Source organism: Nocardiopsis alborubida (assembly GCF_012396365.1).
In the GTDB taxonomy this organism is placed as follows: Bacteria; Actinomycetota; Actinomycetes; order Streptosporangiales; family Streptosporangiaceae; genus Nocardiopsis; species Nocardiopsis alborubida.
On sequence record NZ_JAAXPG010000036.1, the window covers coordinates 1 to 57,671 of the forward strand.

At 73.9% G+C, this 57,671-nt stretch carries 45 protein-coding genes (1 of these 45 running past the window's edge); 25 read left to right on the forward strand and 20 right to left on the reverse strand.

What is annotated here, in order from left to right; genetic code table 11:
• From HGB44_RS27440 to HGB44_RS27450, 3 genes are all read right to left on the reverse strand, one after another.
• A partial coding sequence (locus tag HGB44_RS27440) for an HNH endonuclease signature motif containing protein (RefSeq protein ID WP_168444178.1) occupies window positions 1-1,233 on the reverse strand: 1,233 nt, incomplete at its 3' end.
• 759 nt (window positions 1,234-1,992) lie between these two features.
• Complete coding sequence (locus tag HGB44_RS27445) at window positions 1,993-3,402, reverse strand: MFS transporter (protein WP_061083532.1); 1,410 nt, start codon at window positions 3,400-3,402, stop codon at window positions 1,993-1,995.
• A gap of 5 nt (window positions 3,403-3,407) precedes the next feature.
• Window positions 3,408-4,232 (reverse strand): glycerophosphodiester phosphodiesterase, encoded by an 825-nt coding sequence (locus HGB44_RS27450; protein WP_061083531.1) that lies wholly within the window; start codon window positions 4,230-4,232, stop codon window positions 3,408-3,410.
• Window positions 4,233-4,385: 153 nt separating this feature from the next.
• Here HGB44_RS27450 and HGB44_RS27455 point away from each other — a divergent pair, with 153 nt between their 5' ends.
• The 5 genes from HGB44_RS27455 to HGB44_RS27475 all read left to right on the forward strand — a co-directional run bounded on the left by HGB44_RS27455 (window position 4,386) and on the right by HGB44_RS27475 (window position 10,783).
• Window positions 4,386-4,892, forward strand: coding sequence for an Rv3235 family protein (locus HGB44_RS27455; protein WP_061083530.1), 507 nt, complete (start codon window positions 4,386-4,388; stop codon window positions 4,890-4,892).
• A 289-nt stretch (window positions 4,893-5,181) separates the two neighbouring features.
• Entirely contained in the window at window positions 5,182-7,080 is a 1,899-nt protein-coding gene (locus tag HGB44_RS27460; protein ID WP_061083529.1) for a S9 family peptidase, read from the forward strand.
• Between the two features lie 482 nt (window positions 7,081-7,562).
• Window positions 7,563-8,567 carry a C40 family peptidase gene (locus HGB44_RS27465; protein ID WP_061083528.1) on the forward strand — a complete coding sequence of 335 codons (1,005 nt, stop codon included), beginning with the start codon at window positions 7,563-7,565 and terminating at the stop codon, window positions 8,565-8,567.
• Between the two features lie 199 nt (window positions 8,568-8,766).
• Window positions 8,767-8,940: a hypothetical protein gene (locus HGB44_RS27470; protein WP_168444174.1), complete on the forward strand. Its 174-nt coding sequence runs from the start codon at window positions 8,767-8,769 to the stop codon at window positions 8,938-8,940.
• Between the two features lie 199 nt (window positions 8,941-9,139).
• Entirely contained in the window at window positions 9,140-10,783 is a 1,644-nt protein-coding gene (locus tag HGB44_RS27475) for a glycosyltransferase (protein ID WP_061083527.1), read from the forward strand.
• 314 nt (window positions 10,784-11,097) lie between these two features.
• On the opposite strand, the gene pstS is transcribed toward HGB44_RS27475, so the two are convergent.
• On the reverse strand, window positions 11,098-12,243 hold the full coding sequence (gene pstS / locus HGB44_RS27480) for a phosphate ABC transporter substrate-binding protein PstS (protein WP_061083526.1): 1,146 nt from the start codon (window positions 12,241-12,243) through the stop codon (window positions 11,098-11,100).
• 213 nt (window positions 12,244-12,456) lie between these two features.
• Between pstS and treY the strand changes: the two genes are divergently transcribed.
• The 4 genes from treY (at window position 12,457) to HGB44_RS27500 (ending at window position 18,817) form a co-directional block, all read left to right on the forward strand.
• On the forward strand, window positions 12,457-14,841 hold the full coding sequence (gene treY / locus HGB44_RS27485) for a malto-oligosyltrehalose synthase (protein ID WP_061083525.1): 2,385 nt from the start codon (window positions 12,457-12,459) through the stop codon (window positions 14,839-14,841).
• Window positions 14,842-15,085: 244 nt separating this feature from the next.
• Window positions 15,086-15,973, forward strand: a complete 888-nt coding sequence (locus HGB44_RS27490) for a putative RNA methyltransferase (RefSeq protein WP_061083524.1) — start codon at window positions 15,086-15,088, stop codon at window positions 15,971-15,973.
• Window positions 15,974-16,045: 72 nt separating this feature from the next.
• Window positions 16,046-17,875 carry a malto-oligosyltrehalose trehalohydrolase gene (treZ, locus tag HGB44_RS27495; protein ID WP_168444175.1) on the forward strand — a complete coding sequence of 610 codons (1,830 nt, stop codon included), beginning with the start codon at window positions 16,046-16,048 and terminating at the stop codon, window positions 17,873-17,875.
• A gap of 117 nt (window positions 17,876-17,992) precedes the next feature.
• Window positions 17,993-18,817 carry an alpha/beta fold hydrolase gene (locus tag HGB44_RS27500; RefSeq protein ID WP_061080902.1) on the forward strand — a complete coding sequence of 275 codons (825 nt, stop codon included), beginning with the start codon at window positions 17,993-17,995 and terminating at the stop codon, window positions 18,815-18,817.
• Window positions 18,818-18,831: 14 nt separating this feature from the next.
• On the opposite strand, the gene HGB44_RS27505 is transcribed toward HGB44_RS27500, so the two are convergent.
• Together HGB44_RS27505 and erm are read right to left on the reverse strand one after the other, a co-directional pair.
• Entirely contained in the window at window positions 18,832-19,275 is a 444-nt protein-coding gene (locus HGB44_RS27505) for a hypothetical protein (RefSeq protein ID WP_061080901.1), read from the reverse strand.
• A 91-nt stretch (window positions 19,276-19,366) separates the two neighbouring features.
• Window positions 19,367-20,167 carry an ErmE/ErmH/ErmO/ErmR family 23S rRNA (adenine(2058)-N(6))-methyltransferase gene (gene erm / locus HGB44_RS27510; protein ID WP_061080900.1) on the reverse strand — a complete coding sequence of 267 codons (801 nt, stop codon included), beginning with the start codon at window positions 20,165-20,167 and terminating at the stop codon, window positions 19,367-19,369.
• Between the two features lie 488 nt (window positions 20,168-20,655).
• Here erm and HGB44_RS27515 point away from each other — a divergent pair, with 488 nt between their 5' ends.
• Complete coding sequence (locus HGB44_RS27515) at window positions 20,656-21,354, forward strand: class I SAM-dependent DNA methyltransferase (RefSeq protein ID WP_061080899.1); 699 nt, start codon at window positions 20,656-20,658, stop codon at window positions 21,352-21,354.
• Window positions 21,355-21,503: 149 nt separating this feature from the next.
• Here HGB44_RS27515 and HGB44_RS27520 read toward each other — a convergent pair whose 3' ends face one another.
• Together HGB44_RS27520 and HGB44_RS27530 are read right to left on the reverse strand one after the other, a co-directional pair.
• Window positions 21,504-22,265, reverse strand: coding sequence for a phosphotransferase (locus tag HGB44_RS27520; protein ID WP_061080898.1), 762 nt, complete (start codon window positions 22,263-22,265; stop codon window positions 21,504-21,506).
• Between the two features lie 44 nt (window positions 22,266-22,309).
• The gene (locus tag HGB44_RS27530; protein WP_233458928.1) at window positions 22,310-23,728 is read right to left on the reverse strand and encodes an MFS transporter; all 1,419 of its coding nucleotides are present in this window, start codon (window positions 23,726-23,728) and stop codon (window positions 22,310-22,312) included.
• 85 nt (window positions 23,729-23,813) lie between these two features.
• Between HGB44_RS27530 and HGB44_RS27535 the strand changes: the two genes are divergently transcribed.
• The 3 genes from HGB44_RS27535 (at window position 23,814) to HGB44_RS27545 (ending at window position 26,632) form a co-directional block, all read left to right on the forward strand.
• The gene (locus HGB44_RS27535) at window positions 23,814-24,365 is read left to right on the forward strand and encodes an ArsR/SmtB family transcription factor (RefSeq protein ID WP_061080891.1); all 552 of its coding nucleotides are present in this window, start codon (window positions 23,814-23,816) and stop codon (window positions 24,363-24,365) included.
• Window positions 24,366-24,559: 194 nt separating this feature from the next.
• Window positions 24,560-25,546, forward strand: coding sequence for a beta/alpha barrel domain-containing protein (locus HGB44_RS27540; protein WP_061080890.1), 987 nt, complete (start codon window positions 24,560-24,562; stop codon window positions 25,544-25,546).
• Between the two features lie 147 nt (window positions 25,547-25,693).
• Window positions 25,694-26,632, forward strand: a complete 939-nt coding sequence (locus HGB44_RS27545) for a 2-hydroxyacid dehydrogenase (RefSeq protein WP_210752249.1) — start codon at window positions 25,694-25,696, stop codon at window positions 26,630-26,632.
• Between the two features lie 56 nt (window positions 26,633-26,688).
• Here the strand turns inward: HGB44_RS27545 and HGB44_RS27550 are convergent, their stop codons facing one another.
• From HGB44_RS27550 to HGB44_RS27560, 3 genes are all read right to left on the reverse strand, one after another.
• The gene (locus tag HGB44_RS27550; protein WP_210752250.1) at window positions 26,689-28,032 is read right to left on the reverse strand and encodes an MFS transporter; all 1,344 of its coding nucleotides are present in this window, start codon (window positions 28,030-28,032) and stop codon (window positions 26,689-26,691) included.
• A gap of 154 nt (window positions 28,033-28,186) precedes the next feature.
• Window positions 28,187-28,837 (reverse strand): nucleoside/nucleotide kinase family protein, encoded by a 651-nt coding sequence (locus HGB44_RS27555; RefSeq protein ID WP_061080888.1) that lies wholly within the window; start codon window positions 28,835-28,837, stop codon window positions 28,187-28,189.
• 153 nt (window positions 28,838-28,990) lie between these two features.
• Window positions 28,991-29,527: an NUDIX hydrolase family protein gene (locus HGB44_RS27560; protein ID WP_061080887.1), complete on the reverse strand. Its 537-nt coding sequence runs from the start codon at window positions 29,525-29,527 to the stop codon at window positions 28,991-28,993.
• 445 nt (window positions 29,528-29,972) lie between these two features.
• Here HGB44_RS27560 and HGB44_RS27565 point away from each other — a divergent pair, with 445 nt between their 5' ends.
• Window positions 29,973-30,332: an STAS domain-containing protein gene (locus tag HGB44_RS27565; RefSeq protein WP_061080886.1), complete on the forward strand. Its 360-nt coding sequence runs from the start codon at window positions 29,973-29,975 to the stop codon at window positions 30,330-30,332.
• Window positions 30,333-30,400: 68 nt separating this feature from the next.
• Here HGB44_RS27565 and HGB44_RS27570 read toward each other — a convergent pair whose 3' ends face one another.
• Both HGB44_RS27570 and HGB44_RS27575 read right to left on the reverse strand, forming a co-directional pair.
• Window positions 30,401-32,284, reverse strand: coding sequence for a PH domain-containing protein (locus HGB44_RS27570; RefSeq protein ID WP_061080885.1), 1,884 nt, complete (start codon window positions 32,282-32,284; stop codon window positions 30,401-30,403).
• A complete protein-coding gene (locus tag HGB44_RS27575; protein ID WP_061080884.1) occupies window positions 32,281-32,778 on the reverse strand; it encodes a PH domain-containing protein in 498 nt (165 codons plus the stop codon). Before HGB44_RS27575 ends, HGB44_RS27570 begins: the two co-directional genes overlap by 4 nt.
• A gap of 108 nt (window positions 32,779-32,886) precedes the next feature.
• Here HGB44_RS27575 and HGB44_RS27580 point away from each other — a divergent pair, with 108 nt between their 5' ends.
• On the forward strand, window positions 32,887-33,795 hold the full coding sequence (locus HGB44_RS27580; RefSeq protein ID WP_061080883.1) for an SPFH domain-containing protein: 909 nt from the start codon (window positions 32,887-32,889) through the stop codon (window positions 33,793-33,795).
• A gap of 15 nt (window positions 33,796-33,810) precedes the next feature.
• Entirely contained in the window at window positions 33,811-34,047 is a 237-nt protein-coding gene (locus HGB44_RS27585) for a hypothetical protein (protein WP_061080882.1), read from the forward strand.
• 225 nt (window positions 34,048-34,272) lie between these two features.
• Here the strand turns inward: HGB44_RS27585 and HGB44_RS27590 are convergent, their stop codons facing one another.
• Complete coding sequence (locus HGB44_RS27590) at window positions 34,273-35,940, reverse strand: FAD-binding dehydrogenase (RefSeq protein ID WP_061080881.1); 1,668 nt, start codon at window positions 35,938-35,940, stop codon at window positions 34,273-34,275.
• Between the two features lie 226 nt (window positions 35,941-36,166).
• Between HGB44_RS27590 and HGB44_RS27595 the strand changes: the two genes are divergently transcribed.
• The gene (locus HGB44_RS27595) at window positions 36,167-37,009 is read left to right on the forward strand and encodes a hypothetical protein (RefSeq protein ID WP_061080880.1); all 843 of its coding nucleotides are present in this window, start codon (window positions 36,167-36,169) and stop codon (window positions 37,007-37,009) included.
• A gap of 69 nt (window positions 37,010-37,078) precedes the next feature.
• On the opposite strand, the gene HGB44_RS27600 is transcribed toward HGB44_RS27595, so the two are convergent.
• Window positions 37,079-38,173, reverse strand: coding sequence for an alcohol dehydrogenase catalytic domain-containing protein (locus HGB44_RS27600; RefSeq protein WP_061080879.1), 1,095 nt, complete (start codon window positions 38,171-38,173; stop codon window positions 37,079-37,081).
• A gap of 182 nt (window positions 38,174-38,355) precedes the next feature.
• Here HGB44_RS27600 and ku point away from each other — a divergent pair, with 182 nt between their 5' ends.
• The 4 genes from ku (at window position 38,356) to HGB44_RS27620 (ending at window position 42,965) form a co-directional block, all read left to right on the forward strand.
• Window positions 38,356-39,375 (forward strand): non-homologous end joining protein Ku, encoded by a 1,020-nt coding sequence (ku, locus tag HGB44_RS27605; RefSeq protein ID WP_061080878.1) that lies wholly within the window; start codon window positions 38,356-38,358, stop codon window positions 39,373-39,375.
• A 419-nt stretch (window positions 39,376-39,794) separates the two neighbouring features.
• A complete protein-coding gene (locus tag HGB44_RS27610; RefSeq protein ID WP_061080877.1) occupies window positions 39,795-41,105 on the forward strand; it encodes an extracellular catalytic domain type 1 short-chain-length polyhydroxyalkanoate depolymerase in 1,311 nt (436 codons plus the stop codon).
• Between the two features lie 152 nt (window positions 41,106-41,257).
• Entirely contained in the window at window positions 41,258-42,088 is an 831-nt protein-coding gene (ddaH, locus tag HGB44_RS27615) for a dimethylargininase (protein ID WP_061080876.1), read from the forward strand.
• Window positions 42,089-42,311: 223 nt separating this feature from the next.
• The gene (locus tag HGB44_RS27620) at window positions 42,312-42,965 is read left to right on the forward strand and encodes a TetR/AcrR family transcriptional regulator (RefSeq protein WP_231972449.1); all 654 of its coding nucleotides are present in this window, start codon (window positions 42,312-42,314) and stop codon (window positions 42,963-42,965) included.
• Here the strand turns inward: HGB44_RS27620 and speB are convergent.
• Complete coding sequence (speB, locus tag HGB44_RS27625) at window positions 42,934-43,881, reverse strand: agmatinase (RefSeq protein WP_061080874.1); 948 nt, start codon at window positions 43,879-43,881, stop codon at window positions 42,934-42,936. The genes HGB44_RS27620 and speB overlap by 32 nt on opposite strands.
• A gap of 384 nt (window positions 43,882-44,265) precedes the next feature.
• On the opposite strand from speB, the gene HGB44_RS27630 reads away from it, so the two are divergent.
• From HGB44_RS27630 to HGB44_RS27645, 4 genes are all read left to right on the forward strand, one after another.
• A complete protein-coding gene (locus HGB44_RS27630; protein ID WP_168444176.1) occupies window positions 44,266-45,879 on the forward strand; it encodes a PucR family transcriptional regulator in 1,614 nt (537 codons plus the stop codon).
• Window positions 45,880-46,328: 449 nt separating this feature from the next.
• Complete coding sequence (locus HGB44_RS27635; protein WP_061080873.1) at window positions 46,329-47,648, forward strand: GAF domain-containing protein; 1,320 nt, start codon at window positions 46,329-46,331, stop codon at window positions 47,646-47,648.
• A gap of 910 nt (window positions 47,649-48,558) precedes the next feature.
• Entirely contained in the window at window positions 48,559-49,791 is a 1,233-nt protein-coding gene (locus tag HGB44_RS27640) for an aminotransferase-like domain-containing protein (protein WP_061080872.1), read from the forward strand.
• A 52-nt stretch (window positions 49,792-49,843) separates the two neighbouring features.
• Window positions 49,844-50,794, forward strand: a complete 951-nt coding sequence (locus HGB44_RS27645) for a D-alanine--D-alanine ligase family protein (protein WP_061080871.1) — start codon at window positions 49,844-49,846, stop codon at window positions 50,792-50,794.
• 500 nt (window positions 50,795-51,294) lie between these two features.
• Here HGB44_RS27645 and HGB44_RS27650 read toward each other — a convergent pair whose 3' ends face one another.
• From HGB44_RS27650 to pucD, 4 genes are all read right to left on the reverse strand, one after another.
• Window positions 51,295-52,284 (reverse strand): FAD binding domain-containing protein, encoded by a 990-nt coding sequence (locus tag HGB44_RS27650; RefSeq protein ID WP_061080870.1) that lies wholly within the window; start codon window positions 52,282-52,284, stop codon window positions 51,295-51,297.
• Complete coding sequence (locus tag HGB44_RS27655; protein WP_061080869.1) at window positions 52,281-54,929, reverse strand: molybdopterin-dependent oxidoreductase; 2,649 nt, start codon at window positions 54,927-54,929, stop codon at window positions 52,281-52,283. Before HGB44_RS27655 ends, HGB44_RS27650 begins: the two co-directional genes overlap by 4 nt.
• A gap of 212 nt (window positions 54,930-55,141) precedes the next feature.
• On the reverse strand, window positions 55,142-56,584 hold the full coding sequence (locus HGB44_RS27660; protein ID WP_061080868.1) for an NCS2 family permease: 1,443 nt from the start codon (window positions 56,582-56,584) through the stop codon (window positions 55,142-55,144).
• A 206-nt stretch (window positions 56,585-56,790) separates the two neighbouring features.
• Window positions 56,791-57,671: the 3' portion of a xanthine dehydrogenase subunit D gene (pucD, locus tag HGB44_RS27665; RefSeq protein ID WP_061080867.1), read on the reverse strand. It continues 1,552 nt past the right edge of the window; only the last 881 of its 2,433 coding nucleotides appear in the window; the start codon falls outside the window, past its right edge; its stop codon occupies window positions 56,791-56,793.

Sequence of the window (57,671 nt, forward strand, 5' to 3'; positions counted from 1 at the left end):
CTGCTGGTGTGTGCGGAGTTCGCGTTGGTACTTGGCCCGGTTGTGCGGGCCGCATAGTGGTTGCAGGTTCGCGACCTCGGTGCGTCCTCCCCGGGAGAAGGAGGTGATGTGGTCGGCCTGGCACCAGATCACCGGCACCTCGCACCCGCCCGGGTGCGCACACGTGCTGTGCCCGTGGAAGGCGGCCGTGCGCTGTCGGGCGGAGGCCAGGCGGCGACTGGGAGCCACATCCAGCACGTGTCCGGTGGGGGGTGCGGTGAGCATCCGCACCACCTCGGAGTCCCCAGCCAGTTCGTGTACCAGCCCGACGGGGATTACCCGGCCGTTCTCGTCCAGAGCGGGCCTTTCCTGGCCTTCGGTGTCCAGGTAGGTCTCCACGGGCACCAGGATGCGGATCTGCGCCAACGGGGCGGGGGTGTGGGTGCATCCGGTGTGGGTGGTGGCAAAACGCAGCGCCGCGATGAGCGCGTCATGCTCACGCTGAGACCGGGACCGTTCCTCGCCCTCTCCGGGTGGGGTGGTGAAGGTGTCGATGGCGGCGCGCACGATCAGCGCGTCTCCGGCCCCGCCCCAGGCCTGGAGTTGGTAGCTGCCCTGGAACGTGTCATGCACGACCAGGCCACGGGCGGCGTGGGCGGCCTCGTGGTCGCGGTCCAACCGGTGCGGGTCCAAACGGTAGGCGACCTGGCGGGCCACCGACTGGAGTTGGTTGACCGACAACGCGGGCCGCTCCGCCTTGGCCGCCACCAGAGCCGACTCAAACCCGCCCCGGTAGCCCTGCTCGTCGGGGAAATGGTCCTCATCGCGGGTCTGGACGGCTTTGTCGGTGACCTTGGCAATCGCCACCGCCTCACCCAAGGCCAGAGTGCCCTCCCGTACCGCCTGGACGGTGGCGGGCAGGGCCTCCTCGTGCACGTGCTGGGCCAGACGGGCCAAATCCTTGGCCTGACCAGTCGGCACCTTGCACTGGTGGGTGAGCCACTTGTCCAACGTGGCGTAGCCGCTGTAGCGGGCCACCTCACCGCGCGCGTACAGGCCAGCCATCCGGGCCAGCGCCTGGTAGCGAATCCTCTCCACCTGGTCCCACAGGGCGGCGACTTCCTCGGCGGCGGCCTCGTCCGCCCCCGGCGGCACTTCGGCATCCAACACCTGGTCGATGATCTCGCGCGCACCGGCCAGCGCGGCCACCGCCGGGGAACAAACCCCGGGGGCCGCGTCGGGCGCTGCAAGCATCATCTCCATACCTCTTATTATAAGCCAACAGCAGCCATTGCGCCAGAATTCACAGCACCGAATTATCCGCCCTTCCGGATTTCCCCCCACGGGAGGCTTGTCCTTCATTGATAAGCCACAATTGGGACAAACCGAAAGGCGCCAGAAAGGGCGCGGGAGAAATGATCCCTCGCCGTGGGTGCCGCCGTCGCCCACCCCGACCACAGGGACCAAAGACGCCATCCGAGGCTGGAGGACCCGCCTGCCGTTGGCGCCACCGTCGCCCACCCCGAACATCCCCGAACCCCGGGCGTTGGTCGCCCTCAGCCAGTCGCTCCCGCCTTTGGTGCCGCTTTTCGTCGGAGCCCCTCGCCCCCACCGGACGACTACCGTTTCTTGAAACCCTCGCCCTTTCGCGGCAGCGGGTGCGCTTTCGTTGCCGCCAACAACCCCCGTCAAGAGCAGCGTAGGGGAGAGACCTGATGGCGGCCCCTCCCTGCCCCTCAATCCATTACTCCCTTTGGGGGCGGGTGTTTGAGGGCACACCAAAAGGCACAGGGGTGGGACCCCCCCTATTTCCAGGAAACCATCCCCGCCCCACCCCGGTACACCCCCAACCACCACCTGTGGAAAACGTGGTCGCCCGCGGGAAACAACGCCCGCGACCCCCTAACACCGCTACCCCCTAACACCTCAACTCCGTAACACCTCAACCCCGTAACACCTCAACCCCGCACCCCCTACGACCACTGACTCAGAACACATCCGCCCACCAACGGTCTACAGGTTGCGCGGCACCTCGTTGCCCACCGCGAGGATGCCCTCGCGCATGCGCGTGCGCCACAGCAGCAGGCCGCCGATGACGAAGAACACGATCAGCGACAGGATCGCCATCCGGTAGCCGCCGGTGAGCGAGACGGCCACGGTCACGGTCAGCGACCCCAGGAAGCTCGACCCCTTGTCCGAGATCTGGTACAGGCTGAAGTACTCCGCCTCGCGTCCCCGGGGGATGAGCTGGGAGTACAGCGACCTGGCCAGCGACTGGGTGCCGCCCAGCACCAGGCCGATGCCCACACCCATGGCCACGAACAGCGGCACGTTCCCGACCGGGAGGAAGTAGGCCGCCGCCACGAGTGAGCTCCACACCGCGAGCGTGGCCAGCACGGTGTTCTTCGTCCCCAGGACCCGAGCGACCCGACCGGTCAGGAGGGCTCCCCCGAAGGCCACGAACTGGATGATGAGGATGGTGACGATCAGAACGTTCTGGTCCAGCCCCAGGTCCTGGGTGGCGAAAGGCGCCGCGTAGCGGATGGCCGCCTGCACGCCGTCGTTGAACAGGATGAACGCCAAAAGGAAAAGGATCGTGTTCGGGTACCTGCGCATGTCCTTGAGCGTGTGCCCGAACTGGCGCAGCGACCGCCCCACCTTCGGACGGCCCCCGCCGCGCGCGGCCAGGGCGCCGTAGCGGTTGCGCAGCGGCCGGAGCGCCAGGACGGTGAACCCCGCCCACCACAGGCCGCAGGAGGCGAAGGCGATGCGCGCGGCGTCGTCCGTGCCCAGGCCCAGGGACGGCGCGCCGACCACCAGGCCCAGGTGGACGGCCAGCAGCAGGGCCCCGCCCAGGTAGCCGACGCCCCAGCCGGTGACCGACACCCGGTCGCGTTCGTCGGCCGTGGCCACCTCGGGCAGGAACGCGTTGTAGACCACGCCCGCCAGCCCGTACAGCAGGTTGGCCAGTACGAACAGCACCGAGGCCACCAGGTAGCCGTCGGTGGCGAAGTACAGCCCCACCGTGCACGCCGACCCGATGACGGCCAGCCAGAGCAGCCACCGCTTCTTGTGCCGGGAGTGGTCGGCCATCGACCCCACGACCGGCAGGCACAGGATCTGGAGCAGGATCGCCACCGTGGTCAGTGCCGGATAGAGCGCGTTGGGGTGCAGCGAGAGGAAGTCCAGCCCCAGCGGGCTGATGGACAGCGCGGGGTCCAGGCAGGACGCGGCGTCCGGGGCGCCGGCCGACACGCACGCCAGGTTGCTCAGGTACGGGCCGATGAGCACGGTGACCACCGAGGTGGTGAACACCGAGTTGGCCCAGTCGTAGAGGTACCAGCCGCGCTGCTCGCGCCTGCGCTGCCCGGGGTCGGCCGAGGGGGCGCCGGCGGCGTCCGCCTCCGGAGGTGTGGTGGCCATGGGGGCTATCCGTTCCGTCGGGGGATGTCGGTGGAGGAGGCGCGGCCAGGCCACTGGCCCCGCCGTACGAGGAGTTCCCTGAGGGCACTCGTGTTGTCGGTGACGATGCCGTCCACCCCCGCGTCGAGCAGGCGCTCCATCGTTCCGGGCTCGTTGATGGTCCACACGTGCACCTGCATGCCCATGCGGTGCGCGGTGGCGATCAGGTCCCGGCTGAGCAGGGGGAAGGTGCCGTGGCGCAACGGGATCTGCGCGCACACCGGAACCCGGCTGGCCAGGGAGCGCAGCAGCGGCGACACGCAGGAGCACCGCAGCCGGACCACGTCCAGCGGGCCGCAGGAGGTGGCGACGGGCCGGTCGAACAGCCGCCGCGCCCGGTCCAGGCGGCGCTGGTCGAAGGAGCCCACGCACACCCGGTCCCACGCGTTGGTGCGGCGCAGCGCCTCGCGCAGCGGCAGGACGGCGGCGTCGGCCTTGACGTCGATGTTGAACCGCGCCTCGGGCCAGGTCCCCAGCAGGTCCTCCAGCACCGGGACCGGCTCGCGTCCGGCCACCCGGGCGCGGGCCACCTCTCGGTGGGGCAGGTCGCCGATCGCGCCGCTCATGTCGGTGGCGCGGTCCAGGGTGGGGTCGTGGAAGGCCATGAGGACGCCGTCGCTGGTGGCGTGCACGTCCGTCTCCAGGTACGTGTAGCCGAGGTCGACGGCGTACTGGAAGGCCGCGGCCGTGTTCTCCAGTTCGGTGCGGCGCACGCCCTGGTCGTCGAGGAGCCACCCGCCGCGGTGGGCGAGGGCCACGGGTACGGGGGAGGAGAGGTAGGCGGAAGTCACGCATGCAGTATGCCGGTTTCGGGCCGCTGTGCGCCCTGTGCCGGGGACCGCGAGAAAATCCCGAAACCTGGAATGCCAGCTGGCACGGGCAAGGTGTCGGCGCCTCTGTGCAGGGCGAAGGCGGAACGTCATCCTCCCGGAAGGGACCTGTTCATGTCGTACACCCCTCACCGCCACCCCTGTCCCCGGCCCATGTGCGCCCACGGCGAGCCCGCGTACCACCGCCCGGTCCGCACCCCCTCCCGCACGCCCCTGCCCCCGCGCCACGCGCCCGTGCGCCGGTGCGGGTCCCCGCTCCTGGCGGGCCACCGCACGCCCGGCCCCGTGCACCTGCTGGCCCAGCGCATGGCGGAGGTCCTGGTCGGCCGCCGCGCACCCGAGGCGCTGCGCGACCAGGTGACCGTCCCGGTCCGCGAGGAGCTGCGCCGTCTGCGGGGCACGGTCTCCTGCGAGCTGGCGCCGCGGCTGACGCAGGTCTACCACCAGCCCGTGGACGCCGACGGGGTGGAGGCCAACGCCGTGATCCGCTGCGACCGCCGCTCCCGGGTGTTCGCCTTCCGCGCCCGGCGCGAGGAGGACGGCCGGTGGGTGTGCACCCGCTTGGAGACCGACGGCGCCGTGCGCCGCCGGGGCGGGATGCCGGTCGAACCGACCGGGTGAGACCCGCCGCGCGCCGGGGCCGCGGGCGGGCGGGTGTTCCCGTTCGCCCGCGGCCCCGGCGGGCACGGGCTCCACCGGACGAAAAGCACCTGGATTTCCGCCGAGAAGCCTGGATAAGGTCCCTCTGGGGTGTTCTCCGGACCGGAGCGCTGACCCCCGTCTTCGAACGGCGGCGCCCGACGCGGCCCGACCGTTCCCGGCACGCGGTGGCCCCGAACGACGGTCCCACCGCCAAGCGAAAAGGAGGGGGCGGTCACGGCGCTCCCCGCGCCGGGACGGCCATCCGTGTATGAAACCTGCTGACATCGCCCACCTGCACAGCATCGGCGCGCCGACCCTGTCCCCCGACGGCCGCCGCGCCGTCTTCGCCGTGACCCGGCCGGACCTGGAGGAGGACGCCTACCTGGGCTCCCTGTGGTCCGTGCCCACCGACGGCTCCGCGCCGCCCTCCCGGCTCACCCGGGGCACCAGGGACAACGACCCGGTGTTCTCCCCGGACGGGCGGTGGATCGCCTTCCTGCGCCCCGACGAGGACAAGCGCCCCCAGATCCACGTCCTGCCCGCCGACGGCGGCGAGCCCTGGAAGATCACCTCCCACCCGCTGGGCGCGGGCGCTCCGCGCTGGAGCCCCGACTCCACCCGGATCGCCTACACCGCGCGTGTCCCCGACCCCCACCGCTACGTGGACCGCGAACCGGGCAAGGAGCCGCCCCGGCGCATCACGCAGCTCAAGTACCGGCTGGACGACCTCGGTTTCAGCAACGACCGGCGCGCGCACGTGTTCGTCTCCGCGCCCCTCGACCCCTCGGGCGAGGCGGGGGAGCCGGTCCGGGTGACCCGGGGCGACTTCGACCACCGGCACGTGTCCTGGAGACCGGACGGCACCGAACTGGTCTTCGCCGCCGCACGCCACGCCACCCGCGACACCGACCTGGTGGAGGACCTGTGGGCGTGCGCGCCGGAGGAGGGCGCCGAGCCGCGCCGGGTCACCGCCGGGAACCTGGACGCCGCGCGGAGCGACTTCTCCGAGGACGGCGCCACCGTCTACTTCCTCGGTGACGAGCTCGGCCCCGGTCTCGACGACTTCGTGGGCCAGACCAGCGCCCTGTGGTCGGTGCCCGCCGACGCCTCGGCGGCGCCCGTCCGGCTGACCCCCGCCCAGAACCCGCGGATGGCCGGGGGCCCCAGGGTCACCGGGCGCGGCCTGCTCGGCCTGGCGGAGAACAGGGGCGCGGTGGACCTGGTCCTGGTGCCCTTCACCGGCGGCGAGCCCGAGACCGTCGTCGGCGGACCGGTGCAGGTCCAGTCCTTCGACAGCGCGGGCGGCGTCACCGTCGCGGTGGTCGCCGACGGCCGCAGCAGCGGTGAGCTGGTCCTGGTCGCCGACGGGGGCACCCGGGCGCTCACGGGGTTCGCCGGTGCGCTGGACCCCCTGCCGATGACGGAGCTGACGGCCCGTACCGCCGACGGCTACCCCGTGCACGGGTGGGTCACCGTGCCCGAGGGGGAGGGTCCGCATCCGGTGGTGTTGATGATCCACGGCGGTCCCTTCGCCCAGTACGGCCACCAGCTCTTCGACGAGACGCAGGTCTACGCGGCGGCCGGGTACGCCGTGGTGATGTGCAACCCGCGCGGCTCCTCGGGCTACGGGCACGAGCACGGCCGGGCCGTCATCGGCTCGGTGGGCGCGACCACCGCCACCGACGTGCTGGCCTTCCTGGACGCCGCGCTGGAGGACGAGCGGCTGGACTCCTCGCGGGTGGGCGTCATGGGCGGCTCGCACGGCGGTTTCATGACCACCTGGATCGCCGCCCACCACGGCGAGCGGTTCCGGGCGGCGATCAGCGAGCGCGCGGTCAACGCCATCGAGAGCTTCCACGGCTCCTCCGACATCGGCTCGTTCTTCCCCGGGCCGCTGTACGGGCCGCCGCAGGCCTGGGCCAAGGAGAGCCCGCTCACCTACGCCGACCGGATCGACGTCCCGTTCCTGATCATCCACTCCGAGGAGGACTGGCGCTGCCCGGTGGAGCAGGCACAGCGTCTGTTCGTGGCGTTGAAGCTGCGCGGCCAGGAGGCGGAGATGCTGCTCTTCCCCGCTGAGGGGCACGAGCTGTCGCGCTCGGGGCTGCCCAGCCACCGCGTCGCCCGCTTCGAGGCGGTCCTGGACTGGTGGCAGCGCCACCTGTGACGTGTGCCGGGGCGGGGGTCGCCCCCGCCCCCCTTCCGGTGGTTCGCGTGATACACGCCACTTTTTTGGCGGACATTGCTCTGTTTTGAGGTGGCTCCGAGGGGGAGAACTAAGACCCGCCATGGCCGCTCGGGCGGGCTTTCCGGGTCTCTTGTTATGGAACCGCTGGTCAGAGGGTTGCCCAAGAGAAGGTAACGAAAGGGTCGCGACCGGTCCTGGTGGTGGATTAGTGTTCCCTCAGGCCGGAACGCCCCCGTTAGTCACCACCAGGGTGACGGTGTCCGGTTTCCGTTGCACTCTCGCTCACGAGCAGTCCTTTCCCAGGAGCAGAGGCCACCGCAGAACGCCGGCACACCTCCCTCGGCCCCTTTGAGCGCCGCCCGCCGGGATCCCCCTCACCGCATCCCACGCGCCCTTGCCACGGCGCGTCCTCGGGATGCCCTGCGCTGGTAGACGGGTGTGGGAGAAAGGCAGTCGGTCCCTTGACTCGCAACCCCGAGCCCGGAAGGCGCAGCAGGCGCCGTGTCGCGACGGTCGGCTGCGCCACCCTGGGCGCCGTCGTCCTGTCCTCGGGCGTCGCCTTCGCCGAGCCCACCCCTGAGGAGGCCCGCGAACGCTACGAGCGGCTCCAGGAGGAGCTCTCGACCCTGAACGAGGCCTACAACCAGGCCGAGGAGGACCACGCGGCCGCCGAGGCCGAACTCGAAGAGGTCGAGGAGCAGCTCGCCAGGGCCCAGGAGGAACTGGAGGCCATGTCCGACACGGTCGCCGGGATCGCCCAGACCGCCTACACCGGGTCCACGCACAGCCTCTTCACGGTCCTGTTCGGCGGCGACCCGGACGCGTCGCTGCAGAACATCGCCGACCTGAACTTCCTGTCCACGGGACAGGACGCCGTCCTGGACGACTACGTCGCCCAGGTGGAGCGCGCCGAGGACCTGCGCGACCAGGCCGCCGAGTCGGAGGAGGACGCCTCCACCGCGCTCTCCGAGGCCGAGACGGCCCAGGAGGAGGGCGAGACCGCCCTGGACGAGCAGTCCGAGGTCCTGGAGAGCCTGGGCGGGCAGGACCCGACCGCCTCCGAGGCCTCCACGGGCGGCGGTGGCGAGGCCGTCGCGGCCTCCGGCGACGTCCAGGCCGTCCTGGACTTCGCCCGCGCCCAGATCGGCAAGCCCTACGTCTGGGGCGGTACCGGCCCCGACGGCTACGACTGCTCGGGCCTGGTCCAGGCCGCGTGGGCCCAGGCGGGGGTCAACCTGCCCCGTACGACCTACGACCAGGTCAACGCCGGCACCCGGGTCTCGCGCGACGAGGTCCAGCCCGGGGACCTGCTGTTCTTCTACAGCGAGTCCTCGCCCAGCCACGTGGGGATCTACTCCGGCAACGGCAACATGGTCCACGGCTCCAACCCGTCCAAGCCGCTGGAGGAGGTCTCCCTGGCCGCCTACTGGGACAGCGTCTTCACCGTCGCGGTCCGCGTCGGCTAGTGGAGCGACCGGAACCGTTACCGGCGAGGCCTGAGGGTTCTGACCTGCGATGATCTTGTACTTGTAGCCGATGTCGGTGGTCGAGGCCCGCTATGGGTGCAAGGCCACGGCGGAGGGGGAGGGCCAACGTGCCCTCCCCCGGCGCGGGGGAGGGCACGCGGGTACCGGTCGGCGGTGCGGCCCGCGTATTCTTCCGCCCATGGGACGTCTCGTGTTCAGGATCGCGGCCGGGATCGCGGTCGTCATCGCCTTCTTCTGGGTCCTGTCCGTGGTGGTCGGCCTCCTGGTCTGGCTCCTGATGGCCGCGCTGGTCGTGGGAACGGTCTGTCTCGGCGTCCGGATGCTCAGGGCGCAAAGCGGCCAGGACCGCTGACCGCGCGCCTTCTGCCGGGGGCGCGTCGCCGAACCCCGTGCGGCGCGTCCCCGCGCGTGTCCGGTCCGCTCGCGGCGGACCCGTTTCCTGACACATGGGCGAGGGCCTCCGCGGTGGAGCCGAGTGAGGGTATGGTTACTATGTGTCACTGAATAAGCACGTAGGGTCCCATGTTGACGGAGTGTCTCACCGTGGCCGGGTGGAACGCGTCCTCACCCGCGTCTTCCGCAACGACTGGAGTGCGCTGACACCGCCCGACATCGGGCGCTGGACCCCCGACCTGCGGGTCAGCGTCGTCATCCCGGCGCGCGGCGGGCAGCGGCGCCTCGACCTCGCCCTGGCCTCCCTGGCCGCGCAGACCTACCCCGAGGACCTGATGGAGGTCGTGGTCGTGGACGACCACTCCTCCCCGGCACTGCGGCTGCCCGACCTGCGCCCCGCGCACTGCCGCGTCCTGCCCGTCCCCGACGGCGGCTGGGGCGCCGGGTACGCCCGCGCCTACGGCGCCCACTCCAGCACCGGCGACGTCCTGCTGTGGATGGACGCCGACATGGTGGTGTGCCGGGAGTTCGTCGAGGCCCAGGCGCGCTGGCACCACGTCCACGCAGAGGCCGTCACGCTCGGCCGGGTCCGCTTCGCCGACACCGGGCCCCAGAGCCCCACCGACGTTCTGGCCCTGGCCCGCACCGACGCCCTGCACCGGACCCTGGACACCGGCCGACACCACGCCTGGGTCGAACGCGTCCTCACTGGGAGTGACGGCCTGCGCGACGCCGACCACCTGGGCTTCCACGCCTACGTCGGCGCGGCGGCGGCCGTGCGCCGCAGCCTCTACGAGGCCGCCGGGGGAGTGGACCCCGACCTCGACCTGGGCCAGGACACCGAGTTCGGCTACCGCCTCTGGCAGGCGGGCGCCGTCCTGCTGCCCGAACCCGCCGCCACCGGCTGGCACGTGGGCCGCGCGGGCACCGCGCGCACCCGGCTGCCCTCCGAACGCTTCCGCACCGAGGTCCTCGCCGAGTTCATGCCGCACCCGCACGCCTACCGCGAGCGGGTACCCGCCCACCGGCGCCGCATCCCGCTCGTGCACGCCGTGGTCAAGGTCTCCGGTGCTCCCTACGACCTGGTCCGCGGCTGCGTGGACCGGCTCCTGGACAGTGCCGAGACCGACCTGGCCCTCACTTTGGTCGCCGACTGGGAGGGCGCCGAGGAGGAAGGGGCCGTACGCGGAACGCGGCGGCTGCGGGCGGTGGACGGCCAGGCCCGGCGGGACGTCGGCGGACCCCACCTGGACCTGCGGTTGATCCAGGCCAACTACCTGCGAGAACCCCGGATCTCCTTCGCCACGTCCGCGCCCCGCACCGGTTTCCCCTCACCGTTCCTGCTCCAGGTCCCCGTCTCCTGGGGTCTGGGCCAGGTGGCCCTGTCCCGGCTGCTGGCCAGCGCCGAACGCGCCCGCGCCGGACTCACCGAACTCTTCCCGGCCGCCTCGCCCACCCGCGACGCCGGGGTGCGGCTGTGGCGCACCCGCGCGCTGGCCCGGGCCCTGCGGGTGTGCGAGGAGGACGAGGACCTGGGCGACGTGGTCGCCGCGCTGCACGGCCGCTACCGGATCCACGCCGGGGAGGAGACGCTGACCGACCTGTCGCTGTACCGCTCGGTACCGCCGCCCCCGCGCACCGAACCCGAACCGGTGGAGGTGTCGGCCCCGCCTCCGCGGGCCGGGGCTGGGGAGCACGGGTCAGGGCGGGAGGGTGCCGGAGCAGGCGCCGCGCGGTCCGGCGGGTGGCTGCGCTCGGGATGGGAGCGGGCCCGCCAGCGGCTGCGCCGCGAGCGCGGTTGACCGCCTCCCGGGGTCCGACCGCGACCGGGCAGATGGGGGAAGACATCGACCAGGAGAGCGGGCGGACCCCGCCGGACGCCCCGCATCCCGAGGATGACCGAGGGCGACACGGCCAGTACTCAAGGTACCGGACGCCGTACGTGCCACGGGCACGCCGCCTGTGCGACGTGCCCGTGGCATCCGTTGCCCGTTGGTGCGGCGCGGCCCGGGGCCGCCCCGCGCGGCCGGTCGCGCCGGGCCACCGCCGCGCGGTCCCCGACCGGGAACCGGGCTCACCGCCTCGACGCCTCACCGCCGTGCGAGCGAGCGACCCCTCAGCTGACGGCGGAGATCGACTCCAGGAGCTGCTCGCGCAGGGCGTCGCTGACCGGAGCCGACCCGGTCTCCTCGGAGGCGGCCGACTGACCCTCCGGGCTCACCACGTAGCGCAGGAAGGACTTGACCCGCTCGGCCTCGGCGTCGTCGGGGTAGTCCAGGCACACGACCTCGTAGCTGACCAGGACCAGCGGGTAGCTGCCCGCCTCGGTCGTGCCGTAGTTCAGGTCCAGTGCCAGGTCGTACTCGCTGGGGTTGTCCTCGCGCTGCGGGGACTCGGCGACCACCTGGGCGGCGGCCTCGGGGGAGATCTCCACGAACTCGCCGCCGACGCCGATGTCCACCGTGGACATGCCGTGCACGTGCGACATCTCCACGTAGCCGATGGACCCCTCGGCGCGCTCGACGGTGTCGGCGATACCGCTGTTGCCCTGCGCCGACTCGCGCGGGGTGAGCGGCCACTGCCCGCTCGGCTCGTGCGGCCAGGCGTCGGCCGCCGCGGCGCCGAGGTAGTTGGTGAAGTTCTCCGTGGTTCCCGAGTCGTCGGAGCGGTTGACCGGGGTGATCGCCATGTCCGGCAGGTCCGCGTCCGGGTTGTCCTCGGCGATCTCGGGGTCGTTCCAGCGCGTGATCTCCTGGTTGAAGATCTTGGCCAGCGTCTCCGGACGCAGGTTCAGCGAGTCCACGCCCTCCAGGTTGAACACCACCGCGATCGGGATCACGTAGGCGGGCAGGTTGACCACGTCCGAGCCGCCGCACCGCTCCCTGGCGTCGGCGTTCTCGTCCGGGTCCATCGCCGCGTCGGTCCCGGCGAAGGCCACCGCGCCGTCGATGAACTGGCTGCGCCCGCCGCCCGAACCGATCGAGTTGTAGTAGACGCGCGCGTCGTCGCAGGCCGACTGGTAACCGGCGATCCAGGTCGTCATCGCGTTCTCCTGGGCGCTGGAACCGGCTCCCGAGAGGCTGCCGGAGAAGCACTCCAGGCCCTCGGGAACCTCCGGCGCGGCGCTGTCCGGAACGGCCTGGTCGCTGCCGCAGGCGGTCACTGCCAGCAGCAGGCCGGCCAGCGCGGCCGACGCGGCCCCCCTGGAGGCTCCGCTGTGGCGGAGGACGCCGGTCTTGGTGCGCTTGTTGGACGGGAGCACGACTGCTTCTATCCCCTTCGTCGGTGTCGGTGGTCCTGGTCTGCGTTCACCGCCGCGCGTCCCCGAACGGGAGCGTCGTCGCTGGTGATGGAGCACCGCCGAAGAATTTAACCATCGGCGGACCGCCATCCCCAAGGCGACCCCCTGTGGCACGGCGCTCACACGGACCGGCGTGCATGACACGCGGACGGTACGGGCACGGGTAGGTGCGTGATGAGCACGCACGACACGTCCACCGCTCCGACGTCAACCTACCGCCTCCAACTGCGCCCCGGGTTCACCCTTGAGGACGCCGCGGACCTGCTCGACTACCTGGACCGCCTGGGAACCGGGGCGGTCTACCTGTCCCCCATACTCGCCGCGGCGCCGGGCTCCCAGCACGGCTACGACGTGGTCGACCCCACCCGGGTCTCGCCCGAACTGGGCGGGGACGCCGCCCGCGAGGCCCTGGCCGCCAAGGCGCACGAACTGGGCCTGGGCGTGGTCGCCGACATCGTCCCCAACCACCTGTCCGTGGTCCGCGCCGACGCCAACCGCTGGTGGTGGGACGTCCTCGCCCACGGGCGGGACTCGGTGTACGCGCGCTGCTTCGACATCGACTTCGACGCCGGGCCCCTGCTCATCCCCGTACTGGGCGACGACGGCGACGGCGGGCGGGCCGCCCTGGCCGACCTCGCCCTCGCCGACGGCTGCCTGGTCTACCACGACAAGCGCTACCCGCTCGCCCCCGGCACCCACGAGCCCGGCGACCCGGTCGACCGGGTGCACGAGCGCCAGCACTACCGGCTGGTGTCCTGGCGGCGCGGCGACAGCGAACTCACCTACCGCCGGTTCTTCGACGTCAGCGAGCTGGCCGCCGTACGGGTGGAGGAACCCGGCGTCTTCGACGCCACCCACGCCGAGATCCTGCGCTGGGCCGAACTCGGCCAGCTCGACGGGCTGCGGGTGGACCACGTGGACGGGCTCACCGACCCCGGCGGTTACCTGCGCCGCCTCACCGAGCGCTTCGGCGGCTGGGTGGTGGTGGAGAAGGTCCTCGCCCCCGGCGAGAGCCTGCCCCAGTCCTGGCCGGTCGCCGGGACCACCGGGTACGACGCCCTGCGCGAGGTCTGCGGGGTGTTCGTCGACCCCTCCGGTGAGGCCGATCTCACCACCCTCGCCCTCGACCAGGGAGTGGAGGTGGACGTCGACGAGGCCGACCTGCGGGCCCGCCGCCACGCCGCCACCGAGCTGCTGCGCGCCGAGGTGCGGCGGATCGCCGCCCTGCTGCCGCCCCGCCCGGACCGGGGACGGGAGACCCCCTCCCCCGAGGCGGTGCGCCGCCGCGAGGAGGCCGTCGCCGAGCTGCTGTGCGCCTTCGACGTGTACCGCTCCTACCTGCCCGAGGGGGAGCGCGACTGGGCCCGGGCCGTGGAGACCGCCGCCGGGCGCCGCCCCGACCTGGCCCACGACCTGGAGGCCGTCGACCTGCGGGTGCGCCGCGACCCCCGGGGCGAGGCCGCGCGGCGCATCCAGCAGACCAGCGGGATGGTCGTGGCCATGGGCACCGAGAACACCGCCTTCTACCGCACCACCAGGTTCGTCGCCCTCAACGAGGTGGGCGGGGACCCCGCCGACTTCGCCGTCGCACCCCGGGAGTTCCACGACGGCGCGGCCCGCCGCGAGGCCGCCCGGCCGCACACCATGACCACCCTGTCCACGCACGACACCAAGCGCTCCGAGGACGTGCGCGCCCGACTGGCCGCCCTCACGGAGGTGGCCGAGCCCTTCGCCGAGGCCGTGCGCCGCTGGACCGGGCGGTGCGCCCTGCCCGAACCCGCACTCAACCTGCTGGGCTGGCAGACCCTGGTCGGCGCCTGGCCGATCGGGGAGGAGCGCCTGGCCGACTACCTGCTCAAGGCCGCCCGGGAGGCGCGGCTGGGCACCTCCTGGACCGGGCCGGACCCCGACTTCGAGGACCGCGTCCGCTCCTGGCCCGCGCGGGTGCTGGACGACACGGTCCTGTGCGGCGAGGTGATCTCCGTGGTGGAGTCGGTGCGCGAGGCCGGGTGGAGCAACTCCCTGGGCCAGAAGGCCGTGCAGCTGCTGGGCCCGGGCGTCCCGGACCTGTACCAGGGCACCGAGCTGTGGGACATGTCCCTGGTGGATCCCGACAACCGCAGGCCCGTGGACCACCAGGCCCGCGCGGACCTGCTGACCCGGATCGAGGACGGGTGGCGCCCGCCGCTGGACGCCACCGGCGCGGCCAAGCTCCACCTGGTCCGCACGTGCCTGCGCGCGCGCCGCGAGCTGCGCCCCTCGGGGTACCTGCCGCTCACCGCCTCCGGTCCGGCCCGGGAGCACGCCCTGGCCTTCGCGCGGACCTCGGCCGGAGCCGACCGGCCCGACCTGGCGGTGATCGCCACCCGGCTGCCGATCGGGCTGGCCGACGCGGGGGGCTGGGCGGACACGGTCGTGGCGCTGCCCTCGGGGCCGGGAGCGTGGACCGAACGGCTCACGGGCCGGACCGTGGCGCCCGACAGCGCCGACGGGCTCACCCTGGCGCACCTGGCCGAGGTCCTCGACCGGTACCCGGTGGCGGTCCTGACCCGGGAGTGAGGGGTGCCGTTCCGGGCAGCGGCGCACGACGGCGGTCGTCCCTGCCCAGGCTGGCGGGGGCGACCGCGGTCGGGGACCGGCGGGCGGTGCGGTGCCGCCGCAGGCAGGGGACCGCCGTCCACCGGGAGGACGGTCCGCGCCGCACAGCGGCACGGAGCGGCCGGAGGAGACCGGACCGGAGGGGCCGGGGCGTCGCGGCGCGGCGCCCCGACCTGGCCGGAGCGCGGGTAGGCTTGCCGCGATCATGGCGCGCACGAACACCCCACACACCACCGGTCCCCGACTCCGCATGCCCGCGGCCGTCGCGGCGGCCCTGGCCTGCCCCTCCTGCGGACGCGGGCTCGACCAGGGCGAGCGCGGGCTCTCCTGCGGCGCCGGGCATAGCTTCAACGTGGCCCGGGAGGGGTACGCGAGCCTGCTCACCGGGGCCACGCCGCCGGGGACGGGTGACAGCCGGGAGATGGTCGCCGACCGCCTCCGGTTCCAGGAGGCGGGGCACCACGACCCGATCTCCGACGCGCTGGCCGCCGCCCTGGCCCGCGAGCTCACCGCGTCCGCGCCGCTGGTCGCCGACATCGGCGGCGGGACCGGACACCACCTGACCCGCGTGCTGGAGGCCCTGCCCGGTGCCGTGGGGCTGACCGCCGACGCCTCCAAGTTCGCCGCCCGCAAGGCGGCCAGGGCGCACGAGCGAGGCGGCGCCGTGACCGCCGACGCCTGGCGGGGCCTGCCGCTGCGCGACGGCTCCGCGGACGCCCTGCTCAACGTGTTCGCGCCGCGCAACGCCGCCGAGTTCCACCGCGTCCTGCACGCCGACGGGGTGCTGCTGGTCCTCGCCCCCGCCGCCGACCACCTCGCCGAACTGCGCGGGCCGCTGGGCCTGCTGGAGGTGGACCCGCGCAAGGACGAGCGCCTCGCCGACGCGCTGCACGGACACTTCGCCCCCGCCGGGACCGAGGACCTGCGCTTCACCATGGACCTGGACCACGCCGACGCCGCGACCGTCGTCGGTATGGGGCCCAGCGCCCGCCACATCGACGCCGGGGACCTGCGGGCCCGCATCGCCGCCCTGCCCGAACCGACGGAAGTCACGGCGTCGGTGCGCCTGCACGCCTACCGCCCGCGCCGCTGAGCGAAACGGGCGGGTCCGGGCAACACCGACAGCCGCGGGTGACGGACGCGGGAGCCGGGTAGACCACCCTCCGTGAGCGAAGCCCAGACGACCCCGACCACGTCCGACGCCCTCGCCGCCCCCGCCGTCCCGGGGGTCGGCGCCCGCGGCGACTTCGCCGTGTGGGCGCCCCACCGCGAACGCGTCCGCCTGCGCCTGTACGGCACCGCGGAGCACGGGAGCACGGGGGAGCGCGACGTCGCCATGCGGCTCGACGACGACGGCTGGTGGCGCGTCCGGGTCGCAGACGCCGGACCCGGCACCGAGTACGCCTACCTCCTGGACGACGACCCCCAGCCCCTGCCCGACCCCCGCTCGCTCCACCAGCCCCACGGCGTCCACGGACCCAGCCGCGTCCACGACCACGCCGCCTTCGACTGGACCGACGCCGCCTGGACCGGACGCCCCCTCGCGGGCGCCGTCGTCTACGAACTCCACGTGGGCACCTTCACCCCCCAGGGCACCTTCGCCGCCGTCGCCGACCACCTCGACCACCTGGTCGGCCTCGGCGTCACCCACGTCGAACTCATGCCGGTCAACGCCTTCGACGGCACCCACGGCTGGGGCTACGACGGGGTCCTGTGGGCGGCCGTCCACGACCCCTACGGCGGTCCCGACGCCCTCAAGGCCCTCGTCGACGCCTGCCACCGCCGCGGCCTGGCCGTCCTGCTGGACGTGGTCTACAACCACCTGGGACCCTCGGGCGCCTACATGCCCCGCTTCGGCCCCTACTTCTCCGGCGAGAACGCCTGGGGCCCCTCCCTCAACCTGGACGGGCCCGACTCCGACCCGGTCCGCCGCACGGTCCTGGACAACGCCCTGGACTGGCTGCGCCACTACCACCTGGACGGACTGCGCCTGGACGCCGTGCACGCCCTGCGCGACGACCGCGCCACCCCGCTGCTGGCCGAACTCGCCGAGGAGGTCGACGCCCTCGCCGCCGCCCTGGGCCGACCGCTGTCCCTCGTCGCCGAGTCCGACCGCAACGACCCCCGCACCGTCCTGCCCCGCGAGGCGGGCGGCCTGGGCATGACGGCCCAGTGGTCCGACGACCTCCACCACGCCCTGCACGTCGCCCTCACCGGGGAGACCCACGGCTACTACGCCGACTTCGCCGACCCCGGGGCACTGCCCGCCGCGCTCACCCGCGTGTTCTGGCACGCGGGCACCCGGTCCAGCTTCCGCGGCCGCACCCACGGCGCTCCCGTGGACACCGCGCGCGTCCCCGGCAGCCGCTTCCTGGCCTACCTGAGCACGCACGACCAGATCGGCAACCGCGCGCGGGGCGACCGCATGGGCGAACACCTGTCTCCGGGCCTGCTCGCCTGCGGCGCCGCGCTCGTGCTCTGCTCCCCCTACACCCCCATGATCTTCATGGGGGAGGAGTGGGCGGCCACCACGCCCTGGCCGTTCTTCGCCTCCTTCACCGACCCCGACCTGGTCAGGGGCGTGCGTGAGGGCCGCCGCCGCGAGTTCGCCGCCCTGGGGTGGGCCGAGGAGGAGATCCCCGACCCCATGGACCCGGCCACCCGCGACGGCGCGGTCCTGGACTGGTCCCAGCCCGGACGCGAACCGCACGGGCTGGTCCTGGACACCTACCGGGCGCTCATCGCCCTGCGGCGCGTGGAACCGGAGCTGGCCGACCCGCGCCTGGACCGCTTCGCGGTCGAGGTGAGCGGGGGCGGACGCCAGCTCGTCCTGGTCCGGGGAAGCCTGCGGGTGGTGTGCAACCTGGACGCCGACGGCGCCGGGGTGGAGTTGGACGCGGCCCCGCGCGAACTCCTGCTCGCCAACGGTGAGCCCAGGACCACGGGGACCACCGTCACCGTGCCGGGGGAGTGCTTCGCCGTCCTGCGGGTGTAGCCGCCCGGGCGGGGGCGCGGTGGCGTGTTCTCGCGCGGCCCGCCCGGGAACGCCGGAACGTCACCGCGGCGCCCTACCCTCGGTACGGCCCGCGACCCCACGACGGAAAGGCCGCCCATGAGCGAGGACGCCTGGACACTCGACCAGAGCTTCGAGGCGCACAACGGAACCGTGCGCTGGGCCCGGTTCGGGGACGGGGACCCTGTCGTGCTCATGCACGGCACGCCCTTCTCCTCCCGCGTCTGGCGTCACGTCGCCCGCGCCCTGAGCGCCCGGTACACCGTCCACGTGTGGGACATGCCCGGCTACGGGGCCTCGGCCAAGCACGAGGGGCAGGACGTGTCGCTGGCCGCACAGCAGGCCGCGTTCACCGCCCTGCTCGACCACTGGGGGCTGGAGCGCCCCGCCGTGGTGGCGCACGACTTCGGCGGTGCCGTGGCCCTGCGCTCGGCCGTCCTGGACGGGGCGGCCTACGACCGCCTGGCCCTGGTCGACGCCGTCAGCGTCCGCCCCTGGGGCAGCGACTTCTTCCGCCTCGTCAACGCCAACGCCGGCGTGTTCGCCGCGCTGCCCCCGCACCTGCACGAGGCGCTGGTGCGCGCCTACGTCTCCTCCGCCGCGCACCGCGAGCTCCGGACCGCCGTCCTGGACGCGCTCGTGCGCCCCTGGCTCGGGGCGGACGGCCAGCCCGCGTTCTACCGGCAGATCGCCCAGGCCGACGAGCGCCACACCGCCGAGGTCGAGGACTCCTACGCCGACCTCGACCTGCCGGTGCTGGTGGTGTGGGGCGAGGAGGACACCTGGCTGCCCCTGGACCGCGGCCGACGGCTCGCCGCCGCGATCCCCGGGGCGCGGTTGCGCGTCCTGCCCGGGGCCGGACACCTCGCCCAGGAGGACGCACCGGCCGAGCTGACCGCCGCCCTCCTGGACTTCCTGGGCTGAGGGGACCGGGCCGGTCAGCCGACCGGCCCGGTGAACACCATCTCCTCGCCGTCGTGGCGGACGACGATCCGCAGCTCCTCGCTCCCGGGCGCGACGTCGCACTCCATCGGGAAGGCGTAGGAGCCCGCCTCGGTCTCACCGAGGGTGATCTCGCCCTCGGCGGCCGTCTCGGCTCCTCCCGCCTCGCACACGGTCTCGAACTCGCCGAAACCGAGCACCCGTCCCAGGTCCGGCACCTCCACCTCCAGGGTGAAGTCCGCCCGACCGTCTCCGGAGAAGGAGACGTCGTCCACGGTGTAGACGACGTCGGCCTCTCCGAAGAACTCGTGCTCGTAGGCGCCCACGGGGTGGGCGACGCGGTACGACTCGTCGAAGACCCGCGACGACTCCTGCGCCGCGCATCCGAGCACGGGCAGCACGAGGACGAGTGACAGGGGAAGCAGAAGAGGGGTGCGCATGCGCCCAGAATAGGGCGAAACGTACCCGTGTCGGACGCCCGTCCGCCCGACGCGGCCGGGCGTGCGCGTGGCGGTCGCGTGACGTGCGGCCTCAGCCCTCCAGCGCCCGGAAGACCTCCAGCCACTGCTTCGGATCCACGTGCCCGACGGGGGTACCCGCCGCGACCCCAGCGCGGGCCAGCGCCCGGTCCATCCGCCGGGCGGGATGGGCGCGGCGCAGCGACGCCCCCAGCGACCCGCCCGCGCCCCCGAAGCCCAGATCCACCAGGCGCCGGTAGCCGCTCATCCGCCCCGGGTCCACCAGGGGCGTTCGGCGCCTGCGCAGCACCAGGATGCCCGCATCCACCCGCGGCACCGGCCGGAACCGCCGCCGGTCGATCCGCCCGGCCAGCGACCACGACCACTCCGGCCAGGTCAGCACGGTCAACCGGCTCCACCGACCGAACCCGCCGGTGCGCTTGCGCGCGTACTCCAGCTGGGTGACGAGCGTGGCCGAGGCCAGGCCCCGCGCGCCCAGGCACCAGCGCACGATGTCCGCGGTGCGCGCGTAGGGGATGTTGCCCACCAGGTGGAACTCGCCCCGCGGCGGGCGCACCCGGGTGAAGTCGGCCCGCACCACCCGCACCCCGCTCCCGGGGTCGCGGTAGCGCGCGGAGAGCCGCTCGGCCAGGCGCGGGTCGATCTCGTAGGCCAGGACCCCGCGGGAGGCCGGGGCGAGGAAGCGGGTGAGGGCGCCCTCACCCGGTCCCACCTCCACCACCAGGTCGGCGGGGCCGACACCGGACACCGCCACCACGCGGCGGGCCGTGCCGGGGTCGGCCAGGAAGTTCTGGGAGAGGCGGCGCCGGTCGTCACCGGCACCCGTGCGGGGAGAACGTTCGGTACGTGCCACGGAAGGTCCGTTCCAGCCACCCTGCGGTGGCCGACGAGGACGGGCGGCACGGACGGGCGCGCCACGCGGCGCGCGACAGCGAAGAGGAGGTCCGGGCGGCCCGTCCGAGGGAAGAAGGGACGCGACTGTGCCTGGACCGGAGGGTCACACGGGAGAAGAGGTGTCGTCCGCGGTTGCCGCCGCGCCGTCGGCGCGCGGTCGGGGACACGCGCGCGACGCGGACGGCGGAGGCTTCCGGCGGGCCGGACGGACCCCGTGGGCGGGGTCCGCGGCGGCGGACTACCGGCCCGGGCGCGGGGACCGGGGCCGGACGACGTGGGTGTGGCAGCTCACCGGCCAGGCGTGGGCCCGGCGGGTGATCGCCTGGAAGCAGCACATGGCGACCAACCTAGGAGCCCTCCCACGGCGGCGGCAACCGGTTTTCCCGGCGGCGGGCGCGCCCGAAAAGGGTTCGCCTCCCCCAGACCGACAACACCATAATCGCCCCCATGCCCGACTTCACGGACTTCGACACCCGCCACTACCGCACCGTCGACGTGGCCACCGGCTACGACGGCTGGTCCAGCACCTACGAGGGCTCCGTCCTGGACGCCATGGACCTCGCCCTCCTGGACGGCCTCACCGTGCCCGACTGGTCGGCCGTCGCCCGCGCCGCCGACCTGGGCTGCGGCACAGGGCGCACCGGCTCGTGGCTGCGCGGCCGCGAGGTCGGGCGGGTGGACGGCGTCGACCTCAGCTCCGGCATGCTGGCGCTGGCCGAGAAACGCGGCGCCCACGACAGCCTCACCCGGGGCGACGTGCGCGACACCGGACTGCCCGGCGCAGCCTACGACCTGGTCATCGCCTCCCTGATCGACGAGCACCTGCCGGACCTGGGGCCCTTCTACGCCGAGGCCCGGCGGCTGGTCCGGCCCGGGGGGACCTGCGTACTGGTCGCCTACCACCCGCAGTTCTCGATGGTCTCGGGGATGCCGACCCACTACACCGACGCCTCCGGCGAGGACATCGCCATCGCCACCCACGTCCACCTCATCAGCGACCACGTGCGCGCCGCCTCGGCGGCCGGATGGCGGCTGGCCGAGATGTCGGAGGGCACCGTGGACGACACCTGGGTGGCGGCCAAGCCCAAGTGGGAGAGGTTCCGGGGCCACCCGATCTCAGCGGCCTTCGTGTGGACCGCCTTCTGACGCGGTGACCGGAGAGGTGCACCGGGACCTCCCCCTCCGCCGTGATCTTGTGCCTACAGCGCGCCTCGGCGCTCCAACCTCGCCACAGGTACAGGACCATCCGTGTTTGGACGCCTCCGGCCCCACCGGTGACTTCTCCGGCCGGACCGCTAGCGCAGCAGGACCTCCCGCCACATCCCGCGGTTGCGCTCGACGTACTCCGACGCCGGTCCCCAGTGGTCGGCGTGCCCCTCCGCGTGCAGGCGCGCCCACGGCTGCTCGCCTGTCCGGGCCCCCTCCGTCAGCAGGTCGTACATGCCGCGCACGCGTTGCAGGACCGCGTCGGGCAGCTCACGGCGCTGGTCCCCGTCGCACCCGTACCCGTCGGCCAGGGCGCGCAGCCGCCGCGCGTCGCGCCGGGGGTCCCCGCCCTCGTGCAGCGGCACGAACCCGTGCGCGGCGTATCCGAGGTCGCCCATGCGCGTGCCCGGTCCGGCGCCGTCCCAGTCCACGAAGGTCCAGGCGTCGCCGTCGCGCACCAGGTTCCACGGCGCCAGGTCGTTGTGGCAGACGAGCTCCTCGCGCTCGTGCGGGATGGGCACCTCCCACACCGGTTCCCCGTGGGGCCGGTACCCGGCGGTCAGGTCGTGGAGACGGCGGATCGTTCCGCCCAGTCGACGCAGATCCCCCGGCGTCATCGGCGCCATCCGGTCCGCCATCGTCCCCGGCACGTACCCGAGCACCTGGCGGCCGCGCTCGTCCCTGCCGAGCGGGGGAGGGGACGCCTCGTAGCCGCGCACGTGCAGGTATTCGAGCAGGAGCAGCACGGAGGGGGAGGAGCGCCGCCACGGTTTGCGCACGGTCCGGCCCACGCGCACCACCTGGTCGGCGACGTTGCCGCCCTCCAGCACCTCTTCTTCGGGTGGGGTCATGGTCCCCCATGCTTCACGGCGCGGCCGGGGGAGTCCACCGCTTTTCAACGGTCCCCGTCGGCCCCTCGGTCCCCGTCGGCCCCTCGGTCCCCGTCGGCCCCTCGGTCCCCGTCGGCCCCTCGGTCCCCGTCGGCCCCTCGGTCCCCGTCGGCCCCTCGGTCCCCGTCGGCCCCTCGGTCCCCGTCGGCCCCTCGGTCCTCGTCGGCCCGGTGCTCCGCGGCGGCCAGGGCGGCGTCGTCCAGCCGGGCCAGCCCGATGAGCAGACCCAGAGACAGCAGACCCATGGTCGCGAACACCCAGGTCAGGCCGAGGAACTCCGCGACGAGGCCGCCCGCCGCGGCGCCCAGCGGCATGGTGCCCCAGGCCAGCAGCCGGTAGGCGCTGTTCACCCGGCCGAGCAGGGGGTCGGGGGTGATCCGCTGGCGCAGCGACACCGTGATGACGTTCCACACCGCGATCCCCACTCCGCCCACGAAGAAGCCGGCCGCGACCAGGACGGGACCGGCGGTCACCGCGGGCAGGCCGACGAGCACGGCGAAGGTGAGCACGCTGATCCGCAACGACCAGGACCGCCCCAGCAGGGCCTCGACCCGCCCGGCGCACAGGGCGCCGACCACGCTGCCCGCCGCGACGGCGGTCATGAGCAGTCCGTAGGCGGGCTCGGACAGGCCCATGGCCGAGCCCGGGCCCACCGCGAAGAGGACGAAGACGGTGAAGGCCGCACTCGTGCCGAAGTTGCTGACGCCCACCATCGCCGCGAACGAGCGCAGGATCCGGTCGCGCCACAGGAAGCGCAGTCCCTCGGCGATGTCGGCGCGCAGGGTGGCGGGCGCGGCCCGCTCGGGCCGGAACCGGCCGCGTACCAGCAGCAGCGCGCCCACCGCGACCAGCCACAGCGCCGCCGGTGCGGTGAACGCCGCGGCCGTGCCCACCGCCACCAGAAGGCCGCCCAGGGGAGGCCCGAGGAACTGGTTCGCGGTCAGCTCGGCGGCGTGCAGCCGCCCGTTGGCCCGGGGGAGCCGGCCGCGGCCGACCACCTGGGGCAGGATCGACTGGGCCGAGGTGTCGTAGAGGGTCTCGGTGACCCCGACGCACAGCGCCACCGCGTAGAGCAGCCAGACCGACCCCAGGTCCAGGGCCAGGGACAGCGCCAGGACGCCGAGCAGCAGCGCCCGGGCGAGATTGGCGCAGAGCATCGTCCGGCGCCGGTCGAGCCGGTCGGCCAGGGCGCCCGCCGGGAGCGCGAAGAACAGCCACGGAAGGGTCAGCGCGAGGGTCACCCCGGCGATGAGGGCGGGGGAGTCGGTGAAGCGCAGCGCCACCAGCGGCAGCGCCGTCTTCAGGACGCCGTCGGCGAGGTTGGACAGGGCCGAGGAGGTCCACAGGTTCCAGAAGGCGGCCCCCAGCGGAGCGGGGCGCGGTACCGGCGGGGGAGCGGCGTGCAGGGGGGCGTCGTCCGTCATGTGATCGAGAATGGCAGATCGATTGAGAAAAGCCAATCGATTCCTCGAAGATCGACCGGGACCCGGCCGTTGTTACCCTCGGCTCATGGCAGAACCGGAACAGAGCGGGACCGCGCCCCGCCCGCGCACGCGACGACCGGCCACGGTCCAGGAGGCCAAGGCCCTGGCCCACCCGCTGCGGGTGCGCATCCTGCGGCTCTGCCTGACCAGGGAGCTCACCAACAAGGAGTTGGCCGACCGCCTGGAGGTCACCCCGGGCACGGTCCTCTACCACGTCCGCCAGCTCGTGGACGCGGGCCTGCTGCTGCCCGCGCCCGTGCGCACCGGAACCAGCGGCGCGCTGGAGAAGCCCTACCGCGCCACAGGGGAGACCTGGTGGCTGGACGGGCCCCTCCTGGACACCGACACCGGTTCCGCCGTCGCGCCGGTGGAGGCCTTCCAGCAGGAGCTGAGCGAGGCCGGACCGGAGTCGGTGCGCACCTACTCGCGCTTCGTGCTGCACCTGTCCGACGAGGAGGTGGCGGAGCTGGACCGCCGCGTCCTCGCCGTCCTGGACGAGTACGTGGCCACCGACGGCCAGCGCTCGGACCGGCCCGTCTACGCCGGGGCGTTCCTGCTGCACCGTCCCGCCGACTGAGCGGCGCGCGGGGCCGGGCCGCTCCACCCCTCGCTGTTCCTGCGGCGCGACCGGCGCAAGCGGCCGGGAGGGCCCTACCGGGCCGGAGGGGCGCGGGCCCGGGTCCGTGTCCGGCCGAGGCCGAATGTTTGATTCCTGCGGGTAACGGTCAACTTACTTAGGGTGAATGTCCGGCGCCTGTCAGGAGGCACAGCTTGCCCGCTCGACACACCGCCGCCCGACCCCGGCGACCCCGGATCCTGGACGTCACCCTGCGCGACGGCGGCTACCTCAACGACTGGCGCTTCACCGACGCCACCGTGCGCGAGCACGCCAAGGTCCTCGGCGAGGTGGGCGTGCCCTACGTGGAGGTCGGCTACATCAGCGACGACCCCGGGCGCGAACCCACGCTCCGATGCACGCCCGACCTGCTGCGCCAGGTCGGCGAGGACGCCGGACGAGCCCGTGTGGTCGCCATGCTCGGTGTGAACGGCAGGAGCCCGGACGAGGTCGCAGCCCTGCTGCGGCCCCGCGCCGAGGTCCTCGACGTGGTCCGCCTGACCTGTCCCGTGGAGAGGCTGGAGCACGTGCTCGCCGCGGCGGAGGCCGTGCGCGCCACCGGCGTCACCTGCTCGCTCAACCTCATCAGCGTCACCGCACACGAACCCGGAGAGCTGGCCGCCGCGGCCGAGCGCGTCGCCCGGGCGGGCGTCGCCGACTGGCTCTACCTGGCCGACTCGCGGGGCGCCCTTGTGCCCGAGCACGCCGCCGAGCTCTTCGCCGGGGTGCGGGCCGCCTGGCCCGGTCTGGCGGGCTTCCACGGCCACGACAACCTCGGCCACGCGGTCGCCAACTCCCGGATCGCGCTGGAGGCGGGTTTCGACCTCGTGGACGGCTCGCTCAACGGGTACGGCCTGGGCGGCGGCAACACCGACCTGGCCGAGGCCCTGGCCCTGGTCGGGGAGGTCGACCGCCCCCGGCTGGCCTCCCTGGCCGAGCGCGTGGCGGCGGAGATGCCCCCGCCGCCGCCCTTCCAGCACCTGTATCCCCTGACCGGCTGGCGCAATCTGGAGCAGGAGTGGGCCCCCGACGTCTGGGAGGCCCACGGCGAGAACGCCGGGGAGTTCCTGCGCGGCCTGGCCTGGAAGCGCTACAAGGGAGTCGAGGAGGTCCTGGGCGACGCGTCGGCTCCCCGGCCCTGAACGCCCGGTCGGCGTGCCCGCGGACCCGCCCGGCGAGGCCCGCGCCGGGCGCGCCGGAGACACCGGCCAGGCGCGGACCGCGTCGGCGGCGCCGCCCGAGCCCGTGCCGCGGCCGCGCACGAACCCCACCACCCCGGGAGGAACGGTTTGACCCAGCCCGTCCGCTGCCTCGTGCTCAACGACCGGCATCCCCTTCCCACCGACACCCTGGACCACCTGTCCGGCGCGCTGGAGGCGCACTGGGTCCAGACCGCCGACGGCGACCTGGACCCGGCCGAGGAGTTCCGGCGCCACCCGGACACCCGGGTCCTGGTCACCACCTACACGGACCTGGGCGCGGAGAACCTGCGCCTGCTGCCCGAGCTGGAACTGGTCGTGGCCACCACCACGGCCGTGGAGTACGTGGACCTGGAGCACTGCCGCGAGCGCGGCGTGGCCGTGTGCAACACCGCCGGGTACACCGGCGCCGCCGTGGCCGAGCACGCCGTCGCGCTCATGATGGCCGTGGCCAAGAGCGTCGTGCCGGTCCACGCGCGCGTCCGCTCGGGCGACCTGCTGTGCGCGGGGGAGCAGGCCATGGAACTCTCGGGCGGGACCGCGGGGATCGTCGGCATGGGCGGCATCGGCGCGGGGGTGGCGCGCATGGTGCGCGGCCTGGGCATGGAGGTCGTCCACACCAACCGCAGCCCGCGCCGGGTCGAGGGCTCCGTCCAGGTGGAGCTGCACGAGCTCCTGTCGGCGTCCGACGCGGTCTTCCTCACCCTGCCGCTCGACACCGCGACACACGGCCTGCTGGGCGCGGCGGAACTCGCCCTGATGAAGCCCTCGGCGGTCCTGGTGAGCATCTCACCCAACGAGGTCGTCGACTCGGGGGCGCTGACGGAGGCGCTGCGCGCGGGTCGCCCGCGCGGCGCGGGGCTGGACCTGGTCGGCGAGCGCAACCCCTACCCGCCGCTGGACAACCTGGTGCTCAGCTCCCGCTTCGCCGCCAACACCCGCGAGTGCCAGGAGCGGCGCCGGCAGGTGTGGGCGGGCACGGTGACGGCCTTCGTCGAGGGCCGCGGGCTGCCGCACCGGATCGTGTGAGGAGGGGCGGGCCGGGCGGCCTGCGCTCGCCCGGTCCGCCCCCGACGGACCTGGTCCTACCGGCCGGTCACCCGCACCGGGGTCTCGTCCAGGGAGTCGTCGCGCGTCTCACGGCTGATCAGCAGCGCCACCAGGGTGATCGCGCCGACCAGGACCAGGTAGCCGCCGACCCAGTTCAGTCCCAGGGTGCCCGCCAGCCAGGTCGCGATGTAGGGGGCGAACGAGGCGCCCAGCAGACCCGCGAGGTTGTAGGCCACCGAGGCGCCGGTGTAGCGCACCTTGGTCGGGAACAGCTCCGGCAGCACGGCGGCCATCGGGCCGAAGGTCAGGCCCATCAGGCTCAGCCCCACGATGAGGAAGGCCAGCACGCCGACCGTGCCGCCGCCGCCCATCAGCGGGCCCATGGCGAAGCCGAAGACGATGATCGCGACGGTGACCCAGACCAGGACCGGCTTGCGGCCGAACCGGTCGGCGAGCAGGCCCGCGACGGGGGTGAACACCCCGAAGAACACCACGCCCACCATCAAGAACACCAGGAACTGCGACCGGTCGTAGCCCAGGCCCGCCACCGGGTCGGTGCCAAAGCCGAGCGAGAACACGGTCATCAGGTAGAACAGCACGTAGGTGGCGAGCATGATCAGCGTGCCCAGCACCACGGCGGGCCAGTTGGTGCGGAACACCTCCACCATCGGCGCCTTGACCCGCTCGCCCGAGGCGACGATCTTGGCGAAGGCCGGGGTCTCGTGCAGGGTCAGGCGGACCCACAGGCCGATCACGATCAGCAGGGTCGAGAGCAGGAACGGCACGCGCCAGCCCCAGGCCAGGAAGGTCGCGTCGCTCATGAACTGGCTCAGGATCAGGAACACGCCGTTGGCGAGGAAGAACCCGATCGGCGCGCCCAGCTGCGGGAACGAGCCGTAGAAGCCGCGCCTTCCGGGAGGGGCGTTCTCGGTGGCCAGCAGGGCCGCCCCGCCCCACTCCCCGCCCAGGCCCAGGCCCTGGCCGAAGCGGCACACCGCCAGCAGCAGCGGGGCCAGGACGCCCACCTGCGCGTAGGTGGGCAGCAGGCCGATGCCGACGGTGGCGATGCCCATGGTCAGCAGCGAGGCCACCAGGGTGGCCTTGCGCCCGATGCGGTCGCCGAAGTGGCCGAACACCCAGGAGCCGATGGGGCGGGCCACGAAGGCGATGGCGAAGGTGGCCAGCGACTGGAGCCGCGCCGCCAGCATGTCGCCCTCGGGGAAGAACAGCGCGGGGAAGACCAGGACCGCGGCCGTCGCGTAGATGTAGAAGTCGTAGAACTCGATGGACGTCCCCACGAGGCTGGCCGTGAGGACCCTCCTCTTGGGATTGGTCGGTGGTTCGGCCTCTTCTGGTGCGCGTGGGGCGACGTCCGTCATGGGACTTCTTTCCAGGTCAGTGGGTGCGGATGGCTGGATGCTAACTCCGCTCGCCACTGTATGAAACATTTGTCTCACTATGTGGACGTATGTTCCCTCTGTGTCCGTCTGGGGTTTTCTGTGGGGCCGGATCTCACAGCGCCCGGGACGGACCTCAGTCCTCGGCCAGGGGCCCGGGGCGCACCACCCGCGTGCAGTTGTCCCGGAAGCGTTTGACCAGTTCCCCGTTGGGGCGGTCGCTGCGCTCCACCCACTCCCGTGCGGCCTCCTCGGTCGCCCCGCCCGCGACCTGGCGCCGGTGCAGCCTGCGCTCGCGCAGGTCGTCGTCGGCCTCCACGTACCACAGCTGCGCGAACAGCCCGCGCAGCCCGGCCCAGGGCTCCTCGTCACCCGCCAGGTAGTTGCCCTCGGTCACCACCAGCCGGGTGTGCGGCTCGACCACGTGCCGCGCGGCGACGGGCTCGTGCAGCACGCGGTCGTAGTCGGGCACGTAGACGGGGTGGTCGGTCTCGGCGAGCAGGCGGCGCACCAGGGCCGCGTACCCGTGCGCGTCGAAGGTGTCCGGCGCGCCCTTGCGGTCGCGCCGCCCCAGCCGGTCGAGCTGGGCGTTGGACAGGTGGAAGCCGTCCATGGGCAGGTACCCGGCCGTGCCCGGGCCCAGCACGCCGTTGACCCCGGCCACCAGGTGGCGGGCGAGCGTGGACTTCCCGGCGGCGGGTGCGCCGACCAGGCCGAGCACGGAACGGCGGGACCCGTCGGTGGCGGAGGCCAGGGCGAGGGCGTCTGCGACGAGCGGTTCGGACATGGGACGAGCCTACGCACCCCGGGGCGCGCAGGTTCCTACGGGTTCTGACCCGCGGTGGTCTCGTACTTGTAGCCGGTGCCGGCGTTCGACCCCCGCTACGAGTACAAGAACACGGCGGATGGGGCGGACCGGTGAACCCCTCCGGTCACCGCGTCAGGGGACGTGGCCCACGTGGGCCAGCGCCTGGCGCACCAGCACGTCCTGGCCGCCCGTCATCTCCTCGCGCAGGTGCGCGCCGGCGGCCTCCTCCGGGGTGAACCACACCAGGTCCAGGGCGTCCTGGCGGGGCTGGCAGTCGCCCGAGACCGGGACGATGTAGGCCATCGCCACCGCGTGCTGGCGGGTGTCGTGGAACGGGGTGGTCCCCGGTGTGGGGAAGTACTCGGCCACGGTGAACGGCTGCGGCGAGACGGGGACGCGCGGCAGTGCCACCGGGCCCAGGTCCTTCTCCAGGTGGCGCAGGAGGGCGTCGCGGATCCGCTCGTGGTAGAGCACGCGGCCCGAGACCACCGAGCGGTGGAAGCTGCCGTCGGGTGTGGCCCGCATGAGCAGGCCGACATGGGTCACCTGGCCCACCTCGTCCACCCGTACGGGGACCGCCTGGACGTAGAGGACGGGCATGCGGCCGCGGATGTTCTCCAGCTCCTCGGGGGAGAACCAGCCGGGCTGGGTGTCGGCGGTTTCGGTCATCGGGTGCGCGGCGGAGCGTTCCGGCCGTCGGCCGGGGCCCGCCGCTCCCTCCCTTCTCGTGGGCTGTCCCTGGGGTCGGCCCCGGGCCCGGCCCGTGGGCGCGGGCACGCGGGGATGCCGCCTGTACCGCTTCTACCGCACTCGGGCGCTGAAGGCCACGCGCGGGGGCGTGCCCGGAGTGTCCGAGAGGAGAAGTGAGGGGACGAACCCGCGGCTGCGCGCAGTGCGTCCCGTCGCCCGCCGGACGGGGTGACACGGGACTGTCCCTACAGTCACATCGGCGAGATTTCGCGGGTTTTTCTCACGGAAAGCCCCCCACGGCCTCTCTGGAGAGGTTACGATCTCGTACGCGGTTGCGTAGTGGAAAGGTTACGTCCGGTGAGAGGTGGCCCGAGTGGCGAGGAATGCCCGGTTCTCTGCCCAGGAGCGTTTCCCCTGTACGGGTGTGACGGTGGTGCCCGTCCACGGCGAGGTTGACCTCGCCACCGCCGACCGCATGCGCGATCGGCTGCTCCAGGCCGCGCACGCCTCGCGGTGCGACTGCCTGGTGGTGGACATGTCCGGGCTCGACTTCTTCGACGCGAGCGGCGTCAGCGCACTCGTGGCGGTCTACAAGAGCCTCACCCGCGAGGGGCGGCACGTGGTCCTGGCCGAGCCCGCGCCCATCGCCGCGCGCGTGCTGGAGGCGCTGGGCATGGGGCGTGTGTTCGAGATCTACCCCCTCCTGGAGATGGCGCTCACGCACACCAGCGGCCTGCGGGTCGACGGCGACCCGATCCGCAACACGGTGCCCGAACTCCCGTGACCGGGTCCCGGTTCCCGCCCCGCGCGGGGGAGGCGAACCGGGACCGCGGCTCGTGGACCCGCCCGGGATCAGGGGAGGGGCGGCCCGCCGTCGGCGCCCCGGCCGCCGTCGTCCCCCTGCCCGCCGTACACCAGGAAGGGCGCCAGCAGCTCGGGGACGGCCTCGTCCGCCCAGGCCAGGCCCTGGCCCAGCCCCACGTCACTGGCCGCGTACATCCCCTGGCCCGCCGCCGTCGTGGCGGCCACGTCGGCCAGGCCCAGCCTGCGCTGGAACGGCGAGCGGTTGATCCGCCAGCCGATCACCGCCGACCGCTCCAGGGTCACCGTGTCGCGCACCGCCATCCCCTTGCGCACCACCAGGTAGCGCGGGTGCAGCCCGTGGCCCAGGCCCCGGTAGGAGCCCACCGCGTACCAGAACGCCGCCGCCGCGATCGCCGCCGCCAGCACCGCCCACGCCCAGCTCGGCGTGACCTCCACCGTGCTCGTGGCCAGCGGCACGAGGATGATCTCCCGCTCCACCTCGTGCACCACGTCCCACCAGGCCTCGGCGATCAGCGTGTGCAGCCAGGCCAGCGCCCCGGAGAGCACCACACCCAGCACGGTGACCACCGCGGCCCGTGTGAAGCGGCGGCGCAGCGCGCTCCGGGGGTGCACGGCCAGAGCGACGTCCAGGGGCGAGTCCGGCGTGCGCATCAGGTCGGCGGCCAGCCTGCGGGCCCGCTCCCGGGGCATGGGCGGGGACAGGCGGCTCTTGGCGCTGGTCTTCTGGTCGTCCGCCGCGGCCAGTCCGGTGGCCACCGCGCGCACGTCCGCCCCGCCCGACAGCCGCAGCACGTACGGCTCGTGCAGCGTGACCCCGTTGAGGCGGCGCCCCTCCACCGACAGCGACACGCTCGTCAGCAGGCCCCGGCGCAGCCGCACGGTTCCGTCGGCCTCGCGGGTGAGGCGGTAGTTCCACCAGGTCTCCACGGCCACGGCGGTCAGGACCACCACACCGGACACCAGCAGTCCCAGCAGTGTCAGGGGCACCACGATCAGGATCTGCCCCATCACGAACGAGGACATCTCCTCCACGCTGGGCAGGTTGGCCTGCTCGGAGACCCAGTCCCACCCCACACCGCCGGTCTGGGCGTTCAGGCCCAGCAGACCGGCGATGGCGCCCAGTCCCACGCCCAGGGTGGCGGTGGTCGCGGGGGCGTAGGCGAACCAGCGGCGGTCGAGGCGGGCCAGTTCGGTCTCGCCGTCCTCGCCCGCGCCGTCCTCGGCGGCCTCGCCGGTGCCGGTCACGGCGCCCGCGGCGGGCGCTCCCCGGCGCAGCAGGTCGCGGCGCAGCCACTCGCCCTGCTGTGCGGTGACGTAGAGCAGCTGGAGCTGGTCGGCCCCGGCGCCGACCTTCTCACCGGTGCCGACCGTGACCGAGCACAGCCCGAAGACCCGCACGTAGATCGGCGCCGCCACGTCGACGCTGCGCACGCGCTCGCGCGGGATGGACCGGTAGGACTTGGCGATGATGCCCGAACGCATCTCCATGCGCTCGCCGGTGACCCGGTAGCGGGTCGCGCGCAGGCGCAGCAGGTCGAGGTAGGTCATGAGCGCGATGAACGCCAGTGCGGCGGGGACCGGCAGCAGGGCCCACAGGGGCTGCCCGGCCACCACGAGCACGACGGTGCCCACGATCGCGCTCGGCACGAGGAACAGCCCGACGACGACGGTGCTCGCCCACACGCTGAGCGGGTGCAGCCGTTGCCAGTCGGTGGCGGGGGAGGGCTCCCCCGCCGGGACGGTCCCGCCGGCGGGGGCGGTGGACGCGGTCTCCCCGAAGGGAGCGGGTTCCCCGGCGGGGGCCGCGAAGGGCTCCTCGGCGGGAGTCGTCCGGGGTTCGGCGCCGGCCGGGTCGCTCTGTCCGGGCGCCGCGGGGAACCCCTCGGGCCCGGGTCGGTGTCCGTCGCTCATGTCGCGTCTCCCGGGGTCGCCTGGGTGGTGTCGGTGAGCTGGTCGGCCACCCGGGTGGCCAGCTCGTGGTCCAGTCCGGCGATCTCGATCGGACCCGCGGCCGACGCGGTGGTCACGGTGACGCTGGAGAGCCCGAACACCCGCTGGAGGGGACCGCGAGCGGTGTCCACGGTCTGGATGCGCGACATCGGGGCCACACGCCACTCCTGCCAGAGCCAGCCGCTGGAGGTGTAGACGGCCGTGTCGGTGACCTCCCAGCGGTGGACGCGGTAGCGCCACCGCGGCATGACCACGGTGATCAGCAGCCCGATCCCGCCGATCACGGCTGCGGCGGCCAGGAACCAGGCGCGCGGCGGCTCCCAGATGATCGCGGGCACCACGGGGATGACGGTGAGGACGACCGTCACGGTCAGGGACCGGGTCGTCCACCACCGGACGGCGCGCGCGTCCACGCGGTGGCGGGGCGGGCGCAGGCGGGGGGTGTCGGCGCTCATCGCGTCCACGCCTCCTTCGGTTCGGGGCCCTCGCGGGCCGGGTTTCTTTTAAAAGTGATATCACAATGCTATGCTCGCGTCATCACCCAGAACAGAACGGAACCTCAGATGACCGCTCCCGGCCAGGCCCCCACCCCGGCGCCCCAGTACAGAGAACACCCCGCCGCCAGCGTCAACGGCATGGCGATGGCGGTGGTCAGCGTCCTGCTCTTCCTCGTTGGCGTCGCGGTCGCCCTCTCGCCCATCGCCGGACTGCCCGTGCCCCTGGTGGCCGTCGGCGTGGTCCTCGCCGTGGTCGGCTTCCTGCTCTTCATCGGAATGGAGATGGTCGCGCCCAACGAGGCCAAGGTCGTCCAGCTCTTCGGCCGCTACGTCGGCAGCATCCGCACCGACGGCCTGCGCTGGGTCAACCCCTTCACCGTCCGCAAGGGCGTCTCCACCCGCATCCGCAACCACGAGACCTCCGTGATGAAGGTCAACGACGCCTCCGGCAGCCCCATCGAGATCGCCGCCGTCATCGTCTGGCAGGTGGAGGACACCGCCCGTGCCTCCTTCGAGGTGGACGACTTCGTCGAGTTCGTCTCCATCCAGACCGAGGCCGCCGTGCGCCACATCGCGGGCAACTACCCCTACGACTCCTACGACACCGACACCAGCCGCTCCCTGCGCGGCAGCGCCGACCTCATCACCGAGGAGCTGTCCAGAGAGGTCGGCGAGCGGGTCGAGGCGGCGGGCGTGCGGATCGTGGAGTCGCGCTTCACCCACCTGGCCTACGCCTCCGAGGTGGCCCAGGCCATGCTCCAGCGCCAGCAGGCCAGCGCGCTGATCGCCGCCCGCCAGGAGATCGTCGAGGGTGCCGTGGGCATGGTCGACCGCGCGCTGGCCCGACTGTCCGAGGAGGGCGTGGTGGAACTGGACGAGGAGCGCAAGGCGGCCATGGTCAGCAACCTGCTCGTGGTGCTGTGCTCCGACCGCCCCGCCAGCCCCGTCGTCAACGCCGGAACCCTGTACCAGTGACCGCGTGAGGTGGCAGTGCCCGAGCGCAAGAAGGTGCTGCTGCGGCTAGACCCGGCCGTCCACGACGCGCTCGCGCGGTGGGCCGGGCAGGAGCTGCGCAGCACCAACGCCCAGATCGAGTTCCTGCTGCGCCGCGCGCTGGACGACGCGGGGCGGATGCCCAAGGAGGCGGGGGCCATCCCCCGCCGCGGACGACCGCGCAGACCCGAACCGGAGCGGCAGGGGTCGGAGGACGACGCTCCGGGGGAGTGACGGGGCCGCCACGCGCAGGCCCCGAGGGCCACGGATCCGGGCGCCCTGGGGGGCGTCCGGATCCGGCGTACGCGTGGCACCCGGTGCGCTGGTCCCCGGAGGCGTTTCGTCCGGGCCGCCGCGACGCACGGGTCCCGGGCGGAGGAGGCGGCCCGGTGCGCCGGTCCCCGCCCGGGAGGAGCCCGCGTCAGCCCAGCGCGGCCGCGTCAGCCCAGCGCGGCCGCGTCAGCCCAGCGCGGCCGCGGCGGCCCTCCCGGCCGTGCGGCCCGAGAACAGGCAGCCGCCCAGGAAGGTGCCCTCCAGCGCCCGGTAGCCGTGCACCCCGCCGCCGCCGAACCCGGCGACCTCGCCCGCGGCGTACACCCCCGGCAGCGGCGTGCCGTCCGCGCGCAGCACCCGGGCGTCCAGGTCGGTGTGCAGGCCGCCCAGGGACTTGCGGGTCAGGACGTGCAGGCGCACCGCGATCAGCGGACCCGCCTTGGGGTCCAGGATCTGGTGCGGGGACGCCACCCGGGCCAGGCGGTCGCCCCGGTAGTTGCGCGCCCCGTGGATCGCCGTCACCTGGAGGTCCTTGGTGAAGGTGTTGACCATCTCCCGGTCGCGGGCCACCACCTCGCGGGTGACGGTGTCGGCGTCGAGCACGTCGTCGCCCGCGATCGCCCTCATCTTGCGGATCAGCTCGGGCAGCCGGTCGGCCACGGCGAAGTCCGCGCCGTTGCGCTTGAAGGCCTCCACCGGACCCGGCGCGCCCGGCAGCACCCGCTTGAGGACGAGCCCGAGGTCCTTCCCGGTCAGGTCGGGGTTCTGCTCCGACCCCGACAGGGCGAACTCCTTCTCGATGATCCTCTGCGAGAGCACGAACCACGTGTACTCGTGGCCGCTGCGCATGATGTGCTCCAGGGTTCCCAGGGTGTCGAACCCCGGGAAGTAGGGCGCGGGCAGCCGCCTGCCGGTCGCGTCCAACCACAGCGAGGAGGGCCCCGGCAGGATGCGGATGCCGTGCCGGGACCAGACGGGGTCCCAGTTCTGGATGCCCTCGGTGTAGTGCCACATGCGGTCGGGGTTGACGACCCGCCCGCCCGCCTCCTCGGTGATGGCCAGCATGCGCCCGTCCACGTGCTCGGGCACGCCCGAGAGCATGTGCCTCGGCGGGGTGCCCAGGCGCTCGGGCCAGTTGCGGCGCACCAGGTCGTGGTTGGCTCCGATCCCGCCGGAGGTGACGATCACCGCCTGGGCGGAGAGCTCGAAGTCGCCGACCGCCTCGCGGCCGCTGGCCTCGCCCCGCCTGACGTCGCTGGGGGCCAGGACCGCGCCGCGCACGCCGGTGACCGTCCCGCCCGTGACCACCAGCTCGTCCACCCGGTGGCGGAAGCGCAGCGAGACCAGGCCGCGCTCGGCCGCCTCGCGCACCCGCCGCTCGAAGGGCGCGACCACGCCCGGCCCCGTGCCCCAGGTGATGTGGAACCGGGGCACGGAGTTGCCGTGGCCGTCGGCCAGGTAGCCGCCGCGCTCGGCCCAGCCCACGAGGGGGAAGAACCGTATCCCCTGCTGGTGGAGCCAGGATCGCTTCTCCCCGGCGGCGAAGTCCACGTAGGCCTCGGCCCACCGGCGGGGCCAGGCGTCCTCGGGGCGGTCGAACCCGGCGGTGCCCGTCCAGTCCTGCATGGCCAGCTCCGCGGAGTCCCTCACACCCATGCGCCGCTGCTCGGGGGAGTCCACGAGGAACAGCCCGCCGAAGGACCAGAACGCCTGCCCGCCCAGGGACTGCTCGGGCTCCTGGTCCAGCAGGACCACGCGTCTGCCCGCGTCGGCCAGTTCGGCCGCCGCGGTCAGGCCCGCCAGTCCGGCGCCGACGACGATGACGTCGGCGCGGTCGTCTCCGCTAACACCCATGCTGTTCCCCTCAGGTCGGCCGTGCCCGGGGCACGGCGTGCGCGATGGTGACGACTGTGCCGCTGCCGGGGCGATGCGGCAAGGGCGACGTGTGTCGTGCGCCACAGGATTTGTCAGAAGGTGACAAGCCCTCCCGGATCGGCCACAATCGTGCGGCCCGCGCCCGCCGGATCCCCTCCGGTCCCGTTCGCGCTGGTCACACCGTGTTCAAGACAGAGGACTCCGCGTGTACTTCCATCCCCCCACCCTCGACCCCGGCTGGCTCGCCACCCTCACCGGGCTCGCGACCCTGCTCTTCCTCCTCGCCCAACCCCTGCTCCTGTGGCCCCTGATCCGCCGCCTGGGAGAACCCGCCGCACCCGGCCGCCCCTCGCCCCTGACGCGCCTCCAGCGCGCCACGGTGTGGGTGTCCATGGCCGAGGTCCTCCTGGCCGTGGCGTTCGTCGGCTCCGCTCGGGTCGTCACCCCGGCCGACATCGGACTCGTCCCGCCCCGGCTGCACGGCTACGACCCCGGGGCGCCCCCGGTCCTGGCGGACGACCTCGTCGCCTGGGCCGGGACGGCCGCGGTCCTGCTGTGGACCGCGCTGTTCATGGCGGCCCTGGTGGTGCAGAGGCACCGCGACGGCGTCCGCGGGCAGGCCCCTCCCGGGCAGCGGGTCCACCTGCCCGACCTCACCGACGCCGAGTGGCGCTGGATGCCCTGGTCCTTCGCCCTGGGCGGCCTGGCCACCACGGTCGTGCTCTTCGTGGTCGTCTACCCCCTGGTGACGGTGTTCGTCGGCCCCCTGGCGGCGGTCGCCGCCGTCGCGCTGCTGCTGGGAGGGCAGCAGTGGGGGAACGGGTACCAGCAGACGCTGGTCCTGACCGTGTACGGGGCGCTGATGGCGCTGTGCCACGCCTTCCTGTCCGCCGGATCCCTGTTCGTGCCCGTGGTCTTCTGGTGCGCCCTCGCCTACGCCTACGGCCGCTCGCTGCGCCAGCAGCGCCTCCAGCTCTTCCAGGCGGCGCCCATGGAGGTCACCATGCTCGACGCCGACGGCAACCCCGTCCGGCGGCCCGGGCGCTGACCGGGACGGGCCGCGCGCCCCGGGCTCCGGCGGTACCGCGTCGCGCGTCGCCGCCGGAGCCCGCCGCGTTCAGGCGCCGAAGCGCACCAGCGACCGGCCGCCCCGGCCCTGGGCCATGCGCTCGAAGGCCTCGGGCACGCCCTCGAGCGGGATCTCGTCGGTGACCATCGCCGCCAGCTTCAGCTCCCCCGAGCGCACCCGATCGGCGATGAGCGGGATGTCGCGCGCAGGGTCGCTGGAGCCGTACACGCACCCGCGCAGTGTGCGCGCCTGGTGGAACAGCTCCAAAGCGTTGAAGGACACCTCGTCGTCCAGCCTGCCCACGCCCACCACCGTGACCGTGCCGCCGCGCCGGGACACGTCCCAGGCCGAGCGCACCACCTTCGCCGACCCCACCACCTCGAAGGCGTGGTCGGCGCCGCGCCCGCCCGTCAGCGCGCGCACGGCCCTGACCAGCGTTTCGTCGGCGAGCAGGAACTCGGTGGCGCCCAGTGAGCGGGCCAGTTCCTCCTTGGCGGGGGAGACGTCCACGGCGACCACCGGGTCGGCCCCGGCCAGGCGCGCGGCCTGGAGCAGCGACAGGCCCACCCCGCCCAGGCCCAGCACCACGGCGGACTGGCCCTCGCGCACGCCCGCGGAGTTGTTGACCGCGCCCCAGCCGGTGAGCACCGCGCAGCCCAGCACGGCGGCCACCGCCGGGTCGATCCCGTCGGGCAGCGGTACGACGGCGGAGGCGGGCACCACGGTGGCCTCGGCGAACGCGCCGCAGCCCAGGCCGGGGTAGACGGGAGTGCCGTCGGCGAGCTCGGCGTAGGGCCGCGCGGTGCGGTCCAGCGCGTGCTCGCACAGGTGGGGCTCGCCCTGGCGGCAGAACCAGCACTCCCGGCAGGAGGGGGCCCAGTTCAGGATCACCTGCTGGCCGGGCAGCACCTCGGTGACGCCCTCGCCGACGGCGTCGACGGTACCGGCGCCCTCGTGGCCCAGCACGGCGGGCCACTTCTGCGCCAGGGTGCCGTTGGACAGGGACAGGTCGGAGTGGCACACCCCGGCCGCGGCCAGGCGTATCCGCACCTGGCCGGGACCGGGGTCGGGCAGGACCAGGTCGCGTATCTGGGGAGGGGCGCCGCGTTCGGAGAAGACGGCGGCCCTGACGGTCGTACTCATGGGAGGAGCTCCAATCACGGACTGCCGCGACAGTAGCAATACCGACCGGTCGGTCAAGAGTCGGGGGCGTGCGGGCCCGTGCTCTCACGGATGGTCCCGGTCCTTCCCGCCTTGGGGGTCCTTTGCCGTTCTCGACCGACATTTTGCCTGGTAACGGTAATGATGGGGGCAGAGGAGGGGTCATGGTCAATCCGGTCTGGGTGGGAACCCTCATGTTCGGCAGGGTGCCCGTCGGCGTGCGCCTCTACAGCGCGCGCGAGCGCAGGGGGCCCGTGCTGCACCAGTTCGAGCGGGGCACGGCCGACCGCATCCGCTACGTCCGCGTCAACGAGCGCACCGGTGAGGAGGTCGCCGGCGAGGACGTCGTGCGCGGGGCCCGCACGGGGGTCGAGGACGAGTACGTGGTCCTGGAACCGGAGGAGCTGGAGGAGATCCTCCCGCACGGCTCGCGCACCATGGAGCTGACCGGCTTCCTGTCCCGGGGCGCCGTCGACGCGCTGTGGTACGCCGCCACCTACTACGTCGCCCCCAGGTCCGCGGCCGACGCCAGGGCCTACCAGCTGCTGTACACGGCCCTGGAGCAGACCCGCCGCACGGGCGTGGCCACCATCGTCCTGCGCGACCGCGAGTACCCCGTCCTGATCGAGCCGAACCGGGGCGTGCTGTCGGCCTCCACCCTGTGGTGGCCCGACGAGGTCCGCGAACCCGACGACGTGATGCCGCCCGTGGCCCACGCCGCGCTGGCCAAGAACGAGCTCGAACTGGCCCGGGAGCTGGTCAGGTCCCTGTCGATCGAGTGGGACCCCGAGGACTACGCCGACAGCTACGGCCAGCGACTGACCGAGCTGGTGCGCGCCAAGGCCGGGGGCAGGACGTTCACCCACCGGCCCGAGCAGGCCGCACCCCCCGAGGACGCGGACGGGCTCGGGGAGGCCCTGCGCCAGAGCCTGCCGGCCCAGCGCACCCAGGGCACGCGGTCACGCGGCCCGCGCGCGTCCACCGGGGCGGAGGGAACCGGGGCGCGCGAACCCCGGGGAGCCGGAGCGCGCGGTGCCCGGGTCGAGCGGAGGGGCGAGGGCCGTGCCACCAAGCGGGAACTGCTCCAGCGGGCCTCGGAGCTGGACGTGCCGGGCCGGTCGAAGATGAACCGGGACCAGCTGGAGGAGGCCGTGGGGCTGAGCGGTTCCGACGCCCGCCGCTGAGGGCCGCGCCGCCGCCCGGGCCCGGCGCCTCCGGCGTGATCTCGTACCTGTGGCGAGGTTCGAGCGCCGACATCGGCTATGAGTACAAGATCATCGCAGGTCAGGTCCCTCATGCCGCACCAGTGACGTCTCCGGCCGCTCCGTCGTCAGGGGGTCTGCCGGGGTTGACGGATGCCCACGGCGGCCGGACAGTGTTGGGAGCGCTCCCAGTGCAGGCGGCGACCCCGCCCGAGCGCTCCGCGAGCCCGCCGTCGGCCGAACCCGTCGGTCGGGCGACCGCCCACCGCCGACCGGGCCGCCACCGCGACCGGAACGTCGCACGCGGAGCCGCGCCCGCCGGGAGCGGCCCCACGAGGCGGTCGGCGTGCACGCGGGCACCGCAGTGACCCCCACCCCCCGACGTCGGGAAGGCCCCGCACGTGACCCACACCCGCCCGAACCCCGTCAGCAGGACGGTCGGCGCGCTCGTCGCCGTCGTCCTGCCCATGCTGGCCGCACTCCTGTTCACCGCGCCCCCGGCCTCGGCCGCCACCCTGACCGAGGTGGACGACTTCGGCCCCAACCCCAGCGGTCTGCGCATGTACCTGTACGTGCCGGACAGCGTCACCGACGACCCCCCGGTCCTGGTCGCCCAGCACTGGTGCACCGGAACCGGACCCGTCTTCCACGCCAACACCGAGTTCGCCTCGCTGGCCGACCGGTACGGCTTCATCGTCATCTATCCCTCCGTCACGCGCAGCAGCCAGTGCTTCGACGTGTCCTCGCCCGAGGCGCTGACCCGGGGCGGCGGCAGCGACCCGGTCGGCATCCGCTCGATGGTCGCCCACGTCGTCGACGCCCACGACGCCGACACCGAGCGCGTGTTCGTCACCGGCGTCTCCTCCGGAGCCATGATGACCAACGTCATGCTGGCCAACTACCCGGACGTGTTCGCCGCGGGAGCGGCCTTCAGCGGCGTGCCCTTCGGCTGCTTCGCCACCACCGACGGCTCCGGCTGGAACAACGCCTGCTCCAGCGGCACGATCGACCGCACCCCGCAGGAGTGGGGCGACCTGGTCCGCGACTCCTACCCCGGCTACACCGGACCGCGGCCCCGTATGCAGCTGTGGCACGGGACCGAGGACACCACCCTGCACTACGCCAACCTCGGCGAGGAGATCGAGCAGTGGACCGACGTCCACGGCCTCGGCCAGACCCCGGACGCAACCGACCAGCCCCAGCCCGGCTGGACCCGCACCCGCTACGGCGCCACCGGGGGCCGGGCCCCGGTGGAGGCCGTCAGCATGCAGGGCGTCGGCCACAACCTCATGGCCAACGGTATGGCGGCCCACGCCATCACCTTCTTCGGTCTCGACCAGGACGCCGGCCCCGGTCCCGATCCGGACCCCGAGCCCGAGCCCGAGCCCGGTGACGGGGACTGCACCGTCGCGGCCACCGCCAACGCCTGGAACACCGGCCTGACCAACTCCCTGACCATCACCAACACCGGCACCGCGTCCGTCGACGGCTGGTCCCTGGGCTTCACCCTGCCCGCGGGCCAGACCATCACCTCGGGCTGGAACGCCGCCTACAGTCCGCGACAGGGCGCGGTCACCGCCACCAACGCCCCCTACAACGCGGTCATCGCCCCCGGCGCCAGCGTGAGCATCGGCTACCAGGCCACGCACACCGGCGACTCCGGCCAGCCGACCGGCTTCGCCCTCAACGGCGCGGCCTGCTCCCCGGCCTGACCCGGCGCGGCGCGGCCCTCCCGGAAAGGGCCGCGCCGCGTTGCACTCGCGCCGAAGAGGGGTATGTCCCCTTCGTCCGTGCGGACCGCGGTGCCGTGAACCCACGCGCCACCGGGGCCGCCCAGTGTCCCGCGCGGTGTACGGGAGGTCCCATGGTTCGACCGGTCGGTCCGGCAGCGGTTCCGCGGCACTACCTCATGTGCCGCCCCACCTACTTCGCGGTCGAGTACGCGATCAACCCCTGGATGGACCCGGCGGCGGGCGTCGACCGCGCACGCGCCATCCGTCAGTGGGAGGGGCTGCGCGACCTCTACCTCTCCCTGGGGCACCGCGTCAGCGAGATAGCCCCCGTCGACGGCCTGCCCGACATGGTCTTCGCCGCCAACGGGGCCCTGGTCGTGGACGGCAGGGTCTACGGGGCGCGCTTCGCCAGCGCCGAGCGAACCCCCGAGGGGCCGGCCTACCTCGACTGGTTCCGCCAGGCGGGCTACACCGAGACCCGCGAGCCCAAGCACGTCAACGAGGGCGAGGGCGACTTCCTCACCCTGGACGAGGTGGTCCTGGCCGCCACGGGGTTCCGGACCGAGGCCGCCGCGCACCAGGAGGCCGAGCGCTTCCTGGGCCGCCCGGTCGTCACCCTCCAGCTGACCGACCCGCGCTTCTACCACCTGGACACCGCGCTGTTCACCCTCTCCGGGGACCAGATCGCCTACTACCCCGGGGCCTTCTCCGCCGGAAGCCGGCGCGTGCTGCGCTCGCTCTTCCCCGACGCGCTCCTGGCCACCGAGGAGGACGCCGCCGTACTCGGACTCAACGCCGTGTGCGACGGCCGCAACGTCGTCATCGCCGCCGAGGCCACCGCCCTGGCCGACCGCCTGCGAGCCCTGGGCTACGTCGTCCACCCCGTGGAGCTGGACGAACTGCGCCGGGCCGGGGGCGGCGCCAAGTGCTGCACCCTGGTGTTGCGCGACGCCGCCTACTGAGGGCGGACCGGGCCTGGGGCGGAGCTGGCCCGAAGCGCGCGGACCCGCCGCCGCACGCCCCGACGCGGAGCCGGACCGGTGTGGGAAATACCACCGGGGGAGGGCCCCGGCGGGCCGACGCCACAGGTCACGCACGTGTGCCCGCGGCGGACCGCGCGCGGGTGCGCGTACGGGGGACCACCGCCCCTGGCCGGACGCCCCCGCCGCAATAAAGTCTGGGTGCGTGAAGAGCACACAGCGCAGACTCCCGCGTCGGCTCAGGGAAGAGCAGATGATCGACGCCGCCGTCACCGCGTTCTCGCGCGGCGGCTACCACACCGTGAGCGTCGAGGACATCGCCGAGGCGGCCGGTACCTCCAAGCCCACCGTGTACCAGTACCTGGGCTCCAAGGAGAGGATCTTCACCGCCTGCGTGCGCCGTGAGACCGACCGGCTCATCGAGGCCGTGCGCGCCGCCGCGCACGATCCGCACGCCCCGGCGGGGGACGACCCCCTGCGCCGGGGCATGCGGGCCTTCTTCGTCTTCGTCACCGGCAACCGCGCGAGCTGGACCGTGCTGTACCGGCACTCGGACCTGCGGGGCGAGCCCTTCGCGGGGGAGTCCGCGCGGCTCAGGGACCGCGTCACGGCCGAGGTGGCCGACCTCATCACCGCGTGCACGCGCGAGGGCTACGGCGACCTCGCTCCCAAGGACGCCCAGCTGCTGGCGCGTATCGCGGTCAGCACCGCCGACGCCTTCGCCGACTGGTTCCTGGAGCACCCGGAGGAGAGCCCCGAGACCATGGCCCGGCACGTCACCGACCTGACATGGGCCCACCTGCGCGCCCGCCGCGAGGGTGCCGGGGTCAGCCCCTGTGGTTCAGCGCCAGGACGCTGACCAGGTCGTAGGCCACGTGCGAGGCGGCGGTCGCGGTGATCTGGGCGTGGTCGTAGGCCGGAGCGACCTCCACCACGTCGGCGCCCACCAGGTTGCAGGAGGCCAGCCCGCGCAGGATCTCCAGCAGTTCGCGGCTGGTCAGGCCGCCCGCCTCCGGGGTGCCGGTGCCGGGCGCGTGCGCCGGATCGAGCACGTCGATGTCCACCGACACGTACAGCGGACGGTCGCCGATGCGCTGGCGCAGCGCGTCGGCGACCTCGTCCACGCCCCTGCGCATGACGTCGGCGGAGGTGACGATGCCGAAGCCGAAGCGGCGGTCCTCCTCCAGGTCCTTCTTGCCGTACAGCGGGCCGCGGGTGCCCACGTGGCACAGGGCCTCGGTGTCCAGGATCCCCTCCTCCACCGCGCGGCGGAACGGGGTGCCGTGGGTGTAGGGCTCGCCGAAGTAGGTGTCCCAGGTGTCCAGGTGGGCGTCGAAGTGCAGCAGGGCGATCGGTCCGTGCCGGCGGTACAGCGAGCGCAGCAGCGGCAGCGCGATGGTGTGGTCGCCGCCCAGGGTGACCAGGCGGGTGCCCGCCCGCACGAACTCGGAGGCGCCCTGGTCCAGGGTCTCCACCGCGTCGCCGATCGAGAAGGGGTTGACGGCGATGTCGCCGCCGTCGACCACCTGCGCGGAGGCGAACGGGGACACGTCCAGGCCCGGGTTGTAGGGGCGCAGCAGGCGGCTGGCCTCGCGGATGGCCGAGGGGCCGAAGCGCGCGCCGGGGCGGTAGGACACACCGGTGTCGAAGGGGACGCCGACCACGGCGATGTCGGCGTGCTCGACCTGGTCGATGCGGGGCAGCCGGGCGAAGGTGGCCGGTCCGGCGAAGCGCGGTACGAGGCTGGAGTCGGTGGGGCCGATCGGTGCGTTCACGGATGTCCTTCTCGTCGTCGGTGCGGTGTTCGGTGCGGTCCGCGGGCGTGTACGGGGCCGGCGTCAGCCGTGTCGGTCGCGCCGTCCGCGTCCGGCCCCCGGCCGCGACCGGAGGCCGCCCTGCCGCGCGGGGGCTTCCGGTGCGGGCGGAGGAGCTCAGGGGAACGGAAGCGACCATGCTGGGGCGGCTCACACGAACCACGGACAGGTTAGACAGCCGACGCGGCGTCCTCCAGTGGACGAACCGTCCACAGTCGTGCGTTGTACTGGATGGGGTATCCAGAACACGCGGTCAGCGCACCCCGTGCGGAGGCCCTCGGAGCGAGGGCGCTCCCCTCCCGGCCCGCCGGTCGGGGACACGGGTCGGGTCGCGGAGGGGCAGGGGTGGTGGAGCAGAGCCGGGCACAGGTGCACACGGTGCCGTTGAGCGCCGTCGTGGGCCGCCGCGACCTGGGGCTGGCCACCCTCGTGGCCGCCGGGGACCCGGGGATCGGCTGGGCGGTGGCCAGTGAGCTGGCCGACCCGGCCGCCTATCTGCGCGGCGGCGAACTGCTGCTCACCGCGGGCGTCAACCTGCCCGCCACCCCCGCCGGGCTGCGCGGCTACGTCGACTCCCTGGTCGGCGCGGGGGTCAGCGCCGTCGGCTTCGGCGTCACCCCGGTGCACGACACCGTCCCCGCCGGGCTCGTCGAGCAGTGCCGCGCACGGGGGCTGCCCCTGGTGGAGGTGCCCCGCCCCACGCCCTTCGCCGCCGTCAGCCAGGCGGTGGGCGCCCTGCTCCAGGAACTGCACCTGCGCGACCTGCGCCGTCTGGGCGAGGCGCACCAGGCCCTGGCCCTGGCCGTCACCGCCGACGCCCCCGTGGACCGGGTCCTGCGCGTCCTGGCCGAGGCCCTCGGCGGCTGGGCGGTCCTGGCCCGCCCCTCGCCCGCCGTGCCGGGCGGCGCCCACCGCACCGAGGGCGCCCCGGTCGAGCTGGACCCCGAACTGCGCGGACTCGCGGACCGGCTCACCCGGCCCCGCGGCCCGCGCAGCGCCAAGGCCCGGGCACGGGGGGACGAGGTCTTCCTGCACACCGTCGGCACCCCGCCGCAGGAGCACGGTGTGGTCCTGGTCGGCCGCCCCGAGCCGCTGGGCGTCACCGACCGGGCCGTTCTGCGCACCGCCACCGCCCTGCTGGAACTGCTCGCCCGCACCTCCCGGGGTGCTCCGCCCGCTCCGGGCCGCCTGATCACCGGCCTGCTCCTGGACGGCGGGATCACCGACGCGGCCGTGCCGCTGCTGGCCGAACTCACCGCCCCGACGGGCGCCTGCGCCGGGTCGGCGGTACCTGCGGCCTCCGCGACGACCGGTGTACCGGAGACCCCCGCCGCTCCGACCGCACCGGCCGCCCGCGCCGGATCAGCGGCGCCCGGCGCCTACCGGGTTCTGCGCGCCCGGCCCGCCGGACGGGGACGCCACACCGCCCCCGCCGCGCTGCCCCTGGACACCCGGCTGCTGGACACGGGTCCCGGCGAGGAACTGCGCGCCGTCCTCGCCGACCGCGGCGACACCGCGCACCGGGCCCACCTGGACCGGTTGCTCGACCACGGCTGGATCGGCGCCCTGAGCGGACCGGTGGACCCGGCGGAGCTGGCCGCGGCGGACCACCGGGCCGCCGCCCTGCTCACCCGCGCCCGCGCGGTCGGCGGGCCGCTGCTGGAGGAGCCCGCAGACCCCTTCGACGCCCTCCTGGGGCCGGGGGGAGGCGACGACCTGGCCCGCCGCGTCCTGGGGCCGCTGGCCGAGGACACCGACTCCGCGCGGCTGCTGCGCCGCACCCTGCGCGTCTGGCTCACCCGGCACGGCAACTGGGACCGGGCCGCCGCCGACCTGGGCGCCCACCGCAACAGCGTCCGCTACCGGATCGGACGGGTCGAGCGCGACCTGGGCGTGGACCTGGCCGACGCCGAGCAGCGCATGCGGCTGTGGTTCGCGCTCACCCGCCGGCAGCACTGACCCGGGCTCCGCGGGCCCGGTCCCGGTCCCGGTGCCACCCCGGTCGACACGGCCCGCACGGGGCGCGTGAGCATGCGCGTCCGGGCGCCGTGTGACGCGGACATGTGTCCGGGAAAGTGCCGTTGCGGCATTACCGGCCGTTTTAGGCAATTCCGCTGTTCCGTTCGCCGCCGGGCCCCTTTTCGAAGACGCGTCCACCGCCTTTCGGCGACCGCGGACTCGGGCGCGGCGCCGGATACGCGCGGAACCCACGGGGTTTCCGGCTTCCGCCCGGCAACGGGATCCCCGTCCGTTGCGGGGGTCGCAATGGGGCATAATCCGGTGATGAAACGGAAGCGGAGCTGAGGGCGGCCTCCGAAACATGTGTGTATTTCCGTTCCCTCAACCCTGTCGAAGCCGAACCGGGAAAATTGATGAACGCCGTTGCGAACGCGAGCTCAGGGGACCGCATGTCTTTTCCGCCGCTGGACACGGCCCTGCCGGCCGGGGCTGACGCCCGGGAGCACGCCCGCCTGCTCCGGCGCGTGCACGAGGCCTCGCTCGCCGGGCGTCCGGCGCCCGCCTCCCCGCGGCCGGTCATCGAGGACTCCTGGTCCCGCACCCGCCGCTTCGGGATCGACCCCGACAACGCCCCGCCGCCCCGCATGGTCCGCCTGGACGAACTCCAACGGCACCGGGACGCCTCCCCGATCGCCGAGGTCCTGCCGCTGATCCGCCGCTCCCTCGTCTCGGTCGCCGACGAGGCCGACCACATCATGCTGGTCACCGACGCATCCGGGCAGATCCTGTGGCGCGACGGCTCCCACCGCGTCCGCTCCCTCGGCGACCGCGTCGGACTCGTCGAGGGCGCCTTCTGGAACGAGGGCAGCGCAGGCACCAACGCCATCGGCACCGCCCTGGTCGTGGGGCGGCCCGTGCAGGTCTACTCCGCCGAGCACTTCGTACGCAACCTGCACGCCCTCACCTGTGCCTGTGCCCCCATCCACGACCCCCGCGACGGCCGCCTGCTCGGCGCCGTCGACGTCACCGGCCCCGTCTCCACCATCCACCCCTCCACCCTCGCCCTGGTCAGCGCGGTGGCCCAGCTGGCCGAGGCCCATCTGCAGAGCATCCACCACACCCACCTGGAGCGGCTGCGCTCGGTGGCCGCGCCCCTGCTGGCCGGGATGAGCGAGCGCGCGCTGGTGGTGGACGAGGCCGGGTGGACCGCCGCCGCCGTCCACATGGAGCCGGTCCGCAGGGTGCTGCTGCCCAAGCACCGAGAGAGCGGGACCGCCTGGCTGCCCGCCCTGGGGGAGTGCGCCCTGGAACCCCTGCCCGGCGGCTGGCTGCTGCGCCCCCGCCCGGCGGCGGAGACCGCGCCCTCCACGCTCACCCTGGACCTGACCCGGCCCTCGCCCAGGATGGTGGTCGCCGGGCCCAGCGGGGAGTGGGCGCACCGGCTCACCCCGCGCCACGCGGAGCTGCTGCTGCTGTTGGCCGTGCACCGGGGCGGGCGCACCGGCGCGCAGCTGTCCCAGGACGTGTTCGGCGCGGGCGGGCACGTGGTGACGGTGCGCGCCGAACTCTCGCGCGTGCGCCGCCATCTGGGCGGCATCATCCAGAGCCGTCCCTACCGGTTCAGCGGAGAGGTGCGGGTCCGGGTGTCCCGGCCGTCCTCCCCGGTGGACCTGCTGCCCGGGTCGGTGGCCCCCGGGGTGCGCGCACTGCGGGACGCGCTCCGCGACGGGGACTGTCCCATGGCTCTGCGCGACGACACCGCAACCTAGTGCAACCGTTGCCGTGTCGACCGGCGTGCGATGGACTGTGCGTGCGCGGCCCAGAGTCGGTGGCCGTCGCAGGGCAAGAGAGGGCCCGGCGGCGGACCGCGGACGAAACGCGTGGCGCGTCCACGGCCTTGGGACCTTGAGGGGGGTTCCGGGGGAGAGTAACGGAGAGGCGCCACCGGGCTCGGATGGCCGACCACGGGGATTCGGGGGAACCCCCTGGGGCCATCGCGCCGACGGTACGCCCCCTGCGGGAGCCCGGCTTCCCGGGGTGTGCCGATGCGAGGGGGCGGGTTCAGGGGGACCCGCCCCCTCGCCATGTCCGCCGCCGTGAGCCCCGGCCCCGCCGGGCGGACGGGTTCCCTCCTTCCCCCGGTGCCGTCCTGCGCGAGTCCCGTGCCTCGCCGTATCCCGCGCCGTGTCTTGCGCCGCGAGTCCCGCCCCGCTGACATCCGGCTGATGACCGGGGAAAGAGCGGCCCATGTTCTCGCCTCCCCCCTCGTGAACCCCGCGGCGCACGGGTAGTCCACCGGGGAGGGCGGAGCGAGGGGAGTGGGTGTGACCGGTGTGGCGAACAGCACGTGGGGGACCTGCGCCGCACCCGCGCCTCGGCACTGGGCTAGACTCGGTGCATTTACCGGGTCGTGTCCACTCACGGCCCAGCCCACCCGACCACCCCACCCGCGACTCCGGGCACCGCGCCCGCTGACGGGGCCGGGGTGTGAACCGCGGGGACGGCGAGGGCGTCGAAACCGGGGACGCCGAGAGTTCCCGGGCGGGCCCCGCCCTGCCCCACAGAACGACCTTCCTTCGGAGGTGGACCGTGTCCGCTGACCACCGAGAGCAGCAGCCCAGCCAACAGGGTTCGCGTATCGACCCGCACGTCGGCCGCTACGCACGCCGAGCACAGGGCATGGTCGCATCGGAGGTCCGCGCACTCTTCGCCGTCGCATCGCGCCCCGAGGTGGTCTCCCTCGCCGGGGGCATGCCCAACGTCGCGGCGCTGCCCCTGGAACAGATCGGCGAACTGGTCAAGGACGTCGTCTCCGAGGAGGGCACGGCCGCCCTCCAGTACGGCTCCGCCCAGGGCGACCCCGTGCTGCGCGAGCAGCTCTGCGACTACATGACGCTGGAGGGCATCACCGCCAGCCCCGACGACGTCATCGTCACCGTCGGCTCCCAGCAGGCCCTGGACCTGATCACCCGCGTCTTCGTCGACCCGGGCGACATCGTGCTGACCGAGGCCCCCACCTACGTCACCGCGATCAACACCTTCGCCGCCTTCCAGGCCGACATCCGCCACGTGGGCATGGACGAGCAGGGCGTGATCCCCGAGGAGCTGGAGGAGGCGCTCGTCCGGGCCGAGCTGGACGGGCGGCCGGTGAAGTTCTTCTACACCGTCCCCAACTTCCAGAACCCCGCCGGGATCACCATGACGGCCGAGCGGCGCGCGCGGGTGGCCCGGACCTGCGAGCGCCACGACGTGCTCATCGTCGAGGACAACCCCTACGGCCTGCTGCGCTACGACGGCGACCCCGAGCCCACCCTCTACTCCCAGAGCGAGGGCAACGTCGTCTACCTGGGGTCGCTGTCCAAGACCCTCTCCCCGGGCCTGCGCATCGGCTGGGCGCTCGCCCCCGCCGCGGTGCGCGCCAAGCTCGTCCTGGCCGCCGAGTCGGCGATGCTCAGCCACTCCACCTTCAACCAGCTGGTGGTGCGCCGCTACCTCAACACCTTCCCCTGGCGCGAGCAGATCAAGTCGTTCAACACCATGTACGGCGAACGCCGCGACGCGATGCTCAACGCGCTGACCGCGATGATGCCCGCGGGCTGCACCTGGACCCGCCCCCAGGGCGGATTCTTCGTCTGGGCCACCCTGCCCGAGGGCATCGACTCCAAGGCCATGCTGCCCCGGGCCGTCACCGAACGCGTCGCCTACGTGCCCGGCACCGGCTTCTACGCCGACGGCCGCGGCCGGGCCAACATGCGCCTGAGCTTCTGCTACCCCACACCCGAGCAGATCCGCGAGGGCGTGCGCCGCCTCGTCGGAGCCATCGAGGGTGAGATCGACCTGCGTGATACGTTCGGCACCACCCTGGCCCCGAGCACCGAGGGCGTACAGGCCCCCGCTCCGGACCTGCCCTGACACCCCATGAGGGCACCCCATCATGACAGCAGCACAGAAGGAGGTCCGCGCCGTGGCAGACCTTGACCGGGTCCTCGTCCTGGCCGGGGGCCTGTCCCCCGAACACGAGGTGAGCGTCCACTCCGGGCGCGGCGTCGCCGAGGCGCTGCGCCGACTGGGTGTGGAGGTCCAGGTCGCCGACGTGGACTCCACCCTGCTGGACCGCCTCGTCCAGGACCCGCCGCAGGTGGTCTTCCCCGTCCTGCACGGGGCCGCCGGTGAGGACGGCGCCATCCGGGAGGTCCTGGAACTGGTCGGGGTGCCCTACGTGGGCGCCCGGCCGGGGGGCTGCCGCCTGGCCTACTCCAAGCCCGCCGCCAAGGCGCTGCTGGCCTCCGAGGGCGTGCGGGTGCCGCGCGGCGCCGCCCTGCCCAAGGCGACCTTCCACGACCTGGGCGCTCCGGCGCTGATGGAGCGGCTCGCCGACCGGCTGGGCCTTCCGCTGTTCGTCAAGCCCGACCGTGGCGGCTCGGCGTTCGGCGCGGCGCCGGTCGGCTCGGTGCAGGAGCTGTCGGCCGCACTGGTGTCCTGCTTCGCCTACAGCGACTCGGCCCTGGTCGAGGAGCAGGTGCAGGGCACCGAGCTGGCCGTGGGCGTCCTCGACACCGGTGACGGGCCGGTGGCTCTGCCGCCGGTGGAGATCGTGCCCGACGGCGGGGTGTACGACTACGCCGCCCGCTACACCGCCGGGCGCACCGAGTTCTTCTGCCCCGCGCGCCTGGACCCCGCCACCGTCGCCGAGGCCACCGAGGTGGCGCTGACCGCGCACCGCGTCCTGGGGCTGCGGGACCTGTCCCGCACCGACGTCATCGTGGGGGCCGACGGCCGCGTCACCTTCCTGGAGACCAACGTGGCCCCGGGCCTGACCGAGACCTCCACCTTCCCGATGGGGGCGGCCGCCGCGGGGCTGGACTTCGGGGTCGCGTGCCGGGAGCTGGCCCACCAGGCGCTGCTGCGCGGCTGACCTTCCCGACGCGTCCGGGCCGCGGGCCGGGTGCCGCCGATCCCGGCGGCCCCGGCCCGCACCCGCTTCCGGGGCGCCCGGACGGCGGGTGCGAGTCGAGCACCAGGTCGAAGGAGCGGAAGCCGACGGACACCGACCCCCCGTCCGACGAAGGGCATCGCGGTCGGCGGGGCGGTGAGGAGCCGGACGTGGGAGTCCAGGGGCGTCGACGTCGTCAGCGTCAGCGACCCGGTGAGCCGCTCCACCGGGATCACCGGCTCCACGGCCGTCGTCCCGTCGGCCGTGGAGCGTCGCGGCCCCCGTCCACGGGCGCCGCGTCGCCCACGTCGGTCTGCCCGCAGGCGATCCCGTACCTGCGCCCGCCCCGCGGGGGCTGGTCCCGTATCACCCGGAAGGCCTCGCGCGAGCACGGGGAGGCGCCGGTGGCGACGGTGACACGGAGTCGGCCCCGACCTCACCGTGTGCGGCAAGGACGGGGCCGAGGGAGGATGTCCGGGCTCTCAGTCGCCCGGGGCGTCCAGGGCCCGCTCCAGGACGTCGCGCACGGTGGCGCTCAGCAGCCCCACCTTGTACCCGGTCGCGGGCAGCGGGGAGCACAGGTCGGCCAGGTCCTCCAGAGCCCCGGTCACGCCTCCGTCCAGAGCCTGGCCCGCACGCGCGCCCACCAGGGCGGCCTCCACCTCGGGCAGCCGCAGCGGGGTGCGCGCCACCCCGCCCACGGCCACGGCCGCCGAGGTCACCGGCCCCGAACCCCCGTCCGCCAGGGCCAGGCGCACCACTGCCTCCACCAGCGGCCACTCCGCGCGGGATCGCCCGGTGGCACGGCGGTAGGCGGACCGCTCGCCCGGAACCGGGACCGGCAGCGCAACCGACACCAGCACCCGTCCCGGCTCCAGCACGTGGTCGCGGGTCGGGTCGGCGGCGTCGTAGAGGTCGGCCACCGCCATCTCGGTCCGCCCGCCGCCCGCCACCAGCACCGACGCGTCGTGGGCCAGCAGCGCCACCGCCATCGAGGACGGGTGCGGAGCCGCGCACGGCCCCTGGTCCACGACCACCCCGTACAGGTGGTCGCCCCCGCGCGCAGGGCAGGAGTCCCCGCCCGTCTGGAAGCAGTCGAAGGCCGGGTTGCGCAGGTACCAGCACCGGTTGCGCTGGAGCAGGTTGCCGCCCAGCGTCGCGGTGTTGCGCACCTGCGGCGTGGCCAGCGCCCGCGCCGTGGCCGCCAACGCCGGATAGGCCGCGGCCAGCGCGGGGTCCGAGGACAGCTCGGCGACGCCGGTCAGCGCGCCCACCCGGGCCGAGCCGTCGGGGCGCCACTCCACCCCGCGCAGTTCCTCCACCCCGGTCAGGTCGACCACGGGCGCCGGTTCCAGGACCCCCGAGGCCAGGCACGCCGTCAGGTCGGTGCCCCCGGCACGCGGGCGGGCGCCCGTACCCTCCAGCCCGCTCAGGGCCTCCTCCAGCCCCGTGGGGCGTGTGGTCACGGTCATCGCAGTCCTTCCAGCAGTCGGTCCGGGCGGATGGGCAGGTCCAGGGGGCGCCAGCCGGTGGCGTCGTGCACGGCGTTGGCCACGGACGCGGCCACGCCCACCAGCGAGATCTCGCCCAGGCCGACCCCCGCGCCCGCGGCGTGCTCGAAGCCCTCCTGGTGGAAGTGCACCTCGGTCTCGGGGACGTCGCCCAGCCCCGGGAGCCGGTAGTCCTCCAGGTTGTCGGTGAGCACCACCCCGGTGGCCGGGTCGTGGCGGCGCTCCTCGAAGAGCGCGTACCCCACGCCCTGCACCACGGCCCCCTCGGCCTGGTTGCGGGCCAGCCGCTCGGCGTACACGCGGCCCACGGCCAGTCCCGCCCAGCAGCGGGTGGGGCGCACCCGGCCCAGCAGGGTGTCCACCTCCACCTCCATCACGTGCACGGCGCCGCTCATGCCCCGGCCCACGGCCAGGTCGTCCATGTTCGGGGTGAGCGCGCCCCGGCGGTCCCGGCCGCGCTCACCGACCACCCGCACCCCCTCGGCCGCGGTCAGCGCGTCCTTGAGGGTGTGCTCGGGGACCGGCCCCGTGACGGGGACCCGCGGCTCGCGCTCGCGCAGCTCGGCGCGCAGCCGGTCGGCGGCGTCGGCCGCGGCGGGCCCCATCGAGGTGGTGGTGCGGCTGCCGAAGGAACCGGTGCCGTGTACCGAGGAGCTGTCACCGATCTCCACGCGCACGTCGGCGGCGGACATCCCCAGCCGCTCGGCGACCACCTCGCCCAAGACCGTGCGGATACCGGTGCCGATGTCCTGGGTGGCCGAGCGCACCACCACCGCGCCGTCGCGGACCGACAGCTCGACCTTCGCGCTCGGGCCCATGAGGTAGAGCCAGTTGGAGGCGGCGACGCCGACCCCGCGCCGGAACCGGCCGGTGCGGGGACCGCGCGGGCGCTCGCGCCACAGCTCCAGGGCGGCGGCCCGCTCGTACAGGGCCCGGCGCTTGGGGTTGCCGTCCCAGCGGCGGCGCAGGGCCAGGGGGTCCTCACCCAGCCGGTGGGCCATCGTGTCCACGGCCTGCTCCATGGCCCAGGACATCGGGGCGCCGCCGGGGGCGCGCATGGGCAGGCCCGGCGGGCGGTGGGTGACCACGTCGAAGTCGCGGGCCCGGCGCGGCGAGCGCCCGTACATCAGCAGTCCGAAGACGGCCGTGGTGGAGCCCACCGAGACGCCGCCGTCGCCGTGGGAGTCCACGGTCATCGCCGCCAGGTCTCCGGAGTCGTCGGCGAGCAGCGCCACCCGGGTGCGGGTCCCGGGGCGGTTCCCGGCGTCGGTGAGCTCCTCGGCGCGGTCGAAGGACACGCGCACCGGGGCGTGGGCGAGCCGGGACAGCTCGACCGCGGCGACCATGTCGACCGACAGCTTGGCCTTGGCGCCGAAGCCGCCGCCGACGTACTCGCTGAGCACGTGCACCTTCTCCGGCGGCAGCTTCCAGCGCTCGGCGGCCTTCTGGGCGACCTTGGCCACCGCCTGGGTGGACGTCCGCAGGGTCAGCGAGCCGTCGCGGTCCCAGGAGGCCACGCACACGTGGGGCTCCAGCGGGCTGTGCATCTGCACGGCGGTGGTGTACTCCTGGGCCACCAGGCGCGGGTCCCGGCGTTCGGCGGCCGCGCGCAGGCGCCGCACCGCGGTGGCGCCGCGCCAGCCGACGGTGGAGGGGCCGCGCGTGTTGCCGTCCCAACGGGCCGGGAGACTGGGGCCCTCGCCGTAGGAGGGGGCGGCCTGGCGCTCGTTGCGCGTGGTGTACACCTGCGGGGTGTCCTTGGCGCGCGCCTCCTCGACATCGAGCACGGCGGGCAGGGGGTCGTAGTCCACCCGCACGGCCCGTGCCGCGGCACGGGCCAGGGCCGCGGTGGGCGCGGACACCGCGGCGACGGGCTGGCCGACGTAGCGCACCGTGCGCTCCTCGCCCAGCAGGTCGACGAACACCGGGTGCGGGTCCACGGGCTGTCCGGGGCCGGGGCGGCGGGCAGCCGCGTTCCGAGCCCCGCCGGGGTCGACGGCGCGCACCCGCGCGTGGGCGTGGGTGGAGCGCACGATCACCCCCTCCCAGGTGCCCTCGGGGGCCAGGTCGGCGCTGAAGCGGGCCCGGCCGGTGACCTTGGCCAGGGCGTCCGCGCGCGGCGGCGCCTGCTCGGGCTCGGTGTCGAACTCGCCCGCGCAGGCGGCGTCCACAGCGGCGAAGATCCCCTCGTAGGCGCCGCAGCGGCACAGGTGGCCCGCCAGGGCGTCGGCCACGCGGTCGCGGCCGGGGCGGACGTCGCCGTGCTCGGCGCGCCAGGAGTCGACGAAGGCGGAGGCCTCGACCACGAAGCCGGGCGTGCAGTAGCCGCACTGGAGTCCGTCGTGGGCGGCGAAGGCGCGCTGGACGGGGTGGTCGCCGCCCAGGCCCTCCACGGTGGTGACCTCGCGGTCCTCCAACAGGTCGGCGGGCAGCAGGCAGGAGGCGGTGGGCGCTCCCTCCACCAGGACGGTGCAGGCGCCGCAGACCCCCGTGCCGCAGGCGATCTTGGTGCCGGTCAGGCCGAGGCGGTCGCGGATGTGCTCGGCCGCCGTGGTGTCGGGGGAGTCGGGGGCGGGGGAGGAGACGCCGTTGACTCGAACATTCATGGGGTGGCTTCCCTCGATGTGAAGTTGACATTGTCAACTTATGGGCGCCGCGGACCGCTGTCAACGAGGTACCGCGCCCCGTACGGCCGCGTCCTCCGCCACGGAGGGCCCCGCTGCTGCTCCGGGGGTGTGCGGCCCCGACAGGTCCACGGGAAAAAGGGGGAAGGCCGGGCCGCCCCTCGGCGGCCCGGCCTTCCCCCGGCGGGTCCGGCTCAAAGCCCCAGCGCGTGCATGGAGAAGTGGAACGCGAACACGGCCGAGAGCACCCACATCAGCCAGCCCACGTCGCGCACGCGCCCCTGGGCCGACCGGACCAGCGTGTAGGAGATGATCCCGATGCCGATACCGCTGGCGATGTCGAAGGTGAACGGCATCATCGCGATGGTCAGGAAGGCCGGGATCGCCACGGCGATGTCCGACCAGTCGATCTCCCTGATGTGCATCATCATCATGGCGCCCACCAGCACCATCGCCACGGCCGCGGCCTGCGCCGGGACCACGCCGAACACCGGGGCCAGGAAGATCGCCGCGAGGAAGAGCAGCCCCGTGACCACGCTCGCCAGACCGGTCCGGGCGCCCTCGCTCACCCCAGCCGTGGACTCCACGAACACCAGCGTCGCGGAGGAGCTGGTCAGGCCTCCGGCCACGGCGCCCGCGCCGTCGGTCACCAGGATCTGGTTGACCCGGGGCATGTGCCCGCTGGCGTCGGCGATGTCGGCCTTGGTGCCGATGGCCAGGATGGTGCCCAGCGCGTCGAAGAACCCGGCCAGCACCAGGGTGAACAGGATGACGCCCGCGGTGGTCGCACCGGCCGAGGACCAGGCGCCGAACATGTCCACCTGGAGCAGCAGGCCGAAGTCGGGGGCCGCGAACGGGTTTCCGGGCAGCTCGGGGCTGGCCCCGCCCCAGGCCTGCGCGTCCAGGCCCGCCGCGTAGTGCACGACGATCGCCAGGACCGTGGCGCCGACGATGCCGTAGAAGATCGCGCCGGGCACCCCGCGCACCAGCAGGACGCTGGCCAGCACCAGACCGCACACGAAGACCAGGATCGGCCACCCGTCGAGGTGGCCGCCGCCCCCGGCCGCGCCGATCTGGAGCAGGCCGCCGCCCTCCCCGGCGCTGACGAAGCCCGCGTTGTCCAGCCCGATGAGGGCCACGAACAGACCGATGCCCACGCCGATGGCCATCTTGAGGTTGTGCGGCAGCGCGTTCATCACCGCGGTCCGCACGCCGGTCACGACCATGAGGATGATGGCGACGCCCTGCCACACGACCAGGCCCATCACCTCGGGCCAGGCCATCACGGGCGCGGCCTGGTAGGCCACGACCGCCATCACCCCGAGGGCGGCGGCGCAGGCGATCGGCGCCCGGCCGACCACCCCCATCATGATGGTGACCAGCCCGGCGGACAGGGCGGTCATGGTGGTCAGCTGGCCCGCGGACAGCACGTCGCCGTTCACGTCTGAGACGCCGCTGAGGATGATCGGGTTCAGGACGATGATGTAGGCCATCGCCATGAAGGTGGTCAGCCCGCCGCGGACCTCGCGCCCGAAGGTGGAGCCGCGCTCGCTGACGAAGAAGAAGCGGTCGAGCCAGGATCGAGCCGTGGGCTTCCGGGCCCCCGAGTGCGGGCCGGAGTCCTTGAGTCGGGTCATGTCCCCTCCTGGAGGGAGATGAGCATGGCAGGCATCGCCATGTGTAGGGGGGTGGTTGCCCTCGGTTTTCGCATGAGGGTGTGCGCAGGACGGCGCCGTCCTGCCGGTGTGCACCCGCCCCGGTGCCGGGGCGCCGACGAACCCGGGGCGGGCGGTTCATGGGGGGCGGCGCGGCGGGGGCTCCACCGCCGCACCGCCCGTCGCGGCTACAGCTCGATGCCCACGATGTCCTCCGGGCGCACCGGCGCGTGGGTCAGGGCCCTGCCCGTGGCCGCGCGCACCGCGGCCACGACGGCCGGGGTCGAGGACAGCGTCGGCGGCTCGCCGGCGCCGCGCAGCCCGTAGGGCGCGTGCGGGTCGGGGCGCTCCAGCACCTCGATCCGCATCGGCGGCGTGTCCAGGATGGTGGGGATGAGGTAGTCGGTGAACGAGGGGTTGCGGATCTCCCCGTCCTTGACCTGCACCTCCTCCATCAGCGCCAGGCCCAGGCCCTGCGTGGAGCCGCCCTGGATCTGCCCGGCCAGCTGCTGGGGGTGCAGCACCCGGCCCACGTCCTGTACCGCGTCGAGCGCGACCACCTTCACCAGGCCCAGGTCCACGTCCACGTCGACCACGGCCCGGTGCACGCACATCCCGAACTGGGTGTGCGAGGAGCCCTGGCCCAGCTTGGGGTCGAGCATCTCGGTGGGCCGGTGGTGGTACTCGCGGGTGTGCTCGACCACCGTGCCGCCGCGCGCCGAGTCCCCCAGCAGGTCCGCCAGGGACACCAGCGCGCCGACCGTGGCCGACACCAGCTTGCCGCCGTCCAGGGACAGGTCGGTGTCGGGCAGCGCCTCGGGCACGATCCCGCGCTCGCGGGCCAGCGCGAACACCTCGGCGCGCACCGACGCGCACGCGGTCATGACCGCGCCGCCGGTCATGTACGACTGCCGCGAGGCCGAGGAGGAGCCCGCCGAGCCGACCTGGGTGTCGGCGGGGGCGATGACCACCTTCTCCACGCCCAGCTCGGTCCGGGCGATCTGCCCCTTGACCGTCACCAGGCCCTGACCGACCTCGGCCGCCGCCGTGTGCACCAGCACCACCGGCT

Excerpts from the sequence above, each read along its gene's own strand:
- HGB44_RS27445 (WP_061083532.1), bottom strand. The coding sequence starts at position 3,402 with ATGGCCACCACACCTCCGGAGGCGGACGCCGCCGGCGCCCCCTCGGCC.
- HGB44_RS27455 (WP_061083530.1), top strand. The coding sequence starts at position 4,386 with ATGTCGTACACCCCTCACCGCCACCCCTGTCCCCGGCCCATGTGCGCC.
- HGB44_RS27460 (WP_061083529.1), top strand. The coding sequence starts at position 5,182 with ATGAAACCTGCTGACATCGCCCACCTGCACAGCATCGGCGCGCCGACC.
- HGB44_RS27470 (WP_168444174.1), top strand. The coding sequence starts at position 8,767 with ATGGGACGTCTCGTGTTCAGGATCGCGGCCGGGATCGCGGTCGTCATC.
- treY (WP_061083525.1), top strand. The coding sequence starts at position 12,457 with ATGAGCACGCACGACACGTCCACCGCTCCGACGTCAACCTACCGCCTC.
- HGB44_RS27490 (WP_061083524.1), top strand. The coding sequence starts at position 15,086 with ATGGCGCGCACGAACACCCCACACACCACCGGTCCCCGACTCCGCATG.
- HGB44_RS27500 (WP_061080902.1), top strand. The coding sequence starts at position 17,993 with ATGAGCGAGGACGCCTGGACACTCGACCAGAGCTTCGAGGCGCACAAC.
- HGB44_RS27505 (WP_061080901.1), bottom strand. The coding sequence starts at position 19,275 with ATGCGCACCCCTCTTCTGCTTCCCCTGTCACTCGTCCTCGTGCTGCCC.
- HGB44_RS27515 (WP_061080899.1), top strand. The coding sequence starts at position 20,656 with ATGCCCGACTTCACGGACTTCGACACCCGCCACTACCGCACCGTCGAC.
- HGB44_RS27520 (WP_061080898.1), bottom strand. The coding sequence starts at position 22,265 with ATGACCCCACCCGAAGAAGAGGTGCTGGAGGGCGGCAACGTCGCCGAC.
- HGB44_RS27530 (WP_233458928.1), bottom strand. The coding sequence starts at position 23,728 with ATGACGGACGACGCCCCCCTGCACGCCGCTCCCCCGCCGGTACCGCGC.
- HGB44_RS27535 (WP_061080891.1), top strand. The coding sequence starts at position 23,814 with ATGGCAGAACCGGAACAGAGCGGGACCGCGCCCCGCCCGCGCACGCGA.
- HGB44_RS27550 (WP_210752250.1), bottom strand. The coding sequence starts at position 28,032 with ATGACGGACGTCGCCCCACGCGCACCAGAAGAGGCCGAACCACCGACC.
- HGB44_RS27555 (WP_061080888.1), bottom strand. The coding sequence starts at position 28,837 with ATGTCCGAACCGCTCGTCGCAGACGCCCTCGCCCTGGCCTCCGCCACC.
- HGB44_RS27560 (WP_061080887.1), bottom strand. The coding sequence starts at position 29,527 with ATGACCGAAACCGCCGACACCCAGCCCGGCTGGTTCTCCCCCGAGGAG.
- HGB44_RS27570 (WP_061080885.1), bottom strand. The coding sequence starts at position 32,284 with ATGAGCGACGGACACCGACCCGGGCCCGAGGGGTTCCCCGCGGCGCCC.
- HGB44_RS27575 (WP_061080884.1), bottom strand. The coding sequence starts at position 32,778 with ATGAGCGCCGACACCCCCCGCCTGCGCCCGCCCCGCCACCGCGTGGAC.
- HGB44_RS27580 (WP_061080883.1), top strand. The coding sequence starts at position 32,887 with ATGACCGCTCCCGGCCAGGCCCCCACCCCGGCGCCCCAGTACAGAGAA.
- HGB44_RS27590 (WP_061080881.1), bottom strand. The coding sequence starts at position 35,940 with ATGGGTGTTAGCGGAGACGACCGCGCCGACGTCATCGTCGTCGGCGCC.
- HGB44_RS27600 (WP_061080879.1), bottom strand. The coding sequence starts at position 38,173 with ATGAGTACGACCGTCAGGGCCGCCGTCTTCTCCGAACGCGGCGCCCCT.
- ku (WP_061080878.1), top strand. The coding sequence starts at position 38,356 with ATGGTCAATCCGGTCTGGGTGGGAACCCTCATGTTCGGCAGGGTGCCC.
- ddaH (WP_061080876.1), top strand. The coding sequence starts at position 41,258 with ATGGTTCGACCGGTCGGTCCGGCAGCGGTTCCGCGGCACTACCTCATG.
- HGB44_RS27635 (WP_061080873.1), top strand. The coding sequence starts at position 46,329 with ATGTCTTTTCCGCCGCTGGACACGGCCCTGCCGGCCGGGGCTGACGCC.
- HGB44_RS27640 (WP_061080872.1), top strand. The coding sequence starts at position 48,559 with ATGGTCGCATCGGAGGTCCGCGCACTCTTCGCCGTCGCATCGCGCCCC.
- HGB44_RS27650 (WP_061080870.1), bottom strand. The coding sequence starts at position 52,284 with ATGACCGTGACCACACGCCCCACGGGGCTGGAGGAGGCCCTGAGCGGG.
- HGB44_RS27655 (WP_061080869.1), bottom strand. The coding sequence starts at position 54,929 with ATGAATGTTCGAGTCAACGGCGTCTCCTCCCCCGCCCCCGACTCCCCC.
- HGB44_RS27660 (WP_061080868.1), bottom strand. The coding sequence starts at position 56,584 with ATGACCCGACTCAAGGACTCCGGCCCGCACTCGGGGGCCCGGAAGCCC.